The organism is Limnobacter sp. (assembly GCF_964228395.1).
Lineage (GTDB): Bacteria > Pseudomonadota > Gammaproteobacteria > Burkholderiales > Burkholderiaceae_B > Limnobacter.
In genome coordinates, this window is the sequence record NZ_CAXQZX010000017.1 from 1 (window position 1) to 45121 (window position 45121).

36 protein-coding genes are annotated in these 45121 nt (G+C 55.4%); 21 read left to right on the top strand and 15 right to left on the bottom strand.

Annotated features, from left to right (window positions below):
- The coding region (gene lipA, locus ACEQU8_RS01525) for a lipoyl synthase (protein ID WP_370260984.1) at nucleotides 1–703 on the top strand (703 nt) is incomplete at its 5' end.
- On the opposite strand, the gene ACEQU8_RS01530 is transcribed toward lipA, so the two are convergent.
- The 7 genes from ACEQU8_RS01530 to tssK all read right to left on the bottom strand — a co-directional run bounded on the left by ACEQU8_RS01530 (nucleotide 657) and on the right by tssK (nucleotide 10736).
- Nucleotides 657–1007, bottom strand: coding sequence for a hypothetical protein (locus tag ACEQU8_RS01530; RefSeq protein ID WP_370260985.1), 351 nt, complete (start codon nucleotides 1005–1007; stop codon nucleotides 657–659). The genes lipA and ACEQU8_RS01530 overlap by 47 nt on opposite strands.
- 172 nt (nucleotides 1008–1179) lie before the next feature.
- A complete protein-coding gene (locus ACEQU8_RS01535; RefSeq protein ID WP_370260987.1) occupies nucleotides 1180–2184 on the bottom strand; it encodes a putative solute-binding protein in 1005 nt (334 codons plus the stop codon).
- Nucleotides 2185–2261: 77 nt separating this feature from the next.
- Nucleotides 2262–3980 carry a serine/threonine protein kinase gene (locus ACEQU8_RS01540; protein ID WP_370260988.1) on the bottom strand — a complete coding sequence of 573 codons (1719 nt, stop codon included), beginning with the start codon at nucleotides 3978–3980 and terminating at the stop codon, nucleotides 2262–2264.
- Nucleotides 3977–4555 (bottom strand): type VI secretion system-associated protein TagF, encoded by a 579-nt coding sequence (gene tagF, locus ACEQU8_RS01545; protein WP_370260990.1) that lies wholly within the window; start codon nucleotides 4553–4555, stop codon nucleotides 3977–3979. Before tagF ends, ACEQU8_RS01540 begins: the two co-directional genes overlap by 4 nt.
- The gene (gene tssM, locus ACEQU8_RS01550; RefSeq protein ID WP_370260992.1) at nucleotides 4555–8025 is read right to left on the bottom strand and encodes a type VI secretion system membrane subunit TssM; all 3471 of its coding nucleotides are present in this window, start codon (nucleotides 8023–8025) and stop codon (nucleotides 4555–4557) included. Before tssM ends, tagF begins: the two co-directional genes overlap by 1 nt.
- Nucleotides 8026–8037: 12 nt before the next feature.
- Complete coding sequence (icmH, locus tag ACEQU8_RS01555) at nucleotides 8038–9381, bottom strand: type IVB secretion system protein IcmH/DotU (RefSeq protein WP_370260994.1); 1344 nt, start codon at nucleotides 9379–9381, stop codon at nucleotides 8038–8040.
- Nucleotides 9378–10736 carry a type VI secretion system baseplate subunit TssK gene (tssK, locus tag ACEQU8_RS01560; protein ID WP_370260997.1) on the bottom strand — a complete coding sequence of 453 codons (1359 nt, stop codon included), beginning with the start codon at nucleotides 10734–10736 and terminating at the stop codon, nucleotides 9378–9380. The genes icmH and tssK overlap by 4 nt, the downstream gene beginning before the upstream one ends.
- 159 nt (nucleotides 10737–10895) lie before the next feature.
- Here tssK and ACEQU8_RS01565 point away from each other — a divergent pair, with 159 nt between their 5' ends.
- The 12 genes from ACEQU8_RS01565 to ACEQU8_RS01620 all read left to right on the top strand — a co-directional run bounded on the left by ACEQU8_RS01565 (nucleotide 10896) and on the right by ACEQU8_RS01620 (nucleotide 28930).
- Nucleotides 10896–11438 (top strand): OmpA family protein, encoded by a 543-nt coding sequence (locus ACEQU8_RS01565; protein WP_370260998.1) that lies wholly within the window; start codon nucleotides 10896–10898, stop codon nucleotides 11436–11438.
- Nucleotides 11435–13492 (top strand): type VI secretion system Vgr family protein, encoded by a 2058-nt coding sequence (locus tag ACEQU8_RS01570; protein WP_370260999.1) that lies wholly within the window; start codon nucleotides 11435–11437, stop codon nucleotides 13490–13492. The genes ACEQU8_RS01565 and ACEQU8_RS01570 overlap by 4 nt, the downstream gene beginning before the upstream one ends.
- A gap of 29 nt (nucleotides 13493–13521) precedes the next feature.
- On the top strand, nucleotides 13522–13965 hold the full coding sequence (locus tag ACEQU8_RS01575; RefSeq protein ID WP_370261000.1) for a hypothetical protein: 444 nt from the start codon (nucleotides 13522–13524) through the stop codon (nucleotides 13963–13965).
- Nucleotides 13956–15323: a hypothetical protein gene (locus ACEQU8_RS01580; RefSeq protein ID WP_370261002.1), complete on the top strand. Its 1368-nt coding sequence runs from the start codon at nucleotides 13956–13958 to the stop codon at nucleotides 15321–15323. The genes ACEQU8_RS01575 and ACEQU8_RS01580 overlap by 10 nt, the downstream gene beginning before the upstream one ends.
- Entirely contained in the window at nucleotides 15316–16107 is a 792-nt protein-coding gene (locus tag ACEQU8_RS01585) for a hypothetical protein (RefSeq protein WP_370261003.1), read from the top strand. The genes ACEQU8_RS01580 and ACEQU8_RS01585 overlap by 8 nt, the downstream gene beginning before the upstream one ends.
- 7 nt (nucleotides 16108–16114) lie before the next feature.
- Complete coding sequence (locus ACEQU8_RS01590) at nucleotides 16115–17182, top strand: type VI secretion system-associated FHA domain protein (RefSeq protein WP_370261004.1); 1068 nt, start codon at nucleotides 16115–16117, stop codon at nucleotides 17180–17182.
- A complete protein-coding gene (locus ACEQU8_RS01595; protein WP_370261006.1) occupies nucleotides 17173–17934 on the top strand; it encodes a PP2C family serine/threonine-protein phosphatase in 762 nt (253 codons plus the stop codon). The genes ACEQU8_RS01590 and ACEQU8_RS01595 overlap by 10 nt, the downstream gene beginning before the upstream one ends.
- A gap of 106 nt (nucleotides 17935–18040) precedes the next feature.
- Nucleotides 18041–19738 (top strand): ShlB/FhaC/HecB family hemolysin secretion/activation protein, encoded by a 1698-nt coding sequence (locus tag ACEQU8_RS01600; RefSeq protein WP_370261007.1) that lies wholly within the window; start codon nucleotides 18041–18043, stop codon nucleotides 19736–19738.
- Nucleotides 19739–19749: 11 nt separating this feature from the next.
- A complete protein-coding gene (locus tag ACEQU8_RS01605; RefSeq protein WP_370261008.1) occupies nucleotides 19750–27426 on the top strand; it encodes a filamentous hemagglutinin N-terminal domain-containing protein in 7677 nt (2558 codons plus the stop codon).
- 118 nt (nucleotides 27427–27544) lie between these two features.
- Complete coding sequence (locus tag ACEQU8_RS01610) at nucleotides 27545–27955, top strand: heme-binding protein (protein WP_370261009.1); 411 nt, start codon at nucleotides 27545–27547, stop codon at nucleotides 27953–27955.
- A gap of 88 nt (nucleotides 27956–28043) precedes the next feature.
- Complete coding sequence (locus ACEQU8_RS01615) at nucleotides 28044–28391, top strand: DUF4870 family protein (RefSeq protein WP_370261011.1); 348 nt, start codon at nucleotides 28044–28046, stop codon at nucleotides 28389–28391.
- A gap of 26 nt (nucleotides 28392–28417) precedes the next feature.
- Nucleotides 28418–28930: an NlpC/P60 family protein gene (locus tag ACEQU8_RS01620; protein ID WP_370261012.1), complete on the top strand. Its 513-nt coding sequence runs from the start codon at nucleotides 28418–28420 to the stop codon at nucleotides 28928–28930.
- An 80-nt stretch (nucleotides 28931–29010) separates the two neighbouring features.
- Here ACEQU8_RS01620 and htpX read toward each other — a convergent pair whose 3' ends face one another.
- Nucleotides 29011–29886 (bottom strand): protease HtpX, encoded by an 876-nt coding sequence (gene htpX / locus ACEQU8_RS01625; protein WP_370261014.1) that lies wholly within the window; start codon nucleotides 29884–29886, stop codon nucleotides 29011–29013.
- Nucleotides 29883–30230, bottom strand: a complete 348-nt coding sequence (locus ACEQU8_RS01630; protein WP_370261015.1) for an HPF/RaiA family ribosome-associated protein — start codon at nucleotides 30228–30230, stop codon at nucleotides 29883–29885. The genes htpX and ACEQU8_RS01630 overlap by 4 nt, the downstream gene beginning before the upstream one ends.
- A 133-nt stretch (nucleotides 30231–30363) precedes the next feature.
- Here ACEQU8_RS01630 and ACEQU8_RS01635 point away from each other — a divergent pair, with 133 nt between their 5' ends.
- Both ACEQU8_RS01635 and ACEQU8_RS01640 read left to right on the top strand, forming a co-directional pair.
- Nucleotides 30364–31257: a LysR substrate-binding domain-containing protein gene (locus tag ACEQU8_RS01635; protein ID WP_370261039.1), complete on the top strand. Its 894-nt coding sequence runs from the start codon at nucleotides 30364–30366 to the stop codon at nucleotides 31255–31257.
- Nucleotides 31258–31317: 60 nt separating this feature from the next.
- Nucleotides 31318–32190 (top strand): AEC family transporter, encoded by an 873-nt coding sequence (locus ACEQU8_RS01640; RefSeq protein ID WP_370261017.1) that lies wholly within the window; start codon nucleotides 31318–31320, stop codon nucleotides 32188–32190.
- Here the strand turns inward: ACEQU8_RS01640 and ACEQU8_RS01645 are convergent.
- A complete protein-coding gene (locus tag ACEQU8_RS01645) occupies nucleotides 32143–34101 on the bottom strand; it encodes a hypothetical protein (protein ID WP_370261019.1) in 1959 nt (652 codons plus the stop codon). The two genes, ACEQU8_RS01640 and ACEQU8_RS01645, sit on opposite strands and share 48 nt — an antisense overlap.
- 86 nt (nucleotides 34102–34187) lie before the next feature.
- Nucleotides 34188–34796, bottom strand: coding sequence for a peptide-methionine (S)-S-oxide reductase MsrA (gene msrA / locus ACEQU8_RS01650; RefSeq protein ID WP_370261021.1), 609 nt, complete (start codon nucleotides 34794–34796; stop codon nucleotides 34188–34190).
- An 89-nt stretch (nucleotides 34797–34885) separates the two neighbouring features.
- Between msrA and ACEQU8_RS01655 the strand changes: the two genes are divergently transcribed.
- The 6 genes from ACEQU8_RS01655 to ACEQU8_RS01680 all read left to right on the top strand — a co-directional run bounded on the left by ACEQU8_RS01655 (nucleotide 34886) and on the right by ACEQU8_RS01680 (nucleotide 41866).
- Nucleotides 34886–36880: a U32 family peptidase gene (locus tag ACEQU8_RS01655; protein ID WP_370261023.1), complete on the top strand. Its 1995-nt coding sequence runs from the start codon at nucleotides 34886–34888 to the stop codon at nucleotides 36878–36880.
- 125 nt (nucleotides 36881–37005) lie between these two features.
- Nucleotides 37006–37956 carry a phosphate ABC transporter permease PstC gene (gene pstC, locus ACEQU8_RS01660; RefSeq protein ID WP_370261025.1) on the top strand — a complete coding sequence of 317 codons (951 nt, stop codon included), beginning with the start codon at nucleotides 37006–37008 and terminating at the stop codon, nucleotides 37954–37956.
- Nucleotides 37957–37962: 6 nt separating this feature from the next.
- The gene (gene pstA / locus ACEQU8_RS01665; protein ID WP_370261027.1) at nucleotides 37963–38877 is read left to right on the top strand and encodes a phosphate ABC transporter permease PstA; all 915 of its coding nucleotides are present in this window, start codon (nucleotides 37963–37965) and stop codon (nucleotides 38875–38877) included.
- Nucleotides 38878–38898: 21 nt separating this feature from the next.
- On the top strand, nucleotides 38899–39675 hold the full coding sequence (gene pstB / locus ACEQU8_RS01670) for a phosphate ABC transporter ATP-binding protein PstB (protein ID WP_370261029.1): 777 nt from the start codon (nucleotides 38899–38901) through the stop codon (nucleotides 39673–39675).
- Between the two features lie 148 nt (nucleotides 39676–39823).
- The gene (pstS, locus tag ACEQU8_RS01675) at nucleotides 39824–40867 is read left to right on the top strand and encodes a phosphate ABC transporter substrate-binding protein PstS (protein WP_370261030.1); all 1044 of its coding nucleotides are present in this window, start codon (nucleotides 39824–39826) and stop codon (nucleotides 40865–40867) included.
- Nucleotides 40868–40999: 132 nt separating this feature from the next.
- Nucleotides 41000–41866, top strand: coding sequence for a sterol desaturase family protein (locus ACEQU8_RS01680; protein WP_370261032.1), 867 nt, complete (start codon nucleotides 41000–41002; stop codon nucleotides 41864–41866).
- Here ACEQU8_RS01680 and ACEQU8_RS01685 read toward each other — a convergent pair.
- The 4 genes from ACEQU8_RS01685 to ACEQU8_RS01700 form a co-directional block, all read right to left on the bottom strand.
- Nucleotides 41838–42503, bottom strand: coding sequence for an aquaporin (locus tag ACEQU8_RS01685; RefSeq protein ID WP_370261033.1), 666 nt, complete (start codon nucleotides 42501–42503; stop codon nucleotides 41838–41840). The two genes, ACEQU8_RS01680 and ACEQU8_RS01685, sit on opposite strands and share 29 nt — an antisense overlap.
- Before the next feature lie 6 nt (nucleotides 42504–42509).
- Nucleotides 42510–42998 (bottom strand): arsenate reductase ArsC, encoded by a 489-nt coding sequence (locus tag ACEQU8_RS01690; protein WP_370261034.1) that lies wholly within the window; start codon nucleotides 42996–42998, stop codon nucleotides 42510–42512.
- On the bottom strand, nucleotides 42995–43324 hold the full coding sequence (locus tag ACEQU8_RS01695) for an ArsR/SmtB family transcription factor (protein ID WP_370261036.1): 330 nt from the start codon (nucleotides 43322–43324) through the stop codon (nucleotides 42995–42997). The genes ACEQU8_RS01690 and ACEQU8_RS01695 overlap by 4 nt, the downstream gene beginning before the upstream one ends.
- A gap of 88 nt (nucleotides 43325–43412) precedes the next feature.
- Entirely contained in the window at nucleotides 43413–44615 is a 1203-nt protein-coding gene (locus ACEQU8_RS01700; RefSeq protein ID WP_370261038.1) for an alpha/beta fold hydrolase, read from the bottom strand.
- Nucleotides 44616–45121: the final 506 nt, after the last annotated feature.

Genomic DNA, 45121 nt, shown 5'->3' on the forward strand with positions numbered 1-45121 from the left:
CTTCATGATCATGGGGGACAAGTGCACGCGCCGCTGTCCGTTTTGTGACGTGGGTCACGGTCGCCCCGATCCTCTCGATGACAACGAGCCGCTTAACTTGGCCAAGACCATCGCTGCACTGCGCTTAAATTATGTGGTGATCACCAGTGTTGACCGCGACGACCTGCGCGATGGTGGGGCAGCCCACTTTGTGGCCTGCATTCAAAAAACCAGGGAGTTATCGCCCAACACCAAAATTGAAATTCTGGTGCCCGACTTCCGGGGCCGCTTAGACCGTGCCTTGGGTATTTTGAATGCCGCCCCGCCCGATGTCATGAATCACAACCTGGAGACAGCGCCACGTCTGTACAAAGAGGCGCGCCCCGGTTCTGACTACCATCATTCGCTGAAGCTTTTGCAAGAATTTAAAAAGCAGCACCCCGAGGTGCCCACCAAGAGTGGATTGATGGTTGGTCTGGGCGAGACCGATGAGGAAATCTTGCAGGTGATGCAAGACATGCGTGACCACCAAGTGGACATGCTCACCATCGGGCAATACTTGTCCCCCAGTGGTCACCACTTGCCTGTTCGGCGCTACGTGCATCCAGATGTATTTAAAATGTTCGAAGAAAAAGCCTATGCCATGGGTTTTACCCACGCCGCCGTGGGTGCCATGGTCAGGTCAAGCTACCACGCTGACCAACAAGCTCACGGCTTGGTGTAGCCCTTCGCAGGCCAAGGTCGTCTTCGAGTTGCTTCATGTGTCGTATAAAGGCATACCTCGCCAAATGCCCCAGCGATATAGACCCGCCAACGGAGTAGGCCACGAATAATGTGAAGTAAGCCAGCAGGGCTGTGTCGTGAACATCTTCCAAAGCCAGCCTGAACACATACACCGTGTATAAAAAAACACTGGTGAGCAAGCCAAGCAGCAGCGCGGCCAAAATTTGGCTGCATTGGCGCCGCACAAAGGGTCCGAGTGTTTTGCTTTTGGATTCGATTTGGGTGGGGTTGACTGCGACGCGCATGGCTGACTCCAACTACTACTGACACGCGCGGCGAATCATCGGTCAAGCCGATCCAACTGTCTATTCAAACAATTTTACAATTTGTCCGTATTATTACGACGATTTGGGGGTTTTGTCCCCCAAATGGGTTAGTTTTATTCAATTGAATTTCACAGGTTGATTGTTTAAAACTTCACAGCTCACGCTTATCGGCGCATTCTCCCAGGCTGCCGTCTAATTTGCAGCGCACCCGCTTCAATATTTTGGTCATTTCAGGGTCGTAAAAACCTTCCTGGGTCATCTGTATGCGGCTTTCACGCATCAGCACCTCGTACTTGGTTTTGTCGCTTTCTGGAATATCCAGCCAGGCAGCCGTGGGCACTTGCTTCTCTGAGGTGTCCACCAGGTTGATGGCTCGATCAAACTGTTTTTGTACCCATTCACGTGACTTTTGGCCAAACCCTTCAGGAAATTTGTCTTTCCGGATCAATATGTTGGCTGTGAGTTGCACCAAAGGAAACCGGTAGATGCCTCCTTTGGAGCCCAGTCCTTTGTACAGTTCAAGTGGCTGGTAGGCGATTGCGGGGGCGGCAATAATGTCGACCTGCCCGTTGTTGAATTTGGTACCGAAATTGATTACTTCGCTGGCCACGGGCTGAGCGCCTAGCTGCTGTACCATCTTGGCTTGGGACTTGTCGTAGTCCAGTACAGCGATTTTTTTGCCAGCGGCCTTTTCGACTGAGTTAATGCTGCGGTCGTTCACAAACACATAGGCCGCCCCGATGGGCAATATGCCTGCCACCTCAAAGTGTCCCGACACCATTTTGTCTGCGAGCTTGGGGCTGGTCATCAGGTCGATCACCACGCGCAGGTGTTTGTAAGTGGGCACTGCACCGATGGAGTCGATGCTGCCGACAAACTTGTTGAATTGCCTGCCGCGCAACGCAGAAATGGCTGCCGCATCGCATTTGCCGGTTTTAAAGTCTTCGGCGGCCAAGCGTTCATCCACGTAGGCTTCCAGCTCAACATCGGCCCCCCAGGTTTTCGCGGCCACGGCGTAGTCTTTGGCCTGGGCAAAGGCTGGGCCGCTGCGTCCAGCGATGTCAAAAATGCACATGGTGGTTTTGGCGTGTGCTGCCGGGGTGTAAACAAAGCCGGCTCCGGCCAGCACGAGCAGGCCTGCGGTGATGCGGGTCATAGGGTTGTCTCCGTGAATCGGGGTAGCTGGGCTGTTTTAATAATGATGAAGCCCATGCGTCTGATTCTACAGAAGTTTCACTCGATTTCTTCCACGCCGAACCATCCAGCCGCCATGCGGTCGCTGCAGGTCTGGCTGTGGCAAGGCGATTCTCCGGCCAATGGGGCATTTGCGGTGACCAGGCCAAACCCATAGTGGTCTTGTAAAGCCAGCGCCCGCACGTTGCGCTCTTGCTCGGTGACCAACACCAAGACGGTGTTGGCGCCAGATGGGCCCGCTGCCATGATGGGTTCCTCTGACGGTGGCAGATGCAAGGGTGAGTTGGCTGCAACGGTGAGGGTAGGCACGCGGGCGTTGGGCAGCAAGCGAATCAAACTGCCATCGCTTGACCTTACAAAGACAGACACGTACCCAGCCATCGGCGAGGTGATCGAAAACTCAAGCAGATCCTGCCCGATTTTCAAGGGGACGGTGGGGCCTTGCAACACCATGGAGAAGTCTGCGCTTTCGATGGCCTGAGCAAACGCCAATGGCAAGTTCTGATGCTTGTATCGCTCACCTGCGGTGGTGGAATTGGCAACAGAAGTGCCGGGCGGTGGCCCTGCTTTTTCCGCAAGGGGGGCGTGCTCAAGCGCTGTGCTTGGGCTTGTATTTTGCGTTTGCGTATTGTCATTAAAAACACCAGGCACCAGACCCAGTGCAGCGGCAAGGACCAAGGCCATGGTCACGCTGAACGTTATGTTTAAGCGGCTCAATCTGCCAAGCAAACGGCCATGTGGGCGAGGGCTTGTGTCAATTTGCGTAGCCCGCTCGGCTTGGATCGGTGCAGGCGCGGCCTGGGCATACAGCTGAAGCACGTCGGTGTGCAGTGCGGGCCCGAGCAGCATTTGCCGGAATTGCATCATGGTTTGCGTGCGGGCCGAGGCTTGTACAGCCAGCGCTGCATCCACTGCTGCGCGCACGTGGTGGTCGTAGGGCAGGTCGTGCCGATCAGCGAGCGCAGCGCAATTGTCGTGCACCATTCGAGCCACCGAGGATGTGGGTGCTTTGCCCAGCATCAAATAGTGCGCAACCGCCCCCAGCGCATACACATCGGTCCAGGGCCCCTGGGCCATGCCCGGTGCTTCAGCGTATTGCTCTATGGGCGCATAGCTTGCCTTTAGTATCACGGTAAATGGTTGGGACTGCCCACCAATGGCTTGGCGGGCCGCGCCAAAATCCAGCAGCAGCGGTTTGCCTGTGGCGTCAAGTTTCAAAATATTTTCTGGGGAAACATCCCGGTGGTAGCACTGTTGGGCATGCAGCACCTCAAGCGCCTCGGTCAGCGGCAGCAGCATCTCAAGCAACATGGGCTGTGGCATGGGTTCGGCCATGTTGTCCCGCACAGATTGCAGGGTTTCGCCTTGGTACAGAGGCATGACCATGTAGGCTGTGCCGGCGGTTTCCCAAAATCGGTACACCTTCACCAAAGCTGGGTGATCAAACTGCGCCAACAGCCGCGCCTCGTTGACAAAACTTCGCAGTCCAGCGGCAAAGGTGGCTTGGTGCCTGGGGTCCCTGACCACCACGCGGTTTGGCTTTTGGCGCATGGCCAAGGTGGCAGGCAGGTATTCTTTCAAGGCCACGGGACGACCCAGTTGGTGATCCATGGCACGGTAAACAATCCCAAAACCACCCACGCCAATCACCCCCTGAACTTCAAACTCCTCCAAGCGTGAGCCGATGGGCAGGGGCTCCTGCCCACTGTCGCCAACAAGGTTGGGCTTGGGCAACATCAGCGTGGGTTCCATGCTCATGACTTGCACTCCAGTTGCATCCACTGTTCGAAGTGGCTCAAGGTGGGAAGCCCTTTGCATTGGGTGTTTTGGGTGGTGTGCCCATCGGCACTCAACAAACCCCAAAAAGAAAAACCCGCCTGTACATTGAGGGGGATGGGCTCAACGCGCAGCTCAGCAAGCGCGCTGTGGAAGGATGAAAATGACCAATCTTCGACCAAGGCTTTTTCACACACGGCGTACATGATCGCCAAATTGGCGGGTGCTGGCACCGCGCCAGCCGGTGGAATGTTGTGTTGCCAGCTCAACAGCATCAGCGGGAAGCTGCGCCCGGCGCTGTCAACAGAGGGCATCCACACCCCCTGAGCCCCATGCGCTTGCTCCGGACCCAGGCACTGGGCGCCCAACTCAAACGCCAGCATGGGCATGCTCAGATAACCTTCAGTCCAGGCTTGCCCGTGGCAAGTTTGCCCGGTCTGTAGAAGATTGCATATCCAGTCGTCCAGAGCGTTTGCCACCTTGGGGTGCAGGTTAAACACCGAGAAATCACCCGCCCCGGGTAACTTGCCAAACCAGGCCCAATTCAAAAAAGACATCACAGGCCTCCCGGGCAGCGAAACTGCCGAAGCTCTGCCAAGGTCAGCGGGTTGAATGCCGAGTTGGCCATTAATTCGAATTCGAACTCCCGCCCCTCTAGCACAAACGTGGCCCGCACAAGTTCGGGCCGGTCAGTGGCTTGCAAGGATGCGGTGTCGAACAAGCGGAACAAAGCCCATGGACCTTTGAAAACTTTTGGCTTGCCTTCGGAAGCGCGAATGCTCACAGTGTCTGAAGGCAGTTGCCCACCCCAGCGAATGCGATGTCGCGGCTCATGCTGAACCGAAAACATGGCGAGCTTGCCGTTGTTGTCCAGATAAAACACATCTTGCTTGGCAGTGCTGTTCACCAAACGCATTTCAACTTCGAAGCTTGCACCCGAAGCGCTTTGCCCAAAGAAAACATCCCGTATGCGTTGCGCTCGTTGAAACTGCAACAGGGCGGCTGCAGGGGGAGCTTGGCTGCCGTCGCTGCCGGGCTTAAAGCGCCAAACGGCATGACCTGTGTCCACCAGGCCCGCCAAGTGGGATTGAAAAAACTGGTCCATCAACCCGCCCGGGCCAAAGAATCGTGCGAAGTCTTGGGTCAGAATGTCTGCGCTGGCTGTGGCCTGCACTGGGTAGCGGTTACCCACTGTTCGCTGACAAACCTCAAGCAACGGGCGCAACTCAGAATTCAAGTTGGCGCGCTCTGCAGCACGCCCTTGTGCACTGCCATGCCCAGCCAATTGGCTCACCATGCTTTCGATGGGCTCGGGCATCAAGCTTGCATTCATTTGCAAGGCATTCAACTGCTCAGCGGGTGGGGGGGGTGATTTGCTGTTCTGTGCGGCCTGTACAGCGGCCAGTTGGGCATACAACTGGTTAAGCACAGCGCTCACCGGAGCATACCCCTGACCATCGTCTTTGAAGAGCTGGTTTAGGTCATGAAAATAGGTGTCCACGCGTTGTTCCACTGGCGCCTGTATTTGAACCAAGCCCACCGAATCGGCCCCGTGCAATGCCATCGTGGAAGGCAAGGCACTCGCCAAACTGGCATTGGCGTTTTTTTCGGCTTGCTCGGCAACTTGGGGGGCGGCACCCGCCAATCGGGTGTGTTGGCTTGCACCCTTCAAGAACAGGTAGAGCGGGGACTGTGGCGCAGCCAAAGCCCTGGCCAACTGCACAGCGGCGGAAAAGTCGCTGGGCCTTTGCAAACGGATGTCTTGCAAGAATGCATCCCAAGTGCGAATGTAATCCTCGACGTATCGTTGCCGCGCAAGCTTCACCAGGTCGCTCACCGATTGGCTCGGGCCTGGTGTGGTGGTGCCCAACACCCAGGCTTGTTCATTGAGCAGCTGTTTGGCCTGTTCGGGCAAGCCCGGTAGATAGGTCTGGTAATAGGCCGGGCGGGTAAAAACAGAGGGCACACCCTCTTGAAGATTTTTCCCGCTTGCTCTGGAGAATATGCCCACTGCTGCGGGCCCGGCGGCTTGCAACACACTGAACTCGGGGTGCGCGTCCTGGCGATACAGCCTAAGCATGCGCTGATGAAGGCGTTGGTCCAATGGTCTGTGTCCAATCACCCGCCGCGCTTGCTCAATGAGCACGGTGTCTTTGGGTGGCAATTGACTTGGCGCACCCAGGGCAATTGCCTGTCGAAGGTGATGGAGGGCGCCATTGCGCAGCTCTGGCGGAAAGACCGCCAGGCGTGTCGCTGACCAGTCTTGAATCACCCACGGTTCCAAAAATGCCCCGTCAAAACGGGAGGGTTCGTACAACATCAAATAGGCTTTGAGGTATTCGTACACCAGTTCAGGCTCGCCAGTCAGGGACTGAGCCAGTCCTTCCTCAAAGCGTTGCGCCACGTGCGGCATCAAGCTGGTTTGCAGTGCACGTTGGTAGCTTAGTTTTTGCGCTTGTGCCATGTGGGCATATTGGCTCAAGCCCATGCCATGGGTGGTGGCATTTGATCGCTCAGGCACGATCCCCAACAGATCATCCAGGCTGCCAAACAAGGCTTCAAGGTGGTGGGGCCCCGCCTTGGGCAGCTGCTCGATGCGGGCCTCAAGGTCTGGCACCGCAGCATCCACCTTGGTCAGCAATTCCGAGTTGTGCTGATGACTAATCCACCACGCACCTCCCAAAAAAATTGCCACCAACAAAGCGCCTCCCACCACCCCCCAGTAGCTCAGCATTTCGAACAGGGCGCGCTTTGAAGCGTGGCCAACCAGGTGTTGCTCCGGGAAAATCACCTGCAGCAGGGTGTTGCGAATAAAAAAACTTTTGCCTTGCGGCTGGCCTTGCCCCGGCTGTGCCGCTGCTGGGGCTTGTTGAAAACCGGCAAGCATGCGGTCAAACACAGTGCCGTCTTGGGTGCCGCTGGTGAAATACACCCCCCGCAATTGAATGGCTTGATCAAATGGCCCCTCCCCTTTAAAAATCGAGGTCAGCACGTGCATCAGTGAAGGCCGCAATTGAGCAAATGCATGGGGAAATTCAAGCAGCCGGGTGCGCACCCTCGCCTGTGGCTCGTGGAGTAAACGGTCTCCCAGACGCTTCAGCAGGTGTTGTTCCAGGTTGCCCAAGCCCTCTGGCAGCTCGGTGCTCAGCGCATGTTCAATGTTCGTGGGGTGGTTCAGGTTCACCCCCCAGGCTTGCTCTCGTTCTTGCTCACTCAGTTGTTGGTGTGTTTCTTGAAATCCCTCCAGCCAGTCAAGCTTGGTCACCAACACATACACCGGTGGGCAAACCCCCAAAGACCTTACCAATTCTTGCAAGCGGGCGTGGATGGTCATGGCCAGGGCATGGCGCTTTTGAGACGGCCCGAGCAGGTCTTGAACGCTGAGTGTAAGAAGCACCCCATTGAGCGCTTGCTTGGGTCGGTGCTTTTTGAGCAAACCCAAAAAGCTATTCCAGGCCACCGCATCGGTGTGCTGATCGGAGTCTTGGGTGGTAAAGCGTCCCGCGGTGTCGATGAGTACTGCCTGATCCGAGAACCACCAATCGCAATGGCGTGTGCCTCCAACACCTTGAATCACATCCTGGCCCAAGTGTTGTTGCAAGGGGAAACGAAGACCCGCATTGCGCAGGGCGGTGGTTTTTCCGCTGCCCGGTGGGCCAATAAATACATACCAAGGCAGTTCGTATAAACCCGGGCTGCTTTTGTACCAAGCTGTTTTGCGCTGGTGGATTTTTAATGTGTTGATGGCACGGCTAAAAATCTCCTGTAGCTTGTCGGCCTGGGCCTTGCCCATTTCTTGTTGGCGCGTCAGGCTGCTTTTAAGCGCGTCCTCAGCTTTGCGAAGGCGCCACCAGCGCCAGGCCAGTGGTAAAAATATCAGCATGGCCAAGCCAAGTGTTAGCAACAGCCTTGCCCACCAGGCTTCCAGGGGGCGGCTTTGCCCGATCTCAAGCAAGGGGCCAAGCCACATGACCATCGTTGCCAATATGGCAAAGGCAAAAAGGGAAACGATTAAGCGAATGTACATGCCGGTGTTGGGTTATGGGTTGGAATGAATCAGCGTTACCTCAACGCGACGGTTGCGAGCCCTGCCAGCGGGTGTGTCATTGGGGGCAATTGGATTGGCTGCACCCGCACCCTCAGTGGACATGGCGCGGTTGGGCAGATGCACACCCATCAGTTCGCCCACATGACGGGCGCGTTCCGCCGACAATTGCCAGTTCGACGGGAACCGCAGCGATCGAATGGGTTGTGCATCGGTGTAGCCCGTGATGGTGAGGTTACCCGGGTGGCTTACCAGCACTTCGGAAACCCGCCGAATAAGCGCTTGTGCACTGGGCTTGACCGTTGCACTGCCTGAGTCAAACAGCCCGTCACCCGTAAAAATGATCACCGATTGATTTCCCTTCTGGCGCAGCGTGAGCGACCCCGAGCGAATGTCATCCTGAAGTTGCACGGGCAACTCAAGGCCCAGTTGCACTGGTGTGTCAATTAACTCTTGTTTTGAAAATTCCGCAGCGGAGTATCGAATGCCACTCAATCGCTCAAAGACCTCGCCTGCCTGACGATTCAGGGGAATATAAAAAGACAAAAAAAGCATGGCCAGAACAAGTGCCATGCCCGAGATGGGCAGCCAAAGCGGAATCTGCAACCATCGACGGTGGTTTTTGGGGGCCTTGGATGCCCAGCAAGCTGGGTGAAGCGAGGGCGTGGTGTGAGCGGGGTATAGCGTTCTGAACAAGGATTTTCGCAACTCTTCAAGCGCGTGCATGCCATCGTGTTCAATGTGGTATTTGCCCCGGAAGCCCAGGCTGAGTACCCAGGCCATTAGCTCTAGCATGCAGCGATTTTCCACCGGGTTTTGCATCAATTGCCGCAGCAATTGAAAGCATTTTTCACCGCCCCAGGTTTCGTTGAACTGTGTACGCAACAGGCTGAAACTGGCCCAACTGCCTGAGCCGCCCCATGGGGTGTTGGCGGCGCACTCATCCAAAAATGTGCACATCAGGTATTTGCAGGCCAGGCGCTCGTGGGCCGGTCTGGCGGCTTCCGCCAATCGGGCATCCATGTTTTGCAGCGCGGTGTTCCAGGTGTGTGCCAACTGGCTTGGTGTTGCACAGTGCGCCCAGCGCCCCACCATCACGCCCATTCTTAGCAGCGCGGTGCTGTGATGCAGCAGGGGGTTGTGGTGGTGGGCCAGCGATTGATCTTGAAGTTGCCGATACAGGCTCTCGGGGTTGATCTCAGGTGCAGCGGCGGGCATCGGCGCCGCGCCTGCGGCGCCTGTGGTCGGAAAATTGGCAGGTAACGGGGCCTGCCCCAACCTGGGTTTGATGATGGTGCGCTCGCCACCAAAAGCGGAAAATGGGTCGTGGGTGTTCACAGCACTTTCTCCTGCATTTTGCGCACGGCCCACAGCTCAAGACGCAACTCTGGAAGGTCGCCAGCAAAATGAATGGCCAGGTGTCCGGTGGTCTCCAGCTGCTGCCAAAGGGTTTCACCTCGGGTTTCCAGCTGGAAAACAAGGTGATCGGCGTAATACGGCATGGCTGGTGGAAAGTGGTTGAGGTGCTTTAACCGCACGCCGGGCAAGTTCAAATTGACCAGATCACGAAGCCTTTCTACCGGGCCAATTTTCACTGTGGTCGGGAAGGTGCGCTGCACCAGTTCCTCAGGGGCCAGTGCATGCACGGTGATGTAAAAATACGCTTGCTGCAGCAGGGCTTTGTCGCTGATTTGGCCCAGGTACACGCCACCAGGTTTTGCTTGCAGCGGGATTTGCAAAGCATGTTGATCATTCAAACCACTGAGTGATTTGTTCAAGGCGCCGAAAAGGGCCTCGAAGCCTGGCTTCAAGTCGTGGTGCTGATAGTTCGGCGTGAATTGCATGGCGGTGTCGTCTCCGTGCATGCACACATCGCCCAAGCAAGCCAGAAGTTGCATGTAGAGGCGTTCGGGATGCACAAGCGGGATGCTTTGCAGATGTGACAGGGCAAGGCGGTGGCGTATGCAGCTTTGCAATAACAAAAAATCCCCCAGCTCTGTGGTGTTGTGGCTGCCCTTGCGCAGCCGGCGGCCTTGCAAGGTGAGTGCTTTGTTGGAGAGCAGCCCAAGCAGCGCCTCCAGTTTTTGTGTAAGCCACGACACCTGATGAAGGTTCAAACTGGGCGGCACATAATCGGGATCGAGCGTAGCGTGTGTATTTTTTGAAGCCGGCACCAAGCACGCCACACCAAGCCTGACAAACCCCTGTTCAAGTTCTGAGCCCACACTCAGCTTCAAATTCAGCACCGCCACCTGGACGGCCTCCTCCTCCAGGCCTTCGTCGTAAACGCTTTGGCAATTCAGGGTGACCGGGCATAGCCGATGTGGGAGCGGGTTTTGCTCGTGCTCAGACCATGCAAGTTGCACAGCATTCCAATGCGGAGTGGGCAGACACAAATACACCATTGCAGGCTGGCTGAGCACAGGGAGGGGCAAGCACGGCGGCGCAGGGTCTTTGTCCGGGATCGAAAAAAAAGCGCCATCCGGGAAAAAACCACGCGCCCGCTTGATTTGCAGTTGCCCGGCGCGAAGCAGGTCTTGATCAAATTCCAGGCATTCAAAGCCTTCCGGGTGCGCGAGGTTCACCCCTTGACGGGCATGAATCTCGGACAGCAGAAAACGTTCTTGCTGTTGAAGATGTTGGGGCTGAAGAAACAAACCCTCAGACCAAATCACTCGACTGTTCTTCGTCATAACGGGGGATGAAATAGGGGCTCGGGTGAGGGGCGTGTATCACTCGTTGAGCAGGTTTTTTAGAAACGAATAGACTCGACGCCCAAGTCAAAAAAAATGCTAGCACGAGACCTTTCAAGGTGATCTTTTTCGATTTTCCATACCTCTTTAGGAGTAGCTATGTTGAAACGGGTGGTGTTCAATGCCTTGCAAGTGGGGCTTATTTCGCTGGGGCTTCACGGATGGGCGCAAGCCGAGTCGAATGTGGTCGATTTGGGCAATCGCATTCCGGCAGTTGAACAAATCAGGGAGGGCCTGTTCCCAGAGGAGGCCTGTGAGGAACTGCGCAAAAACGGCTTCAAATGCATGGGTTTCAAACCTGCCGTTCGCTTTTCAATTCCCAATGCTCACTTTGAATTGGGCTCTGCGGAGTTGCCCGAGGCCTTAAAAAAACAACTGGATGTGTTTGCGCAGGTCTTGTCCAACAGACCCGCAGGTTCTGCACCCATTGTGGTGACGGGGCACGCCGATGCAAGCGGCAGCGCCGTTCTGAACCAGCAGCTTTCGGCTGCGCGGGCCAAAGCGGTGAAGGCTTACCTGGTGAGCAAGGGCGTGTCGCCAGCCTTGTTGGGTGTTGAAGGCAAGGGGGCTGATGTGTTGGCCGACTCTGGCAATCCATATGCCGCCGCCAACCGCCGAGTCGAGATCAGCCGTCAGCCATGAATCGTCTCATTGAACTGTCGGGTTCGGCGCCAATTCAGGGATGCTGGTTTCGATCAGCACGGTTTAGCGAGGCCCTGTCTGAGCATTCAAGTGCCTCGGTGTATATCGAATCAGATTCCGCGCTGTTAAATCCCGACGACTTTTTGTCCACCACCCTGTGCATTGGCTTTGAGACCCAAGCCAATGAAAACCGCTATTTCGACGGTGTGGTGACCGAGTTTGAGCAAGTCAGTTTGGGCTCCGGAGGCCGATGCACTTACCGACTTGAGCTAAAAACCTGGTCTTGGCTTTTGGGGCGTAATCAAGAATTCAAGGTCTACCAAAACAAACCCGTCCACGCCATCGTGGCGGAGGTGTTCGCTCGCCATGCGCACCCATCGATTCGATTCGACGACCGCACGCAGGGCGAACGTCGACCTTGGGTGTACTGCGTGCAGTTCGGCGAAAGCGATCTGAATTTCATTAAAAGAATTCTTGAGCAAGAGGGCATCTACTTTTACTTCGAACACAGCAAAGATTCCCACACCATGGTGTTGGTGGACGCCATGAGCGCGCACCTTCCATACCCCGGGTATGAATCATTGCTGTACGATCCCGCGCATGGGGCGTCGCGCATGCCTGCTGGCGAGCGCATTCAAAGTCTGGTCCTTCGAAAATCCATTGAACCGCCCAGGCATGCGCACACTGACTACAATTTTCAAACACCCAGCCTGTCGCTTCTGAGCCACTCTGAGGGGGCCACCCAACCCCACAACAAGCCTTACGAGGTGTTTGAGTACCCTGGGGAGTTTGATAACCCCTCGGCTGGTCTTGCTTACAGCAAGCTTCGGCATGAAGAGTCACTGGCACGGCAAATGACTTACAAAGGCCAAACATCGGCACGCGGTGTGGCCAGCGGCTTTGTGCTCCAAATCGAATGTGATGACACCCCCTTGCTGAATACACAGGTGTTGGTCACCGCCACACAAATCACTCTGCATGAAGCAGATCCCGAGGCTGTGGAGGGCATGCAAAGTCTGTTTGATTGCTCATTTGAGGCCATTCACAAAGATCAAACATTCCGCCCACCCCGCTTGTCTCGCAAACCTTTCGTGAAGGGGCCTCTGCCCGCGCTTGTGGTGGGGCCTGCGGGGCGTGAAATTCACACCGATGAATTTGGTCGCATCAAAATCCAGTTTTACTGGGACCGGTACGGTGAGCGAAACGAACACAGCTCCTGCTGGGTTCGCGTGGCTTTTCCGGCGGCGGGCCAGGGTTGGGGCATCATCGCCATTCCCCGTATTGGGCAAGAGGTGGTGGTTTCATTTGAGGACGGCGACCCCGATCGACCCCTGGTCACAGCTGTGGCGTATAACGCTGCACAGCATGTGCCGTACCCGTTGCCTGACCACAAAACAGTGTCAGGCTGGCGAACGCGTTCTTCCGAGCATGCCAGCGCTTCCAATTTCAACGAACTTCGGTTTGAAGACAAAAAGGGCGAAGAATACGTTTGGTTCCAGGCCGAAAAAGACTACCTGTCTTTGATCAAGCACCAAAGCCGCGAAGAAATTGGCGACGATGCCCACCGGCTCATTCACGGTAAGCTGTTTGAAGAGATCAAAAAAGATGTGTCCCGCACCATTGAAGGCATGGTGCGAGAAAAAATTGAGCAAGCTTTCCATTTCACAGCCAACGATGACGTGTTAGCCCAGGTTAAAGGTCTGCTGAGCTTGATCAATGACGGCGGTGTAACGCTTAGCAGCCAGGGGCAATTGTCGGTCGCCTGTGAACAATCAGCCGACCTTCGGTCATCTGGCAATTTGAACCTGAGTACCTCAAGCTCGGGAAATTTCAAAGCGGCATCAGCGCTGAAACTCAGCGCAGGCACGGGCATTACTTTGGCATCGGGTGGGTCGTCCATCTCCATTTCTCCCGCAGGCATTGTGTTCAGTGGTCCCACCATTTCGGTGGCTGGTGGCGGCAAAGCGGGGGGGGCGGAAGCGGCATCCCCCGCCAATCCGGAAGCCAGTGAGGCGCCCCAGCCTGTTCAACCGCCCATCGATCCAATTCCTTAAGTGGGGGTACTGTGAGCCTGGTGTGTGGAGTGGTTGCCCAATCAAAGCTGCTTGGCCTTGGGGCCGATTGGCGCATACCTCTGCCCGCTGATCGCCAGGTGTTGGGGCAACCCGCCCCGGCTGAGGCCATCGCGGTGCTCAAACTCGATGAGCAACAGACCAAGGCTGGTGCAGTGTGGCCATGGCATCCGCCGGAGTCGGGTTTCTTGGTGGTGGCCCAACCGCACTCCTCTTGGGCCGACATCAAGCAATACTTCAGAAGCTTGGGCAAGACCAACCACCAAGGCAAGACCATGCTTTGGCCTTGGTACAGCCCCGTCTACTTGCGCCATGCATTGCTGCATGCCCAACCCGGTGACCTTGCCGGGTGGTTTGGGCCGCTTTCGGCATTTCTTTTTTTGCACGAGCAACAGGCGATTTGGGTAAAACACCACGGCCAAGGCATCGTTGTGCGGGAGGAGCCATGGCTCTGAATCCCCTAAATCCTGAGCAGTTGGCCAGCCTTCTTCCATTTCATCGCCAAGAACTCATTTGGCGCACAGCCCAGTTTTTGATGCAAACGGGTTTGCCTCCCCATTTGTTCCAACCTCAGCCTGCTCAACCGGAGGCCGCGGCATGCTGCTACACCTGGGTGTGTCGAAAAATTTGCAAGCATGTGTTGGGCGATTTGCTTGCCATGGAACTGCCTGCGCTGATCGCTGAGGCCTTGCGAAAGGGGGCACGCCCGCTGTGGTTTGAGCAGGCTCATCATTGGTTCGAAGGTCTGCAGTTTGACTTGCCCCTGCAATCGGCCACGCGGCAGCCTGACCTGCTGCCCATGGCCTTGGCCAGTGGCCGAGCGTGGGCGTGTCAACCCGCAATCGACTACCCCCACTTTGCGGCCAATCAATGGCCAATCAACCACCATGGCTTACAGGGTGAGCTGGTGCTTGAAGATGAATGGAGTGGGCTGCCCTTGCAGGCCCGTCATGTATCCGCCATTGTGTTTGACGACGGTACACAGCAGGCGCAAGCGTGGCCGACCTTGCCAGCCATCGAGCAAATGATTTCCCGGCACGTGGCAAGCCTGCCCCCCAGCCCGTGGGTCATGCCACCCAGACCAGTTCTTGCTCAGTTTCAATGGGGGGGGCAATCGTACGGCAGCACCGGCATGGTAAGGCAGGTTGATTTGATTGATGTTCGGCTTGGGCGGTACAAGGCAGACATCCAAAGCCCGCTGATTGACAGCTCTTGCCTGCACCATGGGGTAAGTACCGCTTGGCAAGATTCTGCCCATCCTCCTTGTATCCAGGCGGGGTTTTTGAATGCAACGCTCGATTTGTCGTGGGGTTGGGGCGACCCATTTGTACATCGTCATGCCGAGCGTTTTGGGGTGCAGTGCCTTGGGCATGTGGCGTTGGATGCAAGCACCTGGCAGTGGCAAGGCGAGTGGCGGTTAGATCAGTTGTGCATTCAGTTTGATGTGCGCCCGTCTTCTAGCGCGTCGTGGGAGCTTGCACTGCAAGACAGCCTGGACGCTGCCAAGTTGCTCAGTCAACCCGAGCTGTTGAGCTGGACCGCAGAATTACCGGTGTTGGTCAATAAGGTCAGCCCAGTGGAAGTGGGCCGTGCCGTGTTGGTCCCTCTGGCAGCCAGCGGGGGCAAGGTCACCGTTCGCATCGCCCTGCAATATCAGCCAGAACTGCAGCAGATGGTATTTACCTGCGACTTGAATTTAAGTGCTTTGCAAGCGAGCTGGCTTAGCCATCACCCCAACGGGCTACAGCAGGAGCAACATCAAATCTGGTCTGAAGAAAAAATATTGTGGACCCATGAGGTCCGGCATGGATAAAACCCTACTGGTTCGTGTCGCCTGTTCAACTCCCAAGGCTGTGCTGCGTATCAACGGTCTGGTGCTTGGGCAGCTTCGCGAGCACACAGAATCAACTTGGCCCATGCATGCCTACATCCAGCATGGTCAGAATCGGATTGAGCTAGAGCACCCCGCCAAGGGTGCTTTTAAATCCTCAGGCCTTCTGACGCACGACACACTTGCCCGAGTGTCCATTGAGTTGCACAAAGATCGAGGCGCTGGCGTGCTGGTGCAACCGAGGGTTTTGTTTGAATGGAGTGACACCCACCTCAAAGGCACACGTTTGCCTCATGGCAATCTGTTTGAGCGCAGCGTCGACTTGCCCGTGAATTTGCCGCGTTGGCATCACCTGGACCTGCTGCCGGGCGCAAACAGCGAAGCGATCCTGATCGCATTAGAAAATTTCGTGGCCCAACTGGTGAGCTTGTTCAATGAAAAGCAAATCAATTCACTTGCCCCGCTTTTTCATGCACGCAACCAGGAATTGGCTGCGGCCTATGGGCAAGACTTCCACCAGTTTCACAACCAGTTCTTGGACGGTCTTCAACGCATCTTGGACACCCACACCATAGACGCCGCTTGCATGGACCCGAGTCAATGGCGCTTCCGCCCGGTGCGTGGCGGCACTCTTTATTTTTGTTGCAATCCGCAAGGGCAGGCACTGTTCCAGTGGAGTCGCGAACCGGGCTCTGGCTCGTCTGCCAAAGCCCAACTGCCCATGCATCTTGCGGTGATGCATCGGGATGTGTTGGTCATCCGCTAAAGGGGGCATGTTGAACACACACATTTTCCAAATCACCCATTTAACATCGCCGCTTGCCGACGTGGCCAGGCAGTGGATGGTGCCTTTATCCGGCGGTCTCATTGGTCGTGCAGCGCATTGCACCTTGGTACTCGATGATCCCTCCCGAGTCATTTCGCGCGAGCATGCGCAGGTTCAAATTCAAAACCATGTGGTGTTGTGGACCGAGCTTGGAACCAATATGTCCACGCTGAATGGGCAGGCGTTTGCGCCCGGTGTGCCCAGCCCCCTGAAACATGGCGACCTGATTCGAATTGGCGACTATCTCCTCACCTTCCAATCGATAAACCGTGGCCTGGAGGATTTGCCAGGGGTGGCCAATTCCATCGCGCCTCCAGAGCCTGTGTCATTGATGCTGGCAGAAAAGGCCTTGAATATTGACGATCTGCTCGCTGATCTTGCCCCACCATCGCCACCGGTGGAAGAAAAACCGGAGAGCTCGGATGCGCCAGTTTTGGCTCACCGCTTCTACGTGGGGAAGCGTGAAGAGCCTTGCTTGCCATTGGCCAGGCCGTCGATGGATTTGCCTCATGAGGATGCGCTTAAACAGGCACAAGTGGCCCTTGGTTTGCCCCCAGGGCAAACGCCTTCAGGTGAAGAAATCAACAAGGCCTGCCAACTGTTGAGGCTTTGCATCGAGCACTGTTTGATTTTATTGGGTGCACGACGTATTTACCGCACAGAAACTGGTGCGCAACTGACCACCATTGCGGCGGTCGCAAACAATCCATTGAAACTGGCTAGCTCTGCTGATGAGGTGCTTGCACGGCTCTTGCGCCCTGCAGGGCAAGGTTACATGGAGGCCGAAGCAGCTCTGCAACAAGCCTTTGGTGACATTCTTCACCACATGCAATCAAGCGTTGTGGACTTGCAGAAACTGTCCACCCTGTGGCGTAACGAGTTGAGTCCGCGTGCCATTGAGCAGGCTATTCAAGATGCAGGGGGTTTGACCTGCGTTGTTAAAACCTTGCGAAAGGCCAAAGCCTGGGAGCTTTATTGCGAGCGCTATCAAGATGTGGAGCGCCAATGGAGTTGACCTTGCAAATGGGCGAACCCTCGCATGCCTTGGTGTTGCGTATTCAGCAATACAGCCACACCGGCAATCGGCCAAGCAATCAAGACCGCTTTGGGCATGTACAGCGGGGACCTCTGTGGTGTGGCGTGGTGGCTGATGGAGCAGGGGGGCATCAGGCTGGTGAGGTGGCAGCCAGTTTGGCTGTCGAGAGTATTTTAAATGCTTGGTCAAAGGCTCCGCAGTGGAACTCGAGCAACATAACCGACCTGTTGAGGTTTGCCAACAGCGAGATCGTTCGAATGCAAACCCAGCATGCCGAGTGCGCCGACATGCACTCCACAGTCAGCGTGATGGTTATCAATACCCTTGCAGGCGCAGTGTTGCATGCGCATGCCGGTGATAGCCGCATTTATCACTTTCGTGGTCATGCTTTGCTGGCAAGAACCCTGGATCACAGTGTGAGGCAATGGCTAATTGACCAAGGGCAGGCTGCCGTGGCCCAGCCCCGAAACGCGCTTTACTCGGCCTTGGGCGAAGGTCCTCCGCATTTTGTGTTTAGTCACACCGAAGAGCCTGTGCGGGTTCAAGCAGGCGACTGGTTTTTAATGTGCAGCGACGGATTGTGGGGTTACTTCAGTGAAGAGGAGCTTGCACTCCTGGGGCAGCAGTTGTGGGCAAAACAGGAACTGTTTGAGCACATGCACCGTTTGGTGATGGAGCGCGCGAAGGGTCAGGCCGACAACTTCACAGGGTTGGCGGTGTTTGTTGAATAAGCCACCTCATCAGATCGGTTGATACCGATCCAATGATGCATTTTTACGAGTGTTGAAGTCGATGTTTCAATCGCGAGCAATCTCTCCTCTCATTTCAATGGCAGTCATGAATCACCGCTTCGCTTTGTTGCTCTTCGTTTTGCTGGCTGGCCCATTGCCAGTGTTGGCCCAAGTGCCCACTCCAGCCCCCCTGTTGAATGAGCCACGACCACAGGGCTCTGAACAACCCACCCGGCAGGGCGAGCAAGTTGATGTGCCCAGGCCCCGCCCAGCGCCACAGCTCAGCAAACCGCTGAGCGACGTGTCGGTGGATGTCAGTGAATACAGCGTGGAGGGGTATGACAAGCTGGACCCAAAGCGACTTCAGACGCTTTTAAAACCCTATGTTGGGCCGGGCAGAAACTTTGAAGACCTCAGTAACGCAGCACGTGTTGTGGGTACTTACATGCAAAGTGAGTTGGGCCTTTACCTGGCCTATGCGTATTTGCCTGCCCAAACGGTGAGCAATGGCGTGGTTCGAATCGCGGTGTTGCCTGGCGAGCTAGAGGCTGTGGAAATCGATTGGCCAGATCAGCTCAATGTTGAGCGCGAGGTGATTGAGGCGCATTTGTCGCGCCTGCAAGTGGGCAGTGTCATCCACGTGTCAGAGGTAGAGCGAGTGGTGTTTTTGCTCAACGACCTGCGTGGCATGCGCATGTCCTTTGCCGTAAAGCCGGGTACCCGGGAGGGCTCTGCGATTTTGGTGGCCAAGCCCAGCAATGACAAGCGTTTTGCCGGTAGCGTCAGCGTCGATGCCAACGGTTCACGATTTGCGGGTCTCTACCGGGGCACGGTGAATTTAAGTTGGGATAGTCCCTTGGGTTTGGGAGATTCTTTGTCCATCAGCCACCTTCAGTCCGAGACCGGCGGGCTCGACTTTACTTTGCTGGGTTACACAGCACCCGTTGGTTCAAATGGTTTAAAGCTTGGTTTCAATGCATCGCAAGTGAACTATCGCCTAAATACCAACGATATCCCTTTGGGGCTGAATGGAGATGCCGAGTCGCTGGGGGTTTTTGCGTTGTATCCCCTGGTTCGCTCCCGGAATTTAAATGTGTTTGCACTATTTGGGCATGACCACAAACGCTTTGTGGACCGCCAGTCACTCAGTGGGCTGGAGACCAGCAAAACCGTCGACACCTTGAAGGGGGCCCTCAGTGGAGATGTTCGAGACCGCTGGTTGAGGGGGGGGCTCAGCTTTTTTAGTGTCGGGCTTGAAGAAAGCAAAACCCACTATGCCAACGGTCGCCCATTTGGGCTGGACGATGAAGCGGTTGCGATGCGAGTGAACTACAGCTTGGGGCGTCTGCAAACTTTGGTGCCGCAGCAGTGGATGCTGTGGGGTTTTGTGCGAGGTCAGCAGGCCTTGGACAATCAGGACAGCAGCGATCAGTGTTCACTGGGCGGGGCCACAGCGGTGCGTGCGTTTGCTCAGGGCGAAGCTTCAGGCGACAGTTGCACGCTGTTTACCGCGGAGCTGCGCTACCTGCCTAAATTCGATTGGTTTGAGGGACGCGGCCACGGTTTGTCCCTGAATATGTTCTATGACGAAGGGCGCGCAGAGGCCCGAACAGACACTCGGCTAAGACCTGTTGGCTTTGTAAACCACAGGCAGTTGGCTGGTTACGGGCTTGGTTTGTCCTGGGAGCGCGCCGGTCACTTTGTTTTCAATCTGAACCTGGCCTGGGAGCTTTCTGGCCTTCGTCAATCGGATCCCAAACGGCAATCGCCGCGCTTGTTCGTCACTTACACCCAATATTTCTGAGTCGCTTCGCCATGACCTCTATTTCTCGTACTTTGCCAAAGGCCACCAGCGCCTCCTTCTCTCTGCGCCCGCTGGCTGCATTCACCATGATGATGTTTGCTTCTCAAAGCCTGGCGCTACCCACCTTAGACCAAACCACGCCGCTCAATGGGGTGGCGGTGAACTTGCTCAACCCCAGTACGTTGGAGATTGTTCAAAACAATACAAGCGCTGTGGTTAACTGGACAGGCTTTGACATTGCTGCTGGCGAGCAGGTGCAAGTGATGCAACCCAATGCACAGGCGGTGCTGGTCAATAAAATTACAAGCCAGAATGCAAGCGAGGTGTTGGGTCAATTGCAGGCCAATGGCCGAATCTTCTTGATCAACCCCAGGGGCATTGTTTTTGGAGCCAATGCAGAAATTAACGTAGGTGCACTGGTGGCTTCTACGTTGGACCTAAAGTCCGGCCAAGTTCCGGGTGCTGAAATAGCATTGGAGTCCCTGCCAGACTCAGGCCAAATCACAAACCTTGGCACCATCACGGCAGGAGAAATTGCGCTGCTGGCCCCGCAGATCAGCAATCAAGGTAATCTTCAGGCCAATGCTGGGCCAATTCGACTGATGAGCGTTGGCGAACTGACGGTCAATACGTCTACCGAGTTCTTGGCCTTTGAAGTACAAGCTGGTCATGAAAGCGCGGTGATTCAACAACTTGGACAGTTAAGCAATGCCGGCGGCGAAATTTTTCTAATTGCCCGCAAAAACGTCAATGGTGCGCCCAGTGCAATCAATATTGAGGGAGTTCAGCTGGCAGGTCGACTCTCGGTGGAAGGCGATGCCATCGTGCTGTCGGCGGCGAGCCTTCAAGCCCAGCAAGCGGAACTGCAAGCGAACGCAATCAATATTCGAGGTGCGATAGCAAGTGGCGACCTTAGCCTGAGGGCGGCCACCATCGAACAAGACGCAGCGATCACCGTCACGGGCAACACGCGCTTAGACGGCGCTGCGATCACTTTGAATCACGCAGGCAACGACTTCGCGGGCGTGGTGGTTTTGGAGAATACTGGGCAAGTGAGCCTGCGAGATGCCAACGGGCTGATTGTTCAAGGAACTGCCGCTCAGGTTGATCTATCAGCTGCTGATTCTCTGCAGCTTCAAAACCTAACTGCTGAATCGGTCTCAGCTCACGCAGATAGAATTTCGCTGGATGGACTGAACACTTCAGGCAATGTCACTTTGGCAGCCAATGAAGTGAGCCAATCTTCGGCAATTTCGATTGGCGGTGAAACAACGCTAGTCGGTGGAAATGTTAGACTGGATAACCCAGCAAATGAGTTTGCTGGTCAAGTCACTTTGCAAAATGCGGGTCAGGTGAGTTTGCGAGACTCCAACAACCTGACTGTTCAAGGTAGTGCCGCACAGGTTGATCTATCGGCTGCTGATTCTCTGCAGCTTCAAAATTTAACTGCCGAATCTCTGTCAGCAACTGGGGACAACATCGTGCTGGACGGAGTGAACACTTCTGGCAACGCCACTCTGGCAGCCAACGAAGTGAGCCAATTTTCAGCAATTTCGATTGGCGGTGAAACAACGCTAGTCGCTGGAAATGTAAGTTTGAATAACTCAGCAAACGATTTTGCTGGTCAAGTCACTTTGCAAAATGCGGGTCAGGTGAGTTTGCGAGACTCCAATAACCTGACTGTTCAAGGTAGTACCGCACAGGTTGATCTATCGGCTGTTGATTCTTTGCAGCTTCAAAACTTAACTGCCGAATCGTTGTCAGCAACTGGGGACAACATCGTACTGGACGGAGTGAGCACTTCTGGCAACGCCACTCTGGCAGCCAACGAAGTGAGTCAATTTTCAGCAATTTCGATTGGCGGTGAAACAACGCTAGTCGCTGGAAATGTAAGTTTGAATAACTCAGCAAACGATTTTGCTGGTCAGGTCACTTTGCAAAACGCAGGTCAGGTGAATTTGCGTGACTCTAACAATCTGCATGTTCAAGGTACTGCCACAAGGTTGGATGTAAATGCAGCCGATTCTTTGCAGCTTCAAAACTTAACTGCTGAATCCGTTGTGGCAACTGCGGGCGAAATTTTGCTGGATGGATTGAACACCTCTGGCAATGTCACTTTGGCAGCCAACGAAGTGAGCCAATCTTCAGCAATTTCGATTGGTGGTCAAACCACCCTGGTCGGTGGAAACATTAATTTGACCAACTCAGCCAACGATTTTGTAGGTCAAGTTGCTTTGCAAAATGCAGGTCGGGTGAATCTGCGTGACTCTAACAATCTGCATGTTCAAGGTGCCGCCACAAGGTTGGATGTACATGTAGCCAACTCTTTGCAACTTCAGAACCTAACTGCCGAAACTGTCTCGGCCCACGCAAATAGTATTTTGCTAGACGCAGTGAACACCTCACGCAACGTCACTTTGGCAGCCAACGAAGTGAGTCAATCTTCAGCAGTTTCGATTGGCGGTCAAACCACCCTGGTCGGTGGAAATGTAAGTTTGAATAACTCAGCAAACGATTTTGCTAGTCAAGTCACTTTGCAAAATGCGGGTCAGGTGAGTTTGCGAGACTCCAACAACCTGACTGTTCAAGGTAGTGCCGCACAGGTTGATCTATCAGCTACTGATTCTCTGCAGCTTCAAAATTTAACTGCCGAATCGTTGTCAGCAACTGGGGACAACATCGTACTGGACGGAGTGAGCACTTCTGGCAACGCCACTCTGGCAGCCAACGAAGTGAGCCAATTTTCAGCAATTTCGATTGGGGGTCAAACCACCCTGGTTGGCGGAAATATAAGTCTGGATGATTCGGCGAATGAATTTGTTGGTCAAGTCACTTTGCAAAACGCAGGTCAGGTGAATCTTCGTGACTCCAATAACCTGACTATTCAAGGTAGCGCCACAAGGTTGGATGTTCATGTAGCCGATTCTTTGCAGCTTCAAAACTTAACTGCAGAATCCGTTGCGGCAACTGCTGGCGAAATTTTGCTGGATGGATTGAACACCTCTGGCGATGTCGCCTTTGCAGCCAACGAAGTGAGCCAATCTTCAGCAATTTCGGTTGGTGGTCAAACCACCCTGGTTGGCGGAAATATAAGTCTGGATAACCCGGCAAATGAGTTTGCCGGTCAGGTCAAATTGCAAAATGCAGGCCAGGTGAATCTGCGAGACTCTAGCAACCTGACTGTTCAAGGTAGCGCCGCTCAGGTTGATCTATCAGCTGCCGATTCTCTGCACCTTCAAAACTTAACTGCTGAATCGTTGTCAGCAACTGGGGACAACATCGAGCTGGACGGAGTGAACACTTCTGGCAATGTCACTTTGGCAGCCAACGAAGTGAGCCAATCTTCAGCAATTTCGATTGGTGGTCAAACCACCCTGGTCGGTGGAAATGTAAGTTTGAATAACTCAGCAAACGATTTTGCTGGTCAAGTCACTTTGCAAAATGCGGGTCAGGTGAATCTGCGTGATTCCAACCAGTTGCTTGTACAAGGAAGTGCCGCTCAGGTTGATCTATCGGCTGCTGATTCTCTGCACCTTCAAAACTTAACTGCTGAATCCGTTGTGGCAACTGCTGGCGAAATTTTGCTGGATGGATTGAACACCTCTGGCGATGTCGCTTTGGCAGCCAACGAAGTGAACCAATCTTCAGCAATTTCGATTGGTGGTCAAACCACCCTGGTCGGAGGAAACATTAATTTGATCGACTCAGCCAACGAGTTCGTAGGTCAAGTTGCTCTGCAAAACGCGGGTCAAGTTAGTCTGCGTGATTCTAACGAGCTGCTTGTTACCGGAAGTGCCGCTCAGGTTGATCTATCAGCTGCCGATTCTCTGCACCTTCAAAACTTAACTGCTGAATCGGTTTCAGCCCGTGCAGATGGCATTTTATTGGACGCAGTGAACACCTCTGGCAGCGCCACTTTGACGGCCAACGAAGTGAGTCAGGTGTCCGCGATAGCGGTTGGCGGTGAAACAACGCTAGTTGGCGGAAATGTAAGTCTGGATAATTCGGCGAATGAGTTTGCTGGTCGAGTCACCTTGCAAAATGCAGGTCAAGTGAATCTTCGTGACTCAAATAACCTGACTATTCAAGGTGGCGCCACAAGGTTGAATGTACATGCAGCCGATTCTCTGCAGCTTCAAAACTTAACTGCTGAATTGGTTTCAGCCCATGCAGATGGCATTTTATTGGACACAGTGAACACCTCTGGCAACGCCACTTTGACGGCCAACGAAGTGATCCAATCTTCAGCAATTTCGATTGGCGGTCAAACCACCCTGGTCGGAGGAAACATTAATTTGACCGACTCAGCCAATGAGTTTGCTGGTCGAGTCACTTTGAAAAATGCAGGACAGGTGAATCTGCGTGATTCAAACGACTTGCTTGTTCAAGGAAGTGCCGTTCATGTTGATATAACGGCGATCGATTCTCTGCAGCTTCAAAATTTAACTGCTGAATCGGTCTCAGCTCACGCAGATAGAATTTCGCTGGATGGACTGAACACTTCTGGCAACGCCACTTTGACGGCCAACAAAGTGAGTCAGGTGTCCGCGATTGCGGTTGGTGGCGAGACCACCTTGGTCGGAGGAAACATTAATTTGATCGACTCAGCCAACGAGTTCGTAGGTCAAGTTACTTTGCAAAATGCAGGACAGGTGAATCTACGTGATTTAAACGACTTGCTTGTTCAAGGCAGTGCCGCTCAGGTTGATCTATCAGCTGCCGACTCTCTGCACCTTCAAAACTTAACTGCTGAATCGGTCTCAGCTCACGCAGATAGAATTTCGCTGGATGGACTGAACACTTCTGGCAACGCCACTTTGGCAGCCAACGAAGTGAGCCAATCTTCAGCAATTTCGATTGGGGGTCAAACCACCCTGGTCGGTGGAAACATTAATTTGACCGACTCAGCCAACGAGTTTGTGGGCCAAGTTACTTTGCAAAACGCGGGTCAAGTTGCTGTGGCCAGCCAAGCGCCACTCGTCTTGACTGGCCAGTCGCAATCCATGCAGGTGGATGTACATGGCGGGTTTAGCATGCGTGGTGTGCAAACTGATTCCCTGAAAGCCGACGCCCATTTCGTGGACGTTGCGCGTGTTCGTGTCAACGGGGATGCTGCGATCAATGCTCCCATCTTGACTCAAACAGGCACTTTGCAGGTACTCGGCGATTTGGCGCTTAAGGGCGACTCGGTCATCTTGAGCCACGCCGACAATCAGTTCTCTTCAGAGGTGGTGTTGAATGGTGTGGAGCGGGTTCAGTTGCGTGGTGTTGACACCCTGAATGTTTTGGGCCGGGCGGCTATCGCTGACCTACATGCTGCAGGGCAGCTAGACGTGTCTTTGACTGGGCTGACGGAGCTGTCTGCCCAAGCCAAGCAAGTGCGCCTACACCAAGCCAACACCACAGGCAATTTAAAAATTCAGGCTCAACAGGTCAACCAATCGCAAGCGCTCACCGTGGGTGGGCAAACTCAGTTTCAGGGTGGTGTTATTGCACTGGATCATGCGGGCAACGATTTTCGTGGTGAGGTCGTGTTCAATCGGGTGGACCACGCGAGTCTTCATGATGCAAATCAGTTGAGTGTGGCGGGTCAGGTGCGAGGCACCTTGCAGCTTCACGCTATACACATTGAACAGAACGACGCTTTGACGATTGAGGGCTCGTTGCTTGCACAAGCCAATTCTGTGCAGTTGAACCATGCAAATAATCATTTGCCGGTGATCGACCTTGGGCGCGCCGAGGTCGCAAATGTTCGGTCAGAGGGCAGTATGCAAGTGCAGGCTGCGGGCCAGTTGGAGCAATTGGATGCACAGGCCGACTTGGTACGCTTGGGCCAACTGGGTCGGGTTGAAGGCTTGCGTGTGCAAGCTGGGCTTGTTGAGCAAACAGAGGCTGTGAATACCAACCAGGCCCATCTGTTTGCTCCGCAAGTGAGCTTGACCCATACAGGTAATCGCATCGATGGCACCTTGGTGTTGGGTGCAGCGCCGGGGCAGGAGGTTAATGCTCATGTGAACAGCGCAGGTCATTTGAGCATTCAAGCTGGGCAGCTTGCTTACAAAGGGCAGGTGGGTGGTCATCTGCAGGTGAATGCAGACGCTCTGCGGCTTGGCGCATTGCAGGTGGAGGGCTTGGCCAACTTAACCGTGCAAGGCGGCTTGTCGCAGTCTGATGCGCTTGCGTGGGCGGGTTCGAACATTGTGGCCTCATCGGTCGCGCTGGACCATCAAGGCAATCGCCTGAACGGTCTAAACACTTTGAATGTGCGGCAAGGGGGGCGCCTCGCATCGGCTGAGCATCTGACCCTTGATGTGGGGCAGGCTCAGGGTGCGATCGGTGTGAATGCGGCTGCCAACCTGAACTTGCGCGGTGACGGGGTAGTGCTCGGGCAAAGCGATGTGCTGGGTGATCTTCAGGTAGAGGCCAATTCACTGGCGCAAGTGGGCGCGCTTCAGGTTCAAGGCGAATTCACCTTGAATGTTGTGGGCGGAAATATTCAGCTTGAGCATGCGCAAAATCGCTTCAATGGGTCGGTGGCTGCCCACGCTGACCGAATTCGCATCTTGAACTCTTCAGACCTTCGCCTGCGCAGCCTTTTTGCACGCGAAGGCCATGTGGAGACCAGCGGTCGTTTGCTGCTGGATGGCGATATCCAATTGGGAGCCGGGCAAATGAGTTTTGTGGCGCATCACCGAAGCGCTCCATTGTCGTCGGCGGCGTTGTCTCGATTGTTGCCTGCGTCGCTGGATGTGTTTTCGGGCCGTGAGCCTGTAGACCCATTGACCGGTTTGGGCAGAATTCACGTTGCGTCAGCCGCCATTGAACAACGTCAGGGGAGAATCAATGCAGAGGCTGGTGGGCAAGCGCATTTTTCAACACCCAACAACGCTTCGGTGATGCTGCTGCAGGACAATCAAATTCGTGGAGGTTTGTCGGTACTTGCAGGCCTGCATGGGGCCGATTACGCCTATCAGGCTAGCCAAGGTGCCAGCTTGGTTGCGGTCAACAATGCTGTGGCCTTGAACACTGCGGGTGTGGGCGTGGAGGGCGATTTAATCGCGATTCGTTCACGTGGACTGAGCACACCGCAAGCCAGTGTTTTGCGGGCTCGAATGCCTTACAACGACTTTGCAGCGGGAGCGAGCCGCTCTTTCCCGGCGCTCACGTTGTCGGTGCCTGTTAACAATGCCGTGCAACCCAGTGTGTCCAGCGTGGTGCCGTTTGGTGAGCCAGGCGCCGCGCCCGGCCCCAACCCACGCGCCATTCAGGTCAGTGTGGGTGCAATCAACTCGGCTGGTTTGGGCGGGTACATGACTGTGTTGCCTTTTGAAGGTGCGTCTTTGGTGCCAGGGCAAGTGATCCACTTGTCTGGGCCTGGACAGTCGGGGGCTTACAACTTTTTCTACGACGGGGCAGGGGTGCTGACGCGAATTCCGGTGAGCTACAACGGAGCGGTGTTGTTGTCGCCCCAGGAAAGTGCAGCCTTGACCTCGGCCCAAGGGGCGGTGGTTTTGGCCCGCCAGGAGCAAACCCGTTCGGTGGTGAGAACTGAGAACGTTGCTGGCAAGGTGATTCAGGGCGTGGTGGTTGAAGTGGGCCCAGGACGCCCCGCCACTGTGGGTGATGGCGAATTGGCCAAGCCTGCTGCCTGCGACAACGCTGATCAAGGCCTCAGTTGTGCGCCGTAGTTGCCAAAAGGCCAGGGGTACGGGGAGTTCGCAGAGGTATTAGGGTCATCCACCCTAGGCATGTGTGCTTCGGTGAAGTCATAATGCCCCGTGAATTTTTTGAATCTGGAGTGACACAATGAAGACCAAAGCCGTGTTGTCTGCTGACGACGTACAAACCATCTTGAACGCGGCGCGTGCAGAAGCCGATAAAAACAATTGGGGAGTGACCATCGCCGTGGCCGACGATGGCGGCCATTTGCTAGGTTTGTTGCGCTTGGATGCGGCCCCCACCATGAGTGCGTACATCGCCCCAGCCAAGGCCAACACCTCTGCCTTGGGGCGTCGTGAAAGCAAGCTGCTGGAAGAAGTGATCAACAATGGTCGCACCTCTTTCTTGTCGGTTCCCAAATTGGAGGGCATGCTGGAAGGAGGCGTACCCATCATGGTGGATGGTCAGTGCATTGGCGCGGTGGGCGTTTCGGGTGTGAAGTCCGATCAAGACGCACAAATTGCCCGAGCTGGTATTGCGGCCCTCAACCTGGGTTGATTTTTCCCGAGGCCCCAAGACACCCGCCCTCAGAGGCGGGTTTTTTATTTTAAGATGAAAGGGTGTTTAACCTTCGAAGCGAATCTGCATGAGCTACGAACCCGAGTCGGTTGTTGATTCTGAAGAGGCTCACCGCACCATTGTGCTGATTGCCTACATATTGGGTGGCGTGGGCATATTCACCGCATTCGTTCCTATTTTGATTGCGCTGATTATTTGCTACGTGAAGCGGCCTGAATCGAATGGCACCGTTTATAAATCTCACTACGACTGGCTCATTTCAACATTCTGGATTGGTGGCTTTTGGTTTGTTGTCTCGTTGGTGACCATGTTGCTGGGTGTGGGCGTGGTCATCTACTTCTTGCTGAGCATCTGGTTGTTGTACCGGTTTGTGAAGGGGTTGTTGCGTTTTAGTGAGCGTCGGGCTGTGGTTTAAACGGTTGTGAAGGCGTGGGCTTCAATATGAGCAAACTGGGGTGTTGGCGCGGCGTTTGCTTTTTGCTGTGTGTGCTGCTGGCTCAAGGGTGTGCTTCATTGGATGCAGAGCCTGTGGAGTCGGTGCTTCTGGCCGACGGTACGATCTTTGATGCCGAGCCTGGCGATCAGGCCGGGGTGTCGCGGGCTTTGCTTGTTCAATACAAGGCTTGGCAAGGCACCCCTTACAAGCTGGGTGGTGCCGATAAAACAGGCATTGATTGCTCTGCCTTTGTTCAACTGACCCTTCGCGAGCACTTTGCTATAGAGGTGCCTCGCACCACTGGCGCACAAGCCAAATTGGGCATGGCGGTTAAGCCAGACGAGCTAAGGCCTGGTGACTTGGTGTTTTTTAGAACAGGCCCAACCCGTCGGCATGTTGGATTTTACCTGGGGCGTGGGCAGTTTTTGCACGCCTCGACCCGTGTGGGCGTCACCATTAGCCGCCTGGATGACCGTTATTGGCAAAGTGCCTACTGGACGGCACGCCGGGTATTATAAAAAAAACCGCCCCGGGGGGCGGCTTCGGTAAAACCACCCGGCCGGAAGGGACGGGTGGATGAGCACGGTGAGGCCAGTGCTTATGCCTGCTGCAGCGCGGCGATGCGCTGCTCAATGGGTGGGTGGCTGCTAAACAAAGCCATCACACCGCCTTTGCCAGAAATGCCCGATGCGGCCATGGTGCCTGGCAGTTCGCCGGCTTGAATACCACCCAGACGGCGCAGTGCCGAGATCATGGGTTGCTTGTTGCCCATGAGGCGTGCAGCGCCCGCGTCTGCGCGGTACTCGCGCTGGCGCGAGAAGTACATCACGATGATGGAAGCCAAAATGCCTAGGGTGATTTCCATGATGATCACGGTGATGAAATAACCCATGCCCTGGCCGCTCGATTCGGAGTCGTCTTTGCGCAGAAACTGATCCACCAAAAAACCCACCACGCGAGCCAGGAAAAATACAAAGGTGTTCACCACGCCCTGGATGAGGGTGAGGGTCACCATGTCGCCGTTGGCCACGTGCGCCACCTCGTGGGCGAGCACGGCTTCGGCTTCCTCGCGGCTCATGCTTTGCAGCAAGCCTGTGCTCACCGCCACCAGGGAATTGCTTTTGCTGGGGCCCGTTGCAAACGCGTTGGGTGCACCTTCGTAAATAGCAACCTGGGGCATGGGGATGTTGGCGCGGCGGGCCAGTTGGTCCACCGTTTGGAACAACCATTGCTCGGTGGGGTTACGTGGCTGCTCAATCACCTTGGCACCGGTGCTCCATTTGGCAATGGTTTTACTCATCATCAGACTGATGAACGAGCCACCAAAGCCCAGCACGGCACTGAAAGCCAGCAGCATGGTGAGGTTGAGCTGACCGCCTGCCATGAAGCGGTTTAGCCCCAGCAAATGCACGGTGATGCCCAGCACCACCATGATGGCGACGTTGGTGGCAAGAAATAAAACAATGCGTTTCATGATGCGTGTTGTCCTTTCAACAATTGCAAATGGGCCACGTTTCTAAGCGTGGTTTTTAATTTGCGGCGCACAGCCCGTGCCGCAGTTTCTATGGCGGTGTCGATGGCGCTGAGCCAATGTGGCCCTGCTCCGTCGACAACCACCGTGTCTTGGCCGTCAATGCGGATTTCTATTACGCAATTGCGCTGTTGCCCGTTCTCCGGATTTTTTAATCGGTCCAGCTTGACGGTGATGTTTTTGATTTGGTTGGACAAGCGCATGATGGCCGAGCGCAAGCGCCGCTGTACGTAACGGCGCAGGGTTTCATCAATGTCTGGGTGTTTGGCCACGATGTGTGTGTTCATGCCATGTCCTCCTGTTCAGGTTTATTTGCCTGTGCAGCAAATAGACAAGCGCAGTGTATCGTGGTTCAATCTAAGAATAAACAGGATAAAAAATTATTGATAGTTCGAAAAAAATGGATAGTCTGCGTTGAAGATGACTGACCTGAACTACCACCACCTGCGGTATTTCTGGATGGTGGCGCACAGCGGCAGCATCGCCGCTGCATCCCGACAGTTGGGCCTGCGGGCCCAAACCCTGTCCAGTCAAATTGCTCTGCTGGAGCAGCAGCTTGGGCGCGCTTTGTTTCAACCTGCCGGGCGAGGTTTGGCCCTCACCGAGGCCGGTCGTTTGGCTTTGCGGTACGCGGACCAAATTTTTCAGTTGGGCGAACAGTTGACCGAGAGCCTGCAAGACGAGGAGCTTGACTACACCCTGCGCCTGTCAGTGGGGATTGCAGATGCTTTGCCCAAAACGGTGTCGTTTCACATGATTGAGCCCGTGCTTGGTTTGCAGCGTCCGGTGCGGCTGGTGTGCACCGAGGGGCGGTTCGAATCCCTGTGTTCAGGCTTGGTACAGCACGAAATTGATCTGGTGTTGGCCGAGCGCCCTGGTGGGCAGGGCACGGCCCATTTAAGGGTCGCCAAATTGTTGTCTTACCCGGTACGCATATTTGCCAGCCCCAGTTTGAACGACCGCTATGGAATGGCTTTTCCAGAAGGATTGCACCGCGCGCCTTTCTTGTTGCCCAGCCGTAACAACGTGCTGCGCCTAAAGCTTGAGCAGTGGTTTGAAAGCCTGGGCGTGGAGGTGCAGGTGGTTGGTGAGTTTGACGACCTTGCGCTGCTGGAAACTTTCGGGCGGGCGGGGTTGGGTTTGTTCGCTGTGCCCGCTTTGCTGATGGAAGACGTGGTGCGTGATGACACGCTGGTGCACCTGGGTGATGCCCCTGGCGTGACTGAGGACTTTTTTGCATTCACCCACCCGCGCAACCTGGACCACCCTGCGCTTAAATTGCTTTTCTCCAACACGATTGCCGATGAGCCTTAACGCCAAACCCCGCCAAGGGCGTGGCTGAAGTACACTGCGGGCTTGCTCGACGGAGGCGGCATGTTGTTGCGCATTGTTTCTGTGATGTTTCCTGTGTTCGCCATTGTGGCGGTGGGTTATTGGTACGGTCGGCTTAAAAAGCCTGACATGCGGGTGGCCAACCAGTTGAACATGGAGTTTTTTGTGCCAGCGCTGGTGTTTGCAGCGCTGGCCAGCAAGTCGTTTGACTTGCAGTCGTATTGGCTGCTGGCCGTTGGTGGGGTGGTGGTTATTTTGGGCTCGGGCCTGGTGGCTTGGCCCTTGGCCCGCTGCTTGAAGGTGGACCCTCGCCTGTTTGTGCCGCCGATGATGTTCAGCAATTGCGGCAACATGGGTTTGCCGCTGGCCATTTTGGCGTTTGGTGAATCAGCCCTGCCTGCGGCTGTGATGCTTTTTTTGGTGGGCAACACGCTGCATTATTCCTTGGGCATCTGGATGATGAGTCCCACTGCGCGCTTGATGGGGTTGTGGCGCGAGCCGGTAATATTGGCGTCGATTGCAGGCTTGGCGGTAAGCCTGTTGCAAGTGCAGTTGTGGCAGCCTTTGTACTTCGCCATCAAGATGTTGGGCGATGTGTCCATTCCCTTGTTGTTGTTTTCTTTGGGTGTGCGATTAACACAGGCAGATTTTTCAGACGTTCGGTTTGGCCTGCTTGGCGCTGTGGTTTGCCCCGTGGCGGGCTTGTTGTTTGCCGCCTTGAGTGTGTGGTTGCTGCCCTTGCCCCCCGAGCATGCCGCCATGCTGATTGTGTTTGGTGCCTTGCCGCCCGCGGTGCTTAACTTTGTATTTGCAGAAAAGTACGGTGTGCAGCCTGAGCGCATGGCCTCCTTGGTGATGGTGGGCAACCTAATGAGTGTGCTGTTCGTGGCGATGGCTCTGTATTGGGTGCTCTGAGGGCGGCATTTCGATGAGCAGCTGTTGATCTGCCGGCAAGCGCAACACGCCGTCGCCCAACAGCCCGGGAAACCGCCCCAAGTCCACTGCGAGGCGCGTGGCATGCTGTGGGGTATGCACATGGGCCAATGTGGGCCCGGTGCGAATGCCCAAGGCTGTAAGCCCCTTGGTGTATAGCCACAGGCCCGAGGGCATTTGTTCAATGGCGTTGTAGATTTTCCCGATGTTGGTCTGGTCACGAAGACCAACATGCAGTTGAACATGGTGATCGTGGTTGCCTTGTTCCACCAAGCGTACCTCGTGCAGCTCGGTGTCCAGGTGCATGGGAGGCAAGGCGTTGCTCAGGTCAATCAACAATGTGTTGCCGCTCAGTTTGACCGATGGGCGTTCAATGTGAATCAGTTGGTCCAGCGAGATGCCTGCCCATTCCAAAATGCCGCCGACCGAGATACCCAACACGCGAATTGTGCTGGGTGTGAAGATCATGCCGCGGCGATTGGTAGCCACATTCAGGGTGCCCTCCAGCCGCGTTGGTAGCCAAAGCGTGGGTAGGCCAAACAGCTGGGGGCGCACCAGCAAGTGAAGGTCCAGCGCGTCGCGCTTCACATGTGTTTCAACCTGCTTGATGGGGGAGCCCTCATAAGCAAACAGGTGCTGGTTCATGAGGGTGTCTAAGCCAGCCTCCTCCAGTTCGATGTGGCCAGCCAGCACTTGCTGTGTGCTGCCGGGCAGGTCTACCAAGCTGTCGGCCTGGCTCAGGCTGAGCATTTTTTCAACGCGCAGGCCTATGCCGCTGGGGGTTTGCAAATCGGCGTGGTGAACCAGCATTGCAAGCTTGGCTTGTGGCTCTTTGAAGATGCCCTGTTGGTCGGCCAACAGGGCGAATTCGCTTTGCCCCTCGGCCAAGGCCCCCAGGTGCTGTTGTGCGGAAGCTTTGGCCCCGGTGTTGATCCACACCGCACCATCTGGACGCAACAGCACGGCGCTGTTGCGCAGGGTGTTTTGCAGGTTGTGTAAAGCCACAGCCAGTGGGGCATTGTGCTCGCTGGCGGCCAGTGTGGGCAGGCCAGGTAATTCAAGACCTGCCGCACGCAACGGCCCGCCTGCCGTGTACACAAAACTCTCCGGGCATTGGGTGCGCTTGCAAAATGGGTCTGGGGCGGAGCTGCGCCGCCCCAGTACGGCTTTTACACCGCCGTTTTGCAGGGTGAGGGCTTGCAAATCGAAGTCCAGTGCAGGTTGATCGAGCAATTGCTGGGGCTTGAGCACCATGGCTTGCCCCTTCAAAAACACCGACTTTGATTTCATATTGACCAAGGATTCCAACTGAATGTTGGTGGCCAACAGAGCTTTAAAAAAGGGGACCCCAGCCACTTCCATGCGGGTGGGTTGAAGTTCGATGTCGGTGGCACTGGCGATGCGGGGGGAGCCCTCCATAAAAAAAGACAGCCACAGCCCAAGGCGCTTTATTTTGCCGCTAACCCGGATGCCTTCAGGACGGGTGGTGACCTGCTCAATACGAATTGGGGCGCCACTTTGTTGCAGCTCTTGCGACACGGCTTGCACAATGGCCGCGTCGTTGATGAAGACCTGCGCATGCTCAATGTTCACCCTGTACTGCGATGGGTTGTCCAGGTTGATGGTGGGGTCGCTTCCCACAGAAACCGCCTGGCCATGCAGGGTATCCACTTGAAGGGTGAGTTGATCGCGCAAGGTTAGGCGAGTGTTGCGCACCTCAAGACGGTGGCCCAGGCTGGCTGGATGGTCGGCAGGCAGGGCGCCGCGCCAATCGGTGCCGCCATGCGCCTGCCAGTTTGCTGGTTTGGCTTGAGCCCAAGGCTGACCGCTTAGCAGCAGTGCCAAAGCAATCAAGATTGGCCAAGGGGCCTTGCGAAGGTTGAGCTTGGTCATGGTGAAGGATGTTTTGCGCCAGCTAGGTTGACACAGTGTAACCTTCACCCCGAGGGCTTGGGTGGAGCGGGGGCTCTATACGCCGCTCATGGCGTGGTGGCTTTGCCCCAAAGCTCATTGAGGCGATTTTGCCGCCCGCATGTCGTTTTGTAATATTTGTAGCGAAGCGGATTTTTTTTGTAGAAGTCCTGGTGGTAGTCCTCGGCCACGTAAAAGGTTTGCGCGGATTCCACCGTGGTGTACACCTTGGCAAATCGGCCACTGTTGATCAGGTCCTCTTTGCTTTTGGCGGCGGCCTGCTGCTGGGCTGCATTTAGGGTGTAAATCACCGAGCGATATTGCTCACCCACGTCGCAAAACTGTCGGTTTTTAACGGTGGGGTCGATGTTGATCCAAAAATGCTCAAGAAGCTTGGCGTAGCTGACTTGCTCAGGGTTGTAGAGCACTCGCACCACTTCAACATGGCCTGTGGTGCCGCTGCTGACTTGGTCGTAACTGGGATTGGGTGTTTTGCCCCCGGTGTAGCCTGACACCACTTCGCTCACGCCGGGTAGTTTTTCAAACGCCTCTTCCATGCACCAAAAGCAGCCCCCTCCAAAAATGGCTTCCGCTTGGGCGGCGGCATGGGCCGACCAGGGCAGGCAGTTGATCAACAAAAGAGCGGCAAGTTTTGATGGCAATGCAACACGGGCCATGGGAACTCCAACTTTGTTCAGGTTTTGCTTTCGCTCAGACTCCAGTTTTGGAATAATGTTCAGCCCTGCCTGAATTTGCCATAAAAATCATGAGTTTGTTGCCCCACGAACTGGAATTGCTGGCCCCGGCCCGCGACGCCGAGATTGGCCGCCAAGCGGTGCTGCACGGTGCCGATGCGGTGTACATTGGCGGACCAACCTTTGGTGCGCGGCACAATGCGAGCAATTCGGTCAGCGACATTGCAGGCTTGGTGGAATTTGCCCACCGGTACCATGCCCGCATATTCACCACCTTGAACACCATTTTGCACGACGCTGAGCTGGAAGAGGCCCGCAAGCTGATTTGGCAGCTCTACGACGCTGGGGTGGATGCGCTCATTATTCAAGACATGGGTTTGCTGGAAATGGACTTGCCGCCAATTCAACTGCATGCCAGCACCCAGTGCGACATTCGTACAGTTGAAAAAGCGACTTTTTTGGCTGACAGCGGGTTTTCTCAACTGGTGTTGGCGCGGGAGTTGAGCATTCCCCAAATACAAGCGGTGCATGCGGCCGTGGGTGATCGAGCCACCATTGAATACTTTATTCACGGGGCTTTGTGTGTGGCGTTTTCTGGCCAATGTTACATCAGCCATGCCGAAACAGGCCGTAGCGCCAACCGGGGCGATTGTTCCCAGGCTTGCCGCCTGCCCTACACCTTGAAAGACCAAGACGGCGCTGTGGTGGCCTTTGACAAGCATTTGCTGTCCATGAAAGACAACAACCAAAGCGGTAACCTGGAAGCCTTGATTGATGCAGGGGTGAGGTCTTTTAAAATTGAGGGCCGCTACAAAGACATGGCCTACGTTAAAAACATCACGGCCCATTACCGAATTTTGCTTGACGAAATCATGGAAGAGCGCGGCGAGTTTGTTCGCGCCTCCAGCGGCAGCACCCGCCACTATTTCCGCCCCGATCCAGACCGCAATTTTCACCGTGGCGCCACCGATTACTTTGCCACTGGGCGCAAGGAAGACATTGGGGCGTTTGATTCACCCAAGTTTGTGGGTCTGCCTGTGGGGCATGTGTTGGCCGTGGGCGAAAAAAGTGTAGACATTGAAACCACGGAGGCCCTCTGCAACGGCGATGGCCTGAACTACATGCGCAAGCGCGAGGTGTTGGGTTTGCATGTGAACCGCGCCGAGTTGCTGCCGGGTTTGCGGGGCTCGCAGGCGGGCACCTCGGTGTATCGGGTGTACCCCAAAGACCCCATGCCAACCTACACCGGCTTGAAGCCGGGTTTGCCAGTGCACCGCAACCGCGACCACGCTTGGGACATGGCGTTGGCCAAAACCAGTGCAGAACGACGCATTGGGGTGTGGATGACCTTGCGGGATTTGGAAAGAAGTGGTGAATTGGCCGGTCTTTGCTTGGAATTGACCGATGAAGACGGTATTTGCGTGAGCGCTGAGGCGGAAATGCCCCTCGAGGTGGCCAAGCAAGCCGACAAGGCGCAGGCCAGTTTGCTTCAACACCTCGGGAAGTTGGGCAACACCGAGTTGGCCGCTTTGGGGGTTGAGCTTAAAATCAGCCAGCCGTGGTTTGTGCCCGCCGGGGCCGTGAATGCCCTTCGCCGGGACGCCGTGGAGCAGTTGATGGCTGCACGCGTGGCCCAGTGGCAGCGCCCGGCGCGCAAGGCCCCCGTGGAGCCTCCAGTGGCGTATCCAGAAAAATCATTGAGTTTTTTGGCCAATGTGTACAACCAAAAGGCCCGGGATTTTTACAAGAAGCACGGCGTGGAGATGATTGCTGCAGCCTACGAGGCCCATGAAGAGGCGGGAGAGGTGCCGGTGATGATCACCAAGCATTGTTTGCGATTTTCGTTTAACCTGTGCCCAAAACAGGCCAAAGGGATCAAAGGTGTGCAGGGTCAGGTCAAAGCCGAGCCCATGGTGCTGGTCAATGGCGACCAAAAATACACCCTGAAATTTGATTGCAAGCCATGCGAAATGCACATCATGGGTACAATGCGGCGAGAAATTTTCAATAGCCCACCCCCATCGGTGGTGCCGATCCAGTTTTACAGCAAAAGACCGGGTCGCTGAGCCCTTGATTTGAGTCGTTTGACTCTGTTTTCATAGTGGCGTCTTATTTTTGTCATTTTTTTGTCATACTTTCTGGATACCCTAGCGGGTCTGAGTCAGAAACTCTGCAGGCGAAGCCTTAAGACATGTCAACCGTTCCGACCATCAAAGCGCCCAGCAAACGGGGCGATGCCATCTTCGGCCTGCTGACCAGCGGGGCGTCCCTGTTCACCCTGCTGCTGTTGGGCGGCATCATTGTGTCTTTGGTGATTGCCTCTTGGGACACCATCAAGGCGTTTGGTTTTGATTTTCTGTTCACTGCCAACTGGGATCCACCCAATGACGAATATGGCGCCCTGGTCCCCATTTACGGCACCTTGGTGACATCCCTGATCGCGCTCATTATTGCGGTGCCCATCAGTTTTGGCATTGCCTTGTTCCTCACCGAGTTGTCGCCCCCCTGGTTGCGGCGCCCTTTGGGTACCGCCATTGAATTGCTGGCTGCGGTGCCCTCCATTGTGTATGGCATGTGGGGTTTGTTGGTGTTTGCGCCTATTTTTGCCAAATATGTGCAAGCGCCGATGAACGCTACCATTGGCCAAGTGCCCGTGATTGGCGCTTTGTTTTCTGGCCCACCCATTGGCATTGGTCTGCTGTGCGCAGGCGTGGTGCTGGCCATCATGATCATCCCTTACATTGCCGCGGTGATGCGAGATGTGTTTGAGGTCACGCCAGTGATGTTAAAAGAGGCTGGTTATGGCATGGGCTGCACCACTTGGGAGGTGGTCTGGAAAATTGTGCTGCCCCACACCAAGGTGGGCGTAATCGGCGGCATTATGCTCGGCCTGGGTCGCGCCTTGGGCGAGACCATGGCGGTCACCTTTGTCATTGGCAATACCAATTACCTCAACGATATTTCGCTGTTCTCGCCCGGAAACAGCATCACGTCGGCATTGGCCAACGAGTTTGCCGAGGCCAGCCCCGGTTTGCATACCTCTGCCCTGATGGAGTTGGGCCTGATTCTTTTCCTGATTACTTTCCTGGTGCTGGTGGCTTCCAAGCTCTTGCTGGCCAAACTGTCGAGCAACGGGAGATAAGCGATTATGAGTGCATTGCCCAAGGATAATCTTCCCCGACCAGCCGATTCGGTCACCACCGTGGTGACCGATGAGCGGGTGCGAAACCAAATGCAGACCAAGCGGCGCTGGATCAATATGTTCGCGCTCACGTTGAGCTTGGCGGCCATGGCTTTTGGCTTGTTCTGGTTGATCTGGATTTTATGGACCACAGTGAGCCTGGGCATCGGCGGCTTGTCTTGGGAGTTGTTTACCGAGATGACCCCACCCCCGGGGGTTGAGGGCGGTGGCTTGGCCAACGCCATTGTGGGCACTTTGCTGATGGTGGGGTTTGCCACACTGTTTGGCACGCCGCTGGGCATTATGGCGGGGGTGCACCTGGCCGAGAGCCGCAAAGACAACAAGCTGGCCAGTTCGGTGCGCTTTATTAACGACATCCTGTTGTCTGCACCGTCGATTGTGATCGGTTTGTTTGTGTACGCCGTGATGGTTCGGGTGATGGGGCATTTCTCGGCATGGGCCGGAGTGGTGGCTTTGGCTTTGATTCAAATCCCGATTGTGATCCGCACCACCGAAAACATGTTGCGCCTTGTGCCCGACGCCCTGCGTGAGGCAGCCTTTGCCTTGGGTACGCCCAAGTGGAAGATGGTGATGTCGATCACCGTGAAGGCTTCATACGCCGGTATTTTGACGGGCATTTTGTTGTCGGTGGCGCGAATTGCCGGCGAAACCGCGCCGCTGTTGTTCACGGCTTTGTCGAACCAGTTCTGGAACACCGACATGATGAAGCCCATGGCCAACTTGCCGGTGATGATTTTTAACTTCGCCTTGAGCCCCTTCACCGAATGGCAGCAATTGGCTTGGGCCGGCGTGTTTTTGATCACCGCGGGCGTGCTGGTGTTGAACATCATTGCCCGTTCACTGCTGAAGAATTCCAAATAATTTTTGACCGAAGGCCTGTGTATGACCACGGAAACTGTGATTGAGAAAACCAAGCTGGATGTGCGTGATCTCAACTTTTATTACGGTGATTTCCACGCCATCAAGCATGTGAGCATGCAGATCCCCGAAAAGCGTGTGACAGCCTTTATTGGCCCCTCGGGCTGCGGCAAGTCCACCCTGCTGCGCACCTTCAACAAAATGTATGCGCTTTACCCCGAGCAACGCGCTGAGGGGCAAATTTTGATGGATGGTGAAGACCTGATCACCTCCAAGAAAGACATCGCTCTGATTCGCTCCAAGATCGGTATGGTGTTTCAGAAGCCAACGCCTTTCCCCATGAGCATTTACGAAAACATTGCATTTGGCGTGCGGCTGTTTGAAAAATTATCCAAGGGCGAAATGGATGAGCGGGTGGAGTGGGCACTCACCAAAGCGGCGTTGTGGAAAGAAGTCAAAGACAAGCTCAATCAAAGTGGCAATGGTTTGTCGGGTGGGCAGCAGCAACGCTTGTGCATCGCCCGTGGCATTGCTATTAAGCCCGAGGTGTTGTTGCTCGATGAGCCCTGCTCGGCGCTGGACCCCATTTCTACAGCCAGCATTGAAGAGCTGATCACCGAGCTGAAAGAAGACTACACCGTGGTGATTGTGACCCACAACATGCAGCAGGCTGCGCGGGTATCAGACTACACCGCCTACATGTACCTGGGCGAGTTGGTGGAGTTTGGGGTGACTGACCAGATCTTTTTGAAGCCCAAAAAGCAGGAAACCGAAAACTACATTACAGGCCGATTTGGTTAAGGCCGGTTGCCTAGCTTGCTTCAACACAAAAAGCCACATCGGTTTGCACCGTGTGGCTTTTTTACATTGATGAAACCGCCATATTTTTGTCATGATTCTGAAACATTCCTCATTCATCATGGGGGCACTTTAAAAAGTGAGGTGAATAATGTTCAACATCAAATCCATTGCGACAGTGATCTCCGCCAGTGCCTTGGCGCTGGGCGTGACTGCAGCCAACGCAGCTGAAATTACCGGTGCAGGCGCTTCTTTCCCTGCTCCTATTTATGCCAAGTGGGCCGATGCCTACAACAAGGAAACCGGCAACAAGGTGAACTACCAGTCCATCGGCTCGGGTGGTGGTATCAAGCAGATCACCGCCAAAACCGTTGATTTTGGTGCCTCTGATGCACCCCTGAAGCCTGCTGACCTGGCCGAGAAGGGCTTGATGCAGTTCCCCACCGTGATTGGTGGCGTGGTGCCCGTGGTGAACCTGCAGGGCATTGCCCCAGGACAGATGAAATTGACCGGCGAGGTGTTGGCGAACATTTACCTAGGCAAAATCACCAAGTGGAACGACAAGGCGATTGCCGACCTGAACCCTGGCGTGACCCTACCCAACCAAGACATTGGCGTGATTCGCCGTGCCGATGGCTCCGGCACCACCTTTATTTTTACCAACTACCTGAGCAAGGTAAGCAGCGACTGGAAAGACACGGTGGGTGAAGGCACCGCTGTGAAGTGGCCTGTGGGCTTGGGTGGCAAGGGCAACGAGGGTGTGTCTGCCTTCGTGCAGCGCCTGCCGGGCTCCATTGGCTATGTTGAATACGCTTATGCCAAGCAAAACAAGCTGATCCACACCCAGTTGCAAAACGCCGATGGCGCCTTTGTTCAGCCTAATGAGGACACCTTTAAGGCCGCAGCGGCAGGTGCCGATTGGACCAAGAATGACTTCTACGAAATTTTGACCAACCAGCCAGGCAAGCAGGCATGGCCCATCACTGGTGCCACCTTCATTCTGTTCCACAAGCAGCAGGCCAACGCAGAAAAAGCCACCGATGTGCTGAGCTTCTTCAAGTGGGCCTACGCCAAGGGTGACAAGATGGCTTCTGACCTGGACTATGTGCCCCTGCCAGACGCCACTGTGAAGCTGATTGAAAACGCTTGGAAGGGCGTTAAAACAGCCGATGGCAAAGCAGTCGCCGTGAAGTAATCGAGCACGGAAGTTGTTGAACAGAAAGGGCCTCTTCGGAGGCCCTTTTTGCGTTGCAAGATTGTGGCATTCGGTGTGCCACGTTACCATGCTGGGCAAATTCCCATAAATATGTAATGCAGAGGTGTGGCCGTGTTGGTGGATTCCCCCGAGTTCAAGTTGTGGACCCAGTGGTTGTATATGGCGGCTTTGCCATATTTTTTTGCTGCCATGGCCTTGGAGGGGTGGGCCATCCGTAGAAAAGGGCCGCAGGCCTGGTTCAAGGGCTATGAGTGGCGAGACTCCCTGTGTTCCATGGCCATGGGGGCGCTTAAGTTGCTTGCGATAGCGATTGCAGCGCTATGGACCCTGCCGATCATGCTGTGGTTGTACAACAACCGCGTGGTGGACTTGCCTGTGTCGAGTTGGTGGTTTGTGCCTTTGGTGGTGTTGGCTGACGACTTTTGCTACTACTGGTATCACCGTTGTGCTCACCGTTGTGGTGCCTTTTGGGCCGAGCATTCTAACCACCACACCAGTGAGCATTACAACCTAAGCACCGCCTTGCGCCAGAGTGTGCTGGGGCCGTTTTATACGTTTGTGTTTTGGTTGCCGCTGCCCTGGCTGGGCATGGATCCTTTGGCGGTCACTTTTGCCCACACGATTAATTTGCTTTACCAGTACTGGATACACACAGAGACTTTTGAGGTGCACGGTTGGTTTGAGCGTGTGTTCAATTGCCCCCAGCATCACCGTTTGCACCATGCCAAAAACACGGAATATCACGATTGCAACTATGGCGGCATTTTGATTGTGTGGGACCGGTGGTTTGGCACCTACAAGGGGTTTTTGCCCGGCGTAAAGCCGGTGTATGGCACGGTTACCCCTGTGCCAAGCACCAATCCGCTGAAGCAGGCGGTGGCGGGTTGGGGGCACCTGTTGCACAAGGTGCGGACCACGCGGGGTGTTAAAAACCGCCTGTTGTGTTTTGTTAAGCCGCCCGGCTGGTTGCCGGACTGAGTCGTTTGTACAAGGCCAGTGCCACCAATGCGCCCAACAGCTCAAAGGCCACATACCCCGGCACATCGGCCGGCGAAATGCCTGCGAATGAGTTTGAGAACATTCGACCAAAGGCAGCCGCCGGGTTTGCAAACGAGGTGCTGGATGTAAACCAGTAGGCCGCCCCGATGTAACAAGCGACCATGGCCGATACCCGTTGGGCGTTGGCCAGCAAAATCACCAACAGCAGGCCCGCGGTGGCGACCAACTCGCCCGTCCAAATGCCCCAGCCCGTGCGGGGTTTTTCTGAAAATTGCAACAATTGCATGTCAAACATTTGGTGCACCAGCAGTGCGCCCACAAAAGCGCCAGCCAATTGCACCAGCACGTAGGGCAGCATTTCTGCTGACTTTTGGCGCTTCAGGAGCACCATGGCCATGGTGACGGCTGGGTTGAAATGCGCACCGCTGATGGGGCCGAACATTTCGATCAAGATGTACAGACCAAACACCGTGGCTAAGGTGTTGGCGGTGAGTGCCACCCCGTTGTTGCCCTCAGATAAGTTTTCAGCCATCACGCCCGAGCCAATCACCACGGCAATCAGCAGCATGGTGCCAAGAAATTCAGCGGCCAGTTTTTGTGCAAATGTGTAGGGCATGGCGCATTAGCTCCTGGCAATGCGAGCCAGGGCCGCGTTCAGATCGCTGGCGCTCATGTTAGCCACGGGGAGCTCGATGAGTTGCATCATTTTGTAAGCGATGGCCTGGCGGGTGAGCTCAAAAGCCTTGGGCTTGTTTTCTTCGAGCTCGTTGGAAGGGTCAGGGTAGCCCCAATGTGTTTTAACCGGGCTGCCCGGCCAGTAAGGACATTGTTCCGCGGCGGCGCTGTCGCACACGGTGATCACGATGTCGATTTTGGGGGCGCCATCTTGCGTGAACACATCCCAGCTTTTGCTGTGGTAGCCCGTGGTGTCTACCCCAGCGTTTTGTAGGGCTTGAAGGGCATAGGGGTTAATGCGGCCACTGGGTGAGCTGCCCGCGCTGTAGGCCTTGAAGGGCTTGCCATATTGCTTGGCCAGGTGGTTCAGCATGCCCTCGGAAAGCACGCTGCGGGCCGAGTTGTGGGTGCACAGGATCAAAACATTGGTGTTCATGAGCAAACAGTTTTTGAGGGTTGATTGGTTGGGCCGCAGGGTTGCCCCTGGCAGCAGTTTTCGGTGAGGTAAGCCACCACGTTGTTCATGTGGGCAAATTGGGCGGTGTAAAACAGGTTGCGACCCTCGCGCACGGGTAGCGCGAGCTGGGCGTTGGTCAATTCCTTCAAGTGAAAGGACATGGTGGCGGGTGGTACCTCCAGGGTCTCGCACAGTTGCCCCGGGGTGAGCCCCAACGGCCCCGCTTGCACCAATGCGCGAAACACCCTCAGCCGGGAGGGCTGGGCCAATGCACTGAGGGCTTTGATGATGTCTTTCTCTTCCATATTTTTATAATAATCGAAATATATTGCAAGTGGATGACGATCTGATTAAAACCACGTGCGCCGATGCGATGTTGCTCGTCGTGCTGAATCAGGCCGCTTGGGTCTGTGCCTTCGGTGCCCGCTTGCGGGGTGCCTTGGCTTCGGTTTGGGAGCGGCTGCGCAGCCAGTCGGCTGACAATTGCCACACATGTTCACGGGCTTTGCTGCCCAAAATAACGCCCATGTGCCCGCCGGGTGCCAGCAAAAATTGTGAATCTTGGCTGGAAGACAATTGGATGCTTTGCTTGGCCATGCTGGCGGGTACCAAATGATCGGTCTCGCCGGCAAACACCAACATATTGGCCGTGATGTTACCCAAAGCGCTGTATTTATCGCCAATTTTTACTTTGCCCTTGGCCAGGCGGTTGTCCACAGCAAAGCGCACCATGAAGTCGCGCACCACACCGCCGGGGTACAACATCATGTTGTTCAGGTAATCCGCGGTGGTGGTGTGCTGTTCCACAAACTCACGGTCGTGCAGGCGGGTCAGCAAATCCCAGTAAGTGGTGATGCTGGCCACAGGTGCGGTGAGTTTAAAGCCCAGGCTCACCATCCAGCCCGGCGGTGTGAACAACACTGGGTTGATGCGGTCAAGCCGGAACTCGCTGTATTTGCGAATAAAGCGGGCTGTGACGTTGAGGGTGTTTGAGGCCACGGCCATGATGTTTTTGCCGTTGCGCAGGTCGATGGGGCTGGCCACTGTGACCAGGTTACGAATGTGCTTGTCTTCCCCGTAACCTGCGTACAACAGGCATAGCAAGCCACCCATGCACCAACCGAACAAAGACACTTCGGAGCTGCCGCTGTGTTGACGCACAGCGGCCATGGCTTGACCCATCATGTCGTGGCTGTAGTCGTAAAGGCCAAGTGAGGCGTGTTTGCGCTCGGGCTTGCCCCAGTCGACCAAATACACTTTGTAGCCAGCCTCCACCATAAACTTCACCAAACTGCGGTCAGGCATAAGGTCGAAAGTTTCGGTGGTCACCCCCAATGGCGGAACCAACACCACAGGGATGGCATGCTGGCGCCCCGGCGGTGTTTCACTCTCGCCGTCGGCCAGGCTGGCATGGGGCGCTTCAGCGCTGGGGGCGTAATAGCGCACGCGCATGGGCGATTGTTCAGCAATCACTTCGTACTCGGTTTTGCCAGACTGAATAAGAATGTCTTTGCGGAAAAACCAGTCGGCGGCGTTGGTCGCGGTGTTCACGGCCAGTTCGTTGATCTTCAGGGCGGTTTTTAGAATCTTTTTCACGGTGTTGCACTGCGCAATGGATTGGACGCAGTTTATACGGAGCGCGGGGCGAATCGGATGAGTGTTTACTCTAACTGGAGCGCTCGCGCAGCGTTTTGGTACCGTTGATTGCGCAGCGTGTTGGGGCCGCGTTGGAGCCGGGTTGGCACAGGTCGCTGGGCCTGGGATCAGCCCGTGGTTCCCTTCTTGTCCCTTCCGAGGGGGCATGCAAGGCGAAAATGTCGCCATTGCATCCGATTCGGTTTCCCGCCAAGCGGGGGGCTTGGCGGGGAAACACGCCTCGGCCCCTCGGTGTGGGCCAAACCGGGCGGGCTGCCCTGAATCGGCCTGCGCGGCCTGTGCCAACCCAGCCCCTTCGCTTGCCCAGAAGCCAGCAGGGGCCAATGCCCCTGCAGCGACCTTCAGGACAATCTGCCCGACCGTGCCAAGAATGAACGGTGCCCCCAAGGGGGCAGAGGCCCGACCCGACCTCTGTTTTGGAGGGCGGGCCTCAGTTCAGGCGAGGC

Excerpts from the sequence above, each read along its gene's own strand:
- pstB (WP_370261029.1), top strand. The coding sequence starts at position 38,899 with ATGACCACGGAAACTGTGATTGAGAAAACCAAGCTGGATGTGCGTGAT.
- tagF (WP_370260990.1), bottom strand. The coding sequence starts at position 4,555 with ATGTCTTTTTTGAATTGGGCCTGGTTTGGCAAGTTACCCGGGGCGGGT.
- ACEQU8_RS01590 (WP_370261004.1), top strand. The coding sequence starts at position 16,115 with ATGTTGAACACACACATTTTCCAAATCACCCATTTAACATCGCCGCTT.
- pstA (WP_370261027.1), top strand. The coding sequence starts at position 37,963 with ATGAGTGCATTGCCCAAGGATAATCTTCCCCGACCAGCCGATTCGGTC.
- ACEQU8_RS01600 (WP_370261007.1), top strand. The coding sequence starts at position 18,041 with ATGAATCACCGCTTCGCTTTGTTGCTCTTCGTTTTGCTGGCTGGCCCA.
- ACEQU8_RS01570 (WP_370260999.1), top strand. The coding sequence starts at position 11,435 with ATGAATCGTCTCATTGAACTGTCGGGTTCGGCGCCAATTCAGGGATGC.
- tssK (WP_370260997.1), bottom strand. The coding sequence starts at position 10,736 with ATGACGAAGAACAGTCGAGTGATTTGGTCTGAGGGTTTGTTTCTTCAG.
- ACEQU8_RS01595 (WP_370261006.1), top strand. The coding sequence starts at position 17,173 with ATGGAGTTGACCTTGCAAATGGGCGAACCCTCGCATGCCTTGGTGTTG.
- ACEQU8_RS01640 (WP_370261017.1), top strand. The coding sequence starts at position 31,318 with ATGTTGTTGCGCATTGTTTCTGTGATGTTTCCTGTGTTCGCCATTGTG.
- pstC (WP_370261025.1), top strand. The coding sequence starts at position 37,006 with ATGTCAACCGTTCCGACCATCAAAGCGCCCAGCAAACGGGGCGATGCC.
- ACEQU8_RS01645 (WP_370261019.1), bottom strand. The coding sequence starts at position 34,101 with ATGACCAAGCTCAACCTTCGCAAGGCCCCTTGGCCAATCTTGATTGCT.
- ACEQU8_RS01635 (WP_370261039.1), top strand. The coding sequence starts at position 30,364 with ATGACTGACCTGAACTACCACCACCTGCGGTATTTCTGGATGGTGGCG.
- ACEQU8_RS01580 (WP_370261002.1), top strand. The coding sequence starts at position 13,956 with ATGGCTCTGAATCCCCTAAATCCTGAGCAGTTGGCCAGCCTTCTTCCA.
- tssM (WP_370260992.1), bottom strand. The coding sequence starts at position 8,025 with ATGTACATTCGCTTAATCGTTTCCCTTTTTGCCTTTGCCATATTGGCA.
- ACEQU8_RS01585 (WP_370261003.1), top strand. The coding sequence starts at position 15,316 with ATGGATAAAACCCTACTGGTTCGTGTCGCCTGTTCAACTCCCAAGGCT.
- ACEQU8_RS01540 (WP_370260988.1), bottom strand. The coding sequence starts at position 3,980 with ATGAGCATGGAACCCACGCTGATGTTGCCCAAGCCCAACCTTGTTGGC.
- ACEQU8_RS01605 (WP_370261008.1), top strand. The coding sequence starts at position 19,750 with ATGACCTCTATTTCTCGTACTTTGCCAAAGGCCACCAGCGCCTCCTTC.
- ACEQU8_RS01655 (WP_370261023.1), top strand. The coding sequence starts at position 34,886 with ATGAGTTTGTTGCCCCACGAACTGGAATTGCTGGCCCCGGCCCGCGAC.
- ACEQU8_RS01630 (WP_370261015.1), bottom strand. The coding sequence starts at position 30,230 with ATGAACACACACATCGTGGCCAAACACCCAGACATTGATGAAACCCTG.
- pstS (WP_370261030.1), top strand. The coding sequence starts at position 39,824 with ATGTTCAACATCAAATCCATTGCGACAGTGATCTCCGCCAGTGCCTTG.
- ACEQU8_RS01690 (WP_370261034.1), bottom strand. The coding sequence starts at position 42,998 with ATGAACACCAATGTTTTGATCCTGTGCACCCACAACTCGGCCCGCAGC.
- htpX (WP_370261014.1), bottom strand. The coding sequence starts at position 29,886 with ATGAAACGCATTGTTTTATTTCTTGCCACCAACGTCGCCATCATGGTG.
- ACEQU8_RS01530 (WP_370260985.1), bottom strand. The coding sequence starts at position 1,007 with ATGCGCGTCGCAGTCAACCCCACCCAAATCGAATCCAAAAGCAAAACA.
- ACEQU8_RS01535 (WP_370260987.1), bottom strand. The coding sequence starts at position 2,184 with ATGACCCGCATCACCGCAGGCCTGCTCGTGCTGGCCGGAGCCGGCTTT.
- ACEQU8_RS01695 (WP_370261036.1), bottom strand. The coding sequence starts at position 43,324 with ATGGAAGAGAAAGACATCATCAAAGCCCTCAGTGCATTGGCCCAGCCC.
- msrA (WP_370261021.1), bottom strand. The coding sequence starts at position 34,796 with ATGGCCCGTGTTGCATTGCCATCAAAACTTGCCGCTCTTTTGTTGATC.
- ACEQU8_RS01620 (WP_370261012.1), top strand. The coding sequence starts at position 28,418 with ATGAGCAAACTGGGGTGTTGGCGCGGCGTTTGCTTTTTGCTGTGTGTG.
- ACEQU8_RS01685 (WP_370261033.1), bottom strand. The coding sequence starts at position 42,503 with ATGCCCTACACATTTGCACAAAAACTGGCCGCTGAATTTCTTGGCACC.
- ACEQU8_RS01565 (WP_370260998.1), top strand. The coding sequence starts at position 10,896 with ATGTTGAAACGGGTGGTGTTCAATGCCTTGCAAGTGGGGCTTATTTCG.
- ACEQU8_RS01615 (WP_370261011.1), top strand. The coding sequence starts at position 28,044 with ATGAGCTACGAACCCGAGTCGGTTGTTGATTCTGAAGAGGCTCACCGC.
- ACEQU8_RS01610 (WP_370261009.1), top strand. The coding sequence starts at position 27,545 with ATGAAGACCAAAGCCGTGTTGTCTGCTGACGACGTACAAACCATCTTG.